At 63.4% G+C, this 55,828-nt stretch carries 53 protein-coding genes, 4 pseudogenes and 1 riboswitch (1 of these 58 running past the window's edge); of the genes and pseudogenes, 36 read left to right on the forward strand and 21 right to left on the reverse strand.

The genetic code is table 11. The annotated features are described in order from the left end of the window. Positions 1–151, reverse strand: partial view of a tetratricopeptide repeat protein gene (locus FS665_RS18705; RefSeq protein WP_145191728.1) — the beginning only. It extends 1,571 nt beyond the left edge of the window; only the first 151 of its 1,722 coding nucleotides appear in the window; the start codon lies at positions 149–151; its stop codon lies beyond the left edge, outside the window. 366 nt (positions 152–517) lie between these two features. On the opposite strand from FS665_RS18705, the gene FS665_RS18710 reads away from it, so the two are divergent. The 7 genes from FS665_RS18710 to FS665_RS18740 all read left to right on the forward strand — a co-directional run bounded on the left by FS665_RS18710 (position 518) and on the right by FS665_RS18740 (position 6,423). After that, positions 518–859 carry a hypothetical protein gene (locus FS665_RS18710; RefSeq protein ID WP_145191731.1) on the forward strand — a complete coding sequence of 114 codons (342 nt, stop codon included), beginning with the start codon at positions 518–520 and terminating at the stop codon, positions 857–859. Between the two features lie 216 nt (positions 860–1,075). Continuing rightward, on the forward strand, positions 1,076–2,353 hold the full coding sequence (gene hemA, locus FS665_RS18715) for a glutamyl-tRNA reductase (protein WP_145191734.1): 1,278 nt from the start codon (positions 1,076–1,078) through the stop codon (positions 2,351–2,353). Beyond that, positions 2,350–3,432: a peptide chain release factor 1 gene (prfA, locus tag FS665_RS18720; RefSeq protein WP_145191738.1), complete on the forward strand. Its 1,083-nt coding sequence runs from the start codon at positions 2,350–2,352 to the stop codon at positions 3,430–3,432. The genes hemA and prfA overlap by 4 nt, the downstream gene beginning before the upstream one ends. Next, positions 3,432–4,262 carry a peptide chain release factor N(5)-glutamine methyltransferase gene (prmC, locus tag FS665_RS18725; protein WP_145191741.1) on the forward strand — a complete coding sequence of 277 codons (831 nt, stop codon included), beginning with the start codon at positions 3,432–3,434 and terminating at the stop codon, positions 4,260–4,262. Before prfA ends, prmC begins: the two co-directional genes overlap by 1 nt. Beyond that, positions 4,256–5,011, forward strand: a complete 756-nt coding sequence (locus FS665_RS18730; protein ID WP_145191744.1) for a molybdopterin-synthase adenylyltransferase MoeB — start codon at positions 4,256–4,258, stop codon at positions 5,009–5,011. Before prmC ends, FS665_RS18730 begins: the two co-directional genes overlap by 7 nt. Then, a complete protein-coding gene (gene murI, locus FS665_RS18735; protein WP_145191747.1) occupies positions 5,004–5,801 on the forward strand; it encodes a glutamate racemase in 798 nt (265 codons plus the stop codon). Before FS665_RS18730 ends, murI begins: the two co-directional genes overlap by 8 nt. Positions 5,802–5,904: 103 nt before the next feature. Then, entirely contained in the window at positions 5,905–6,423 is a 519-nt protein-coding gene (locus tag FS665_RS18740) for an acyloxyacyl hydrolase (protein ID WP_145191750.1), read from the forward strand. Between the two features lie 54 nt (positions 6,424–6,477). Here FS665_RS18740 and FS665_RS18745 read toward each other — a convergent pair whose 3' ends face one another. From FS665_RS18745 to FS665_RS18765, 5 genes are all read right to left on the reverse strand, one after another. Beyond that, positions 6,478–7,176 carry an SDR family oxidoreductase gene (locus FS665_RS18745; protein ID WP_145191753.1) on the reverse strand — a complete coding sequence of 233 codons (699 nt, stop codon included), beginning with the start codon at positions 7,174–7,176 and terminating at the stop codon, positions 6,478–6,480. 20 nt (positions 7,177–7,196) lie between these two features. Then, on the reverse strand, positions 7,197–8,618 hold the full coding sequence (gene phrB / locus FS665_RS18750) for a deoxyribodipyrimidine photo-lyase (RefSeq protein ID WP_145191756.1): 1,422 nt from the start codon (positions 8,616–8,618) through the stop codon (positions 7,197–7,199). A 3-nt stretch (positions 8,619–8,621) separates the two neighbouring features. Beyond that, positions 8,622–9,506: a MerR family transcriptional regulator gene (locus FS665_RS18755; protein ID WP_145191758.1), complete on the reverse strand. Its 885-nt coding sequence runs from the start codon at positions 9,504–9,506 to the stop codon at positions 8,622–8,624. Continuing rightward, positions 9,496–10,464 carry a DUF523 and DUF1722 domain-containing protein gene (locus FS665_RS18760; protein ID WP_145191761.1) on the reverse strand — a complete coding sequence of 323 codons (969 nt, stop codon included), beginning with the start codon at positions 10,462–10,464 and terminating at the stop codon, positions 9,496–9,498. Before FS665_RS18760 ends, FS665_RS18755 begins: the two co-directional genes overlap by 11 nt. Before the next feature lie 107 nt (positions 10,465–10,571). Then, positions 10,572–11,558 (reverse strand): NAD(P)/FAD-dependent oxidoreductase, encoded by a 987-nt coding sequence (locus FS665_RS18765; protein WP_145191764.1) that lies wholly within the window; start codon positions 11,556–11,558, stop codon positions 10,572–10,574. Between the two features lie 187 nt (positions 11,559–11,745). Between FS665_RS18765 and FS665_RS18770 the strand changes: the two genes are divergently transcribed. Further along, the gene (locus FS665_RS18770) at positions 11,746–12,651 is read left to right on the forward strand and encodes a TIGR01777 family oxidoreductase (RefSeq protein WP_145191766.1); all 906 of its coding nucleotides are present in this window, start codon (positions 11,746–11,748) and stop codon (positions 12,649–12,651) included. A gap of 13 nt (positions 12,652–12,664) precedes the next feature. Further along, positions 12,665–13,678, forward strand: coding sequence for a ferrochelatase (gene hemH, locus FS665_RS18775; RefSeq protein WP_145191769.1), 1,014 nt, complete (start codon positions 12,665–12,667; stop codon positions 13,676–13,678). A gap of 44 nt (positions 13,679–13,722) precedes the next feature. Here hemH and FS665_RS18780 read toward each other — a convergent pair whose 3' ends face one another. Further along, positions 13,723–14,988, reverse strand: a complete 1,266-nt coding sequence (locus FS665_RS18780) for a uracil-xanthine permease family protein (protein WP_145191771.1) — start codon at positions 14,986–14,988, stop codon at positions 13,723–13,725. Positions 14,989–14,990: 2 nt separating this feature from the next. Further along, entirely contained in the window at positions 14,991–15,629 is a 639-nt protein-coding gene (gene upp, locus FS665_RS18785; protein ID WP_145191774.1) for a uracil phosphoribosyltransferase, read from the reverse strand. Between the two features lie 160 nt (positions 15,630–15,789). On the opposite strand from upp, the gene FS665_RS18790 reads away from it, so the two are divergent. From FS665_RS18790 to FS665_RS18805, 4 genes are all read left to right on the forward strand, one after another. Next, positions 15,790–16,347, forward strand: a complete 558-nt coding sequence (locus FS665_RS18790) for a hypoxanthine-guanine phosphoribosyltransferase (RefSeq protein WP_145191776.1) — start codon at positions 15,790–15,792, stop codon at positions 16,345–16,347. 2 nt (positions 16,348–16,349) lie between these two features. Then, positions 16,350–16,826 carry a WbuC family cupin fold metalloprotein gene (locus tag FS665_RS18795; protein ID WP_145191779.1) on the forward strand — a complete coding sequence of 159 codons (477 nt, stop codon included), beginning with the start codon at positions 16,350–16,352 and terminating at the stop codon, positions 16,824–16,826. Positions 16,827–16,876: 50 nt separating this feature from the next. Further along, entirely contained in the window at positions 16,877–17,347 is a 471-nt protein-coding gene (locus tag FS665_RS18800) for a hypothetical protein (RefSeq protein WP_145191782.1), read from the forward strand. A 67-nt stretch (positions 17,348–17,414) separates the two neighbouring features. Beyond that, on the forward strand, positions 17,415–17,705 hold the full coding sequence (locus tag FS665_RS18805) for a PA4642 family protein (RefSeq protein WP_145191785.1): 291 nt from the start codon (positions 17,415–17,417) through the stop codon (positions 17,703–17,705). Between the two features lie 53 nt (positions 17,706–17,758). On the opposite strand, the gene mqo is transcribed toward FS665_RS18805, so the two are convergent. Then, positions 17,759–19,264 carry a malate dehydrogenase (quinone) gene (gene mqo / locus FS665_RS18810; RefSeq protein WP_145191788.1) on the reverse strand — a complete coding sequence of 502 codons (1,506 nt, stop codon included), beginning with the start codon at positions 19,262–19,264 and terminating at the stop codon, positions 17,759–17,761. Between the two features lie 728 nt (positions 19,265–19,992). On the opposite strand from mqo, the gene FS665_RS18815 reads away from it, so the two are divergent. Continuing rightward, positions 19,993–20,577, forward strand: coding sequence for a YajG family lipoprotein (locus FS665_RS18815; protein ID WP_145191791.1), 585 nt, complete (start codon positions 19,993–19,995; stop codon positions 20,575–20,577). Between the two features lie 75 nt (positions 20,578–20,652). Here FS665_RS18815 and FS665_RS18820 read toward each other — a convergent pair whose 3' ends face one another. Then, entirely contained in the window at positions 20,653–20,859 is a 207-nt protein-coding gene (locus tag FS665_RS18820; RefSeq protein WP_145191794.1) for a hypothetical protein, read from the reverse strand. 159 nt (positions 20,860–21,018) lie between these two features. On the opposite strand from FS665_RS18820, the gene FS665_RS18825 reads away from it, so the two are divergent. Continuing rightward, the gene (locus FS665_RS18825; RefSeq protein WP_145191796.1) at positions 21,019–21,279 is read left to right on the forward strand and encodes a hypothetical protein; all 261 of its coding nucleotides are present in this window, start codon (positions 21,019–21,021) and stop codon (positions 21,277–21,279) included. Positions 21,280–21,312: 33 nt separating this feature from the next. On the opposite strand, the gene FS665_RS18830 is transcribed toward FS665_RS18825, so the two are convergent. Continuing rightward, positions 21,313–22,482, reverse strand: a complete 1,170-nt coding sequence (locus tag FS665_RS18830) for a 1-acyl-sn-glycerol-3-phosphate acyltransferase (RefSeq protein WP_178108369.1) — start codon at positions 22,480–22,482, stop codon at positions 21,313–21,315. A 123-nt stretch (positions 22,483–22,605) separates the two neighbouring features. Between FS665_RS18830 and FS665_RS18835 the strand changes: the two genes are divergently transcribed. The 4 genes from FS665_RS18835 (at position 22,606) to FS665_RS18850 (ending at position 24,580) form a co-directional block, all read left to right on the forward strand. Further along, on the forward strand, positions 22,606–22,788 hold the full coding sequence (locus FS665_RS18835) for a CPXCG motif-containing cysteine-rich protein (RefSeq protein WP_145191802.1): 183 nt from the start codon (positions 22,606–22,608) through the stop codon (positions 22,786–22,788). After that, positions 22,788–23,048: a putative signal transducing protein gene (locus FS665_RS18840; RefSeq protein ID WP_145191805.1), complete on the forward strand. Its 261-nt coding sequence runs from the start codon at positions 22,788–22,790 to the stop codon at positions 23,046–23,048. Before FS665_RS18835 ends, FS665_RS18840 begins: the two co-directional genes overlap by 1 nt. Before the next feature lie 14 nt (positions 23,049–23,062). Beyond that, entirely contained in the window at positions 23,063–23,683 is a 621-nt protein-coding gene (locus FS665_RS18845; protein WP_145191808.1) for an SOS response-associated peptidase, read from the forward strand. Between the two features lie 78 nt (positions 23,684–23,761). Continuing rightward, positions 23,762–24,580, forward strand: a complete 819-nt coding sequence (locus tag FS665_RS18850) for a M48 family metallopeptidase (RefSeq protein WP_145191811.1) — start codon at positions 23,762–23,764, stop codon at positions 24,578–24,580. 79 nt (positions 24,581–24,659) lie between these two features. Here FS665_RS18850 and FS665_RS18855 read toward each other — a convergent pair whose 3' ends face one another. The 3 genes from FS665_RS18855 to FS665_RS18865 all read right to left on the reverse strand — a co-directional run bounded on the left by FS665_RS18855 (position 24,660) and on the right by FS665_RS18865 (position 27,511). Then, positions 24,660–25,241, reverse strand: coding sequence for a TMEM165/GDT1 family protein (locus FS665_RS18855; RefSeq protein ID WP_178108370.1), 582 nt, complete (start codon positions 25,239–25,241; stop codon positions 24,660–24,662). A 92-nt stretch (positions 25,242–25,333) separates the two neighbouring features. After that, positions 25,334–25,454: riboswitch (yybP-ykoY riboswitch) on the reverse strand. A gap of 40 nt (positions 25,455–25,494) precedes the next feature. Further along, complete coding sequence (locus tag FS665_RS18860) at positions 25,495–26,493, reverse strand: class I SAM-dependent methyltransferase (protein WP_145191817.1); 999 nt, start codon at positions 26,491–26,493, stop codon at positions 25,495–25,497. Between the two features lie 52 nt (positions 26,494–26,545). Further along, complete coding sequence (locus FS665_RS18865) at positions 26,546–27,511, reverse strand: 2-hydroxyacid dehydrogenase (RefSeq protein ID WP_145191820.1); 966 nt, start codon at positions 27,509–27,511, stop codon at positions 26,546–26,548. Between the two features lie 161 nt (positions 27,512–27,672). On the opposite strand from FS665_RS18865, the gene FS665_RS18870 reads away from it, so the two are divergent. The 7 genes from FS665_RS18870 to FS665_RS18905 all read left to right on the forward strand — a co-directional run bounded on the left by FS665_RS18870 (position 27,673) and on the right by FS665_RS18905 (position 39,254). Further along, positions 27,673–29,355 carry a fatty acid--CoA ligase gene (locus FS665_RS18870; RefSeq protein ID WP_145191823.1) on the forward strand — a complete coding sequence of 561 codons (1,683 nt, stop codon included), beginning with the start codon at positions 27,673–27,675 and terminating at the stop codon, positions 29,353–29,355. 330 nt (positions 29,356–29,685) lie between these two features. After that, a complete protein-coding gene (locus tag FS665_RS18880) occupies positions 29,686–31,572 on the forward strand; it encodes a DUF1302 domain-containing protein (RefSeq protein WP_145191825.1) in 1,887 nt (628 codons plus the stop codon). A gap of 25 nt (positions 31,573–31,597) precedes the next feature. Beyond that, entirely contained in the window at positions 31,598–32,962 is a 1,365-nt protein-coding gene (locus FS665_RS18885; RefSeq protein ID WP_145191827.1) for a DUF1329 domain-containing protein, read from the forward strand. A gap of 251 nt (positions 32,963–33,213) precedes the next feature. Continuing rightward, on the forward strand, positions 33,214–35,931 hold the full coding sequence (locus FS665_RS18890) for a LuxR C-terminal-related transcriptional regulator (protein ID WP_145191829.1): 2,718 nt from the start codon (positions 33,214–33,216) through the stop codon (positions 35,929–35,931). Positions 35,932–36,094: 163 nt separating this feature from the next. Next, positions 36,095–37,702, forward strand: coding sequence for a tetratricopeptide repeat-containing response regulator (locus FS665_RS18895; RefSeq protein ID WP_145191987.1), 1,608 nt, complete (start codon positions 36,095–36,097; stop codon positions 37,700–37,702). After that, positions 37,699–38,391, forward strand: coding sequence for a sensor histidine kinase KdpD (locus FS665_RS18900; RefSeq protein WP_145191831.1), 693 nt, complete (start codon positions 37,699–37,701; stop codon positions 38,389–38,391). The genes FS665_RS18895 and FS665_RS18900 overlap by 4 nt, the downstream gene beginning before the upstream one ends. A 137-nt stretch (positions 38,392–38,528) precedes the next feature. Beyond that, complete coding sequence (locus FS665_RS18905; RefSeq protein ID WP_145191833.1) at positions 38,529–39,254, forward strand: OmpA family protein; 726 nt, start codon at positions 38,529–38,531, stop codon at positions 39,252–39,254. Positions 39,255–39,308: 54 nt separating this feature from the next. Here the strand turns inward: FS665_RS18905 and pta are convergent, their stop codons facing one another. Then, on the reverse strand, positions 39,309–41,399 hold the full coding sequence (gene pta / locus FS665_RS18910) for a phosphate acetyltransferase (RefSeq protein WP_145191835.1): 2,091 nt from the start codon (positions 41,397–41,399) through the stop codon (positions 39,309–39,311). Between the two features lie 31 nt (positions 41,400–41,430). Further along, positions 41,431–41,733, reverse strand: coding sequence for a DUF3565 domain-containing protein (locus FS665_RS18915; RefSeq protein WP_145191837.1), 303 nt, complete (start codon positions 41,731–41,733; stop codon positions 41,431–41,433). On the opposite strand from FS665_RS18915, the gene FS665_RS18920 reads away from it, so the two are divergent. From FS665_RS18920 to FS665_RS18930, 3 genes are all read left to right on the forward strand, one after another. Next, a complete protein-coding gene (locus FS665_RS18920; RefSeq protein ID WP_145191840.1) occupies positions 41,732–42,217 on the forward strand; it encodes a peptidylprolyl isomerase in 486 nt (161 codons plus the stop codon). The two genes, FS665_RS18915 and FS665_RS18920, sit on opposite strands and share 2 nt — an antisense overlap. A gap of 145 nt (positions 42,218–42,362) precedes the next feature. Then, entirely contained in the window at positions 42,363–42,845 is a 483-nt protein-coding gene (locus tag FS665_RS18925; protein WP_145191842.1) for a glutathione peroxidase, read from the forward strand. Positions 42,846–42,933: 88 nt separating this feature from the next. Beyond that, a complete protein-coding gene (locus FS665_RS18930) occupies positions 42,934–44,037 on the forward strand; it encodes an NADH:flavin oxidoreductase (protein WP_145191845.1) in 1,104 nt (367 codons plus the stop codon). On the opposite strand, the gene FS665_RS18935 is transcribed toward FS665_RS18930, so the two are convergent. Further along, positions 44,006–45,217: a glycosyltransferase family 1 protein gene (locus FS665_RS18935; protein WP_145191848.1), complete on the reverse strand. Its 1,212-nt coding sequence runs from the start codon at positions 45,215–45,217 to the stop codon at positions 44,006–44,008. The two genes, FS665_RS18930 and FS665_RS18935, sit on opposite strands and share 32 nt — an antisense overlap. Before the next feature lie 246 nt (positions 45,218–45,463). On the opposite strand from FS665_RS18935, the pseudogene FS665_RS23975 reads away from it, so the two are divergent. After that, positions 45,464–46,102 (forward strand): annotated as a pseudogene (locus tag FS665_RS23975) (PAS domain-containing protein); the annotation flags it as partial. 228 nt (positions 46,103–46,330) lie between these two features. Then, a pseudogene (locus FS665_RS23980) lies at positions 46,331–46,690 on the forward strand (methyl-accepting chemotaxis protein); the annotation flags it as partial. A 52-nt stretch (positions 46,691–46,742) separates the two neighbouring features. Here FS665_RS23980 and FS665_RS18945 read toward each other — a convergent pair. Continuing rightward, positions 46,743–47,132 (reverse strand): hypothetical protein, encoded by a 390-nt coding sequence (locus FS665_RS18945; protein ID WP_145191852.1) that lies wholly within the window; start codon positions 47,130–47,132, stop codon positions 46,743–46,745. A 324-nt stretch (positions 47,133–47,456) separates the two neighbouring features. On the opposite strand from FS665_RS18945, the gene FS665_RS18950 reads away from it, so the two are divergent. Continuing rightward, the gene (locus FS665_RS18950; RefSeq protein WP_145191854.1) at positions 47,457–48,248 is read left to right on the forward strand and encodes a hypothetical protein; all 792 of its coding nucleotides are present in this window, start codon (positions 47,457–47,459) and stop codon (positions 48,246–48,248) included. A gap of 43 nt (positions 48,249–48,291) precedes the next feature. Here FS665_RS18950 and cysZ read toward each other — a convergent pair whose 3' ends face one another. Beyond that, on the reverse strand, positions 48,292–49,020 hold the full coding sequence (gene cysZ, locus FS665_RS18955; RefSeq protein WP_145191857.1) for a sulfate transporter CysZ: 729 nt from the start codon (positions 49,018–49,020) through the stop codon (positions 48,292–48,294). A 329-nt stretch (positions 49,021–49,349) separates the two neighbouring features. Between cysZ and trxB the strand changes: the two genes are divergently transcribed. Beyond that, positions 49,350–50,312: a thioredoxin-disulfide reductase gene (gene trxB / locus FS665_RS18960; RefSeq protein ID WP_145191860.1), complete on the forward strand. Its 963-nt coding sequence runs from the start codon at positions 49,350–49,352 to the stop codon at positions 50,310–50,312. Between the two features lie 54 nt (positions 50,313–50,366). Here the strand turns inward: trxB and nadC are convergent, their stop codons facing one another. Continuing rightward, positions 50,367–51,215, reverse strand: coding sequence for a carboxylating nicotinate-nucleotide diphosphorylase (gene nadC, locus FS665_RS18965; RefSeq protein WP_145191863.1), 849 nt, complete (start codon positions 51,213–51,215; stop codon positions 50,367–50,369). A gap of 247 nt (positions 51,216–51,462) precedes the next feature. On the opposite strand from nadC, the gene FS665_RS18970 reads away from it, so the two are divergent. From FS665_RS18970 to ampE, 3 genes and pseudogenes are all read left to right on the forward strand, one after another. Further along, entirely contained in the window at positions 51,463–53,616 is a 2,154-nt protein-coding gene (locus tag FS665_RS18970; protein WP_145191866.1) for a DUF1631 domain-containing protein, read from the forward strand. 89 nt (positions 53,617–53,705) lie between these two features. Then, complete coding sequence (gene ampD / locus FS665_RS18975; RefSeq protein ID WP_145191869.1) at positions 53,706–54,278, forward strand: 1,6-anhydro-N-acetylmuramyl-L-alanine amidase AmpD; 573 nt, start codon at positions 53,706–53,708, stop codon at positions 54,276–54,278. Continuing rightward, positions 54,275–54,913: pseudogene (ampE, locus tag FS665_RS18980) on the forward strand (regulatory signaling modulator protein AmpE); the annotation flags it as partial. The gene ampD and the pseudogene ampE, both read left to right, overlap by 4 nt. A 59-nt stretch (positions 54,914–54,972) precedes the next feature. On the opposite strand, the pseudogene FS665_RS23985 reads toward ampE, so the two are convergent. Beyond that, a pseudogene (locus FS665_RS23985) lies at positions 54,973–55,164 on the reverse strand (hypothetical protein); the annotation flags it as partial. Positions 55,165–55,828: the final 664 nt, after the last annotated feature.

A 55,828-nucleotide genomic window follows, 5' to 3' on the forward strand; every position in this document is an offset into this window, starting at 1 on the left:
GGCCGTCCTGGGTAAACGATCCATACGCCACGGGCTTTTTCGCCACATCCTTGTCGGCCTCGGCAACGGGAGGCTCGGCAGTTTGCGGCGCCAGGCTCTGGCAGCCCTGGAGCAGGGCGAAGGCAAGCAGCAGTGCGTAGGGTCTGTTCATAGAGAGGCTTAACTGGGACTAACCGGCGGTCGGAGCATGATGACACAAGCGCGGGGGCAAACCCACCAGCGCCGTGATGGCTTAATTGCGACCTTCGAGGGGGATGTCGGTTCAACCGGGCGGGACGAGACACGCCGTTACAGAAACCCTTTCCATGGACTGCGCTGAGGGAGAGGGCGGGGCAACCTGAAAAAAATCCCACGCAGCTTGGCGCATTCTGCCGGGCTTGAACGGAACAGCCTTATGGGGGTGGTAACGGTTGACCGGATATACATGGTGCTCTTGGAAACGGTGTCAGGAGGTCGGCGTGAGCCGGGCCTTGCGAACGCGTTTCGGGTCAACTGTCCCTCAACTCAGGAGCTACACATGAGCGTTATCTCCAAATCACTCGAAGAGCTGCTCGCGACCATCTACGCGGACAACAAGGTGTCGATGAACGAGTTTCTGCAGTTACAGGCGGAATCGGATCGTCGCTGGGAAAAAGTCATCGATCAATTGGGCCCCAACACTACCCTGCTGGCTTTCCAGCAGTCCATGGATGTGGCCATGCACATGCTCCACCTAAGCGTCGAGCACATCAAGAAGCAAGAACTCACCGACCTCGGCGAGGCCGTGGTCAAAGATGCGATCAGCGCCCAGGTCGAGGCCGTGCGAGCAGGGTGCCTGCTGAGCTTCAAGGCGCTGAAGGTCGGCCCGAATACGCTTTGAGTCTCACCTAGCGCAAGCACCGCAATGGCGCGCAGCACGGGCCCCTTACCGCCGCGCACCATTGGGGTATGGCCATTGGCGGGCCCGCCGCTTTACAGCTTTCGCCCTTCTGCGGGCAGGCCGGTCCGGTCTATCACGACGATAGCGAACGGTGGTTGTTCTAAAACCTGCGAAAGAGGACAATTATCGGCTTCACGTCACAATCAGCGACCTTGCATGGCCTTTCTTGCACTTGGTATCAACCATAAGACTGCCTCGGTAGACGTACGCGAGCGCGTGGCGTTTACCCCTGAGCAGCTGGTCGACGCCCTGCAGCAGCTCTGCCGACTGACCGCCAGCCGCGAGGCGGCGATCCTTTCGACCTGCAACCGCAGCGAGCTCTATATAGAGCAAGACCAGCTCAGCGCCGACGCCGTGCTGCAATGGCTGGCCGATTACCACCGGCTGAGCCTGGACGAACTGCGCGCCAGCGCCTACGTGCACGAAGAGCACGAGGCGGTGAAGCACATGATGCGCGTGGCCTCTGGCCTCGATTCGCTGGTCCTGGGCGAGCCGCAGATTCTCGGTCAGATGAAATCAGCCTACGCCGTGGCGCGCGAAGCCGGTACCGTCGGCCCATTGCTCGGCCGGCTGTTCCAGGCGACCTTCAGCGCCGCCAAGCAAGTGCGTACCGATACGGCCATCGGCGAGAACCCGGTTTCCGTGGCCTTCGCGGCGGTCAGCCTGGCCAGGCAGATCTTCAGCGACCTGGGCCGCAGCCAGGCCTTGCTGATCGGCGCCGGCGAAACCATCACCCTGGTCGCCCGTCACCTGCATGAGCAGGGCGTGCGGCGAATCGTCGTGGCCAACCGAACCCTGGAGCGCGCCAGCATCCTGGCCGAGCAGTTCGGTGCCCATGCCGTGCTGCTGGCCGATATTCCCCAGGAATTGGCCAACAGCGACATCGTCATCAGCTCCACCGCCAGCCAGTTGCCCATTCTCGGCAAGGGTGCGGTGGAAAGCGCGCTCAAACAACGCCGGCACAAGCCGATCTTCATGGTCGATATCGCCGTACCGCGCGACATCGAGCCTGAAGTCGGCGAGCTCGATGACGTGTACTTGTACACCGTCGACGACCTGCACGAGGTGGTCGCGGAAAACCTCAAGAGCCGCCAGGGCGCTGCCCAGGCTGCGGAAGAGCTGGTTGCGGTGGGCGCCGACGATTTCATGGTGCGCCTGCGCGAGCTGGCTGCGGTCGATGTGCTGCGCGCCTATCGCCAGCAAAGCGAGCGGTTGCGCGACGAAGAACTGCAAAAGGCCCAACGCCTGCTGGCCAATGGCGGCAACCCCGAAGAGGTGCTGGCGCAACTGGCGCGCGGCCTGACCAACAAATTGCTGCACGCGCCCAGCGTGCAATTGAAAAAGCTCTCGGCCGAGGGCCGCGTCGATGCGCTGGCCATGGCCCAGGAACTCTTTGCCCTCAACGAGGGCTCGACGGACAAAACCCCGCAATGAAAGCGTCGCTGCTCAATAAACTGGATACGCTTCACGACCGCTTCGAGGAACTCACCGCGCTGCTGGGTGATGCCGAAGTCATTTCCGACCAGACCCGTTTTCGCGCCTATTCACGCGAATATGCCGAAGTCGAGCCGGTGATCGGCGCCTACAACGCATGGCGCAAGGTACAGGACGATCTCGAGGGCGCCCAGGCGCTGCTCAAGGACGCCGATCCGGATCTGCGCGAGATGGCCGTCGAGGAAGTGCGCGATGCCAAGGAGCAACTGCAGGTCCTCGAATCGCAGCTGCAACGCATGCTGCTGCCCAAGGACCCTAACGACGGGCGCAACGTGTTCCTTGAAATTCGTGCCGGCACCGGCGGCGACGAGGCTGCGATCTTCTCCGGCGACCTGTTTCGCATGTACTCGCGCTATGCCGAAAAACGCGGCTGGCGCCTGGAGATCCTCTCGGAGAACGAAGGCGAGCACGGCGGCTACAAGGAAATCATCGCCCGCGTCGAGGGCGACAACGTCTACGGCAAGCTGAAGTTCGAGTCCGGCGCGCACCGCGTCCAGCGGGTGCCGGAAACCGAATCCCAGGGTCGCATCCACACCTCGGCCTGCACGGTGGCCGTGCTGCCCGAGCCCGACGAGCAGGCCGCCATCGAGATCAATCCGGCCGACCTGCGGGTCGACACCTACCGCGCCTCGGGGGCGGGGGGGCAGCACGTCAACAAGACCGATTCGGCGATCCGCATCACCCACTTGCCGACCGGCATCGTCGTGGAATGCCAGGAAGAGCGCTCGCAGCACAAGAACCGCGCCCGTGCCATGTCCTGGCTGTCGGCCAAACTCAACGACATGCAGACCAGCGCCGCTCAGAACGCCATTGCCAGCGAACGTAAGTTGCTGGTGGGTTCCGGTGACCGCTCCGAGCGTATCCGTACCTACAATTATCCGCAGGGCCGGGTCACCGATCACCGCATCAACCTGACGCTTTACTCGCTCGACGATATCCTGGCCGGCGGCGTAGAAGCGGTGATCGAGCCCTTGCTGGCCGAATACCAGGCCGACCAGTTGGCCGCTCTGGGGGACTGATGACCATCATTGCCAGCCTGCTGCGCAACGCGCAGCTGCCAGATTCACCCTCAGCGCGCCTGGATGCCGAATTGTTGCTAGCCGCCGCCATTGGCAAATCGCGCAGCTACCTGCACACCTGGCCCGAGCGTATTGTCAGCAGCGAACATGCCGAGGCTTTCGCAGGCTATCTGACGCGCCGCCGCGCCGGCGAGCCGGTGGCCTATATCCTGGGTCAGCAAGGGTTCTGGAAGCTTGACCTGGAAGTCGCTGCGCATACCTTGATCCCGCGGCCGGATACCGAGCTGCTGGTGGAAACCGGCCTGCAACTGCAGTCCGCGTCACCGGCCAAGGTCCTTGACCTGGGCACCGGCAGCGGCGCCATCGCCTTGGCCCTGGCCAGCGAGCGCCCGGCCTGGCGAGTGACGGCGGTAGACCGCGTCGAGCAGGCTGTTGCCCTGGCCGAGCGCAACCGCCAGCGCCTGGGCCTGGAGAACGTGCAGGTGTTGGTCAGCCACTGGTTCGCCAGCTTGGTCGGGCAGCGCTTCGACGTCATCTTGAGCAACCCGCCGTACATACGGGCCGAAGACCCCCACTTGACAGAAGGCGATGTGCGCTTCGAGCCAAGCAGCGCACTGGTCGCAGGCGCCGATGGGCTGGACGATTTGCGCGCGATCGTCGAGCAGGCGCCTGCACACTTGCAGCCTGGCGGCTGGCTGCTGCTCGAACACGGTTACGACCAGGCCGAACAGGTGCGGGGGCTGCTTGCGGCGCAAGGCTTCAGCGATGTTGAAAGCCGCATGGACCTGGGCGGTCATCAACGGATTTCCCTGGGGCGTCTGCCATGCTGAGTGATCAGGAACTGTTGCGTTACAGCCGGCAGATCCTGCTGTCGCAGGTCGACATAGACGGCCAGCTGCGACTCAAGCGCAGCAAGGCGTTGATCGTGGGACTGGGCGGCCTCGGCTCACCGGTGGCGCTGTATCTGGCGGCAGCGGGAGTGGGCGAGCTGCACCTGGCCGATTTCGACATGGTGGACCTGACCAACCTGCAGCGCCAGGTGATCCATGACAGCGACAGTGTCGGCTTGAGCAAAGTCGACTCGGCGCTCCAGCGCTTGCAGGCGATCAACCCAGAGGTGGCGCTGGTCGCTCACCGTCAGGCGCTCGATGAAGACAGCCTGAGCGCTGCGGTGAAGGCGGTCGATCTGGTACTCGATTGTTCGGACAACTTCGCGACCCGTGAAGCGGTCAACGCGGCGTGCTTCGCCCACGGCAAGCCGCTGGTCAGCGGCGCCGCGATTCGCCTGGAAGGTCAGCTGTCGGTGTTCGATCCGCGCCGTGATTCCAGCCCTTGCTACCACTGTCTGTACGGCCATGGCAGCGAAGCGGAACTGACCTGTAGCGAAGCGGGCGTGATCGGCCCGCTGGTGGGGCTGGTGGGCAGCCTGCAAGCGTTGGAAGCGTTGAAGCTGCTGGCCGGTTTCGGCGAGCCGCTGGTGGGCCGGCTGCTGTTGATCGATGCCCTCAGCACGCGCCTGCGCGAGTTGCGGGTCAAGCGCGACCCTGCGTGCCCGGTCTGTGCGCAGCGCGATGGCTGAGCGTTCGGCGCCGGTGGGCGTCATGGACTCGGGCGTCGGTGGTTTGTCGGTGCTGGCCGAGATCCAGCGCTTGCTTCCCAACGAATCGCTGCTGTACGTGGCTGACTGCGGTCACGTGCCTTACGGCGAGAAATCGGCGGACTATATCCGCCAGCGCTGCCGCCATATTGCCCAGTTCTTCCGCGCCCAGGGCGCCAAGGCGATGGTACTTGCCTGCAACACCGCCACTGTTGCCGCTGTAGCAGACCTGCGCGCGTTGTACCCCGACTGGCCGCTGGTCGGCATGGAACCTGCGGTCAAGCCGGCCGCTGCGGCCACCCGCTCGGGGGTTGTGGGCGTATTGGCCACCACCGGCACCTTGCAGAGTGCCAAGTTCGCGGCTTTGCTCGACCGTTTCGCCAGCGATGTGCGCGTGGTCACCCAGCCTTGCCCGGGGCTGGTCGAACGCATCGAAAGCGGTGACCTGAGCAGCGAGCCGTTGCGCCAGCTGCTGTGGGGCTACGTCGAGCCACTGCTGGCGGCCGGCTGCGACACCCTGATTTTGGGCTGCACCCATTACCCATTTCTGCGGCCATTGCTGGCGCAGATGGTGCCTGCGGACGTTGCCGTCATCGACACCGGCGCCGCCGTGGCGCGCCAGTTGCAGCGCCTGCTGGGCGCGCATGAGCTGCTGGCGCAGGGGCCGTCCCGTGACACAGCGTTCTGGACCAGCGCCGAGCCAGATGCCCTTATCGCCATCCTGCCCACGCTCTGGCGGCCGTCCTCGAACGTGCAGCTTTTCGACGTGTAAAAAATTCGTGAAATAGCTGAACTATCGTACCAGTTCGGCTTTCTATGCCTGAGCCTGACACAAGGCGACACTTAAAACGGCATTGGAAAGAAGGACACATCTCATGAGAAAACTGCTCGGACTCGCGGCGTTCGCTGCACTCACGCTGGGGCAGGTGGCAGCCGTGCAAGCGGCGGATGCATCGTTTTCGGTGGGGCAGACCGGCGATTCGACAATGGTGTACCGCCTGGGCCTGCAGTCCAACTGGGACGCCAGCTGGTGGCAGACCAGCGTCGGTCGCATAACCGGTTACTGGGATGGTGCCTATACCTATTGGGATGGCGATGACACGGCAAGCAACCACAGCCTGTCGTTCGCACCGGTATTCGTTTATGAGTTCGCAGGCAATACCGTCAAGCCGTACATCGAGGCGGGGATCGGCGTCGCGGCGTTCTCCAGCACCGAACTTGAAAGCAACAAGCTGGGCTCGACCTTCCAGTTCGAAGACCGCATCGGCTTCGGCCTGCGTTTTGCCGGTGGGCATGAGGTCGGTGTACGGGCAATCCACTATTCCAACGCCGGCATCAAGCAACCCAACGATGGCGTCGAAAGCTACAGCCTGCATTACCGCATGGCGCTCTGATCAGCCAAGGCCCGGCCTCTTCGGTTTCGACCTGAAGAGGCTGGGTCTTGCCAGTCAACGCGCCATTGGCCACAGACTGGCGGTGTCCATCGTCTCCAGAATCAACTCCGGTTCGCGCAGGGCAAGGCGCGACAACAACTCGCTCGCTGCGCTTTGCGCGGTCCAGGATTGGGGCACGGCCTTTGCCGTGGTCAGTGGCGCCTTGAGTGACTGCGGCGCCACCACGGTCAGGTCGATGCCGCGTTCCTTGAGCGCCTCGCGCTGCTCCCGCGACCACTGCGGCAGGTTGTTCCAGCCCGCTGCAACGCGCGTCGGCGAATGCAGCTGCAAGGCTGAATAGCGATTGAAGATCATCATGACCTGCGGCATCCGGCCTTTGGCCAGCAGTGGCAGCGCCCCAGCCAGGCAGTGCTCGGCGGCCAGTTGATTATCGGTGACGATGGTTTCGAAGACCGCGTCGTTGGCCACGCCATCGGCTAGATAATCGGTGGTTCCGGCGTTGATGATCAATCCGTCCAGCGCAGGCCAGGCATCGCACAGCTGCTGCGTAGCCTTGGCAGCCTGATCCTTCTTGTGCAGATGGCCATCAAGCAGCAGCAGCTCGCTGCGGTACTGTGCGGCCAATTCATCCAGTTGCGCGCTTGCTCTGCCACTTGCGGCGACCCGGTGCCCTTGTTCGAGCAACCTTTGCACCAAGGCCAGTCCCAATCCGTTGCTGGCCCCTGTAACCCAGAAACTACGCGAATGATTCAAGGTGCTGCCCTCTGCTACCCCTAGCGGCGCGGAAGGTTTTTGAAGGCCTCCAGCGCCCGTTGGCGACTACTACTAAGATCGACGATGGGATTAGGATACTTACCGCTGGCAAAAAGATCCCTAGACTTGAAGGGCTGATGCACAGATTTATCGTCCAAATCCGCCAACTCTGGCAACCAGTGCTTGATGAACACTGCGTCTGGATCGAATCGCTCAGACTGTGAGGTCGGATTGAAAATCCGGAAGTAGGGGACTGAATCGGTTCCGGTTGAAGCGCTCCACTGCCAGCCGCCGTTGTTGGCCGCCAGATCACCGTCGATCAAATGCTGCATGAAATGGCGCTCACCCAGGCGCCAGTCGATCAGCAGGTTCTTGCTGAGGAACATGGCGACGATCATGCGCAGACGGTTGTGCATCCACCCGCAGTGCAGCAACTGGCGCATGGCAGCATCGATGATCGGGAAGCCGGTACGGCCCTCTTGCCATGCCTTGAAATCATCCGGCGCGTCGCGCCAGGGCAGTGCTTCGGTGTGGGCGCGGAAAGCACGGTGGCGGGAGACCTGTGGATAACCGGTCAGGATATGCTTGTAGAACTCGCGCCAGATCAGCTCGCTGATCCAGGTCTGTACCCCACTGTTGCCGCTGTCGAACTCGCCGCGGTTGCTGCTCAGCGCGGCGTGCAGGCAGTGCCGGGGCGAGATCACCCCGGCTGCCAGGTAGGCCGACAGCTGGCTGGTGCCAGGCTTGGCGGGCAGGTCGCGCAGGCGTTCGTAGTCTTCCACGGTTTCATCGAGAAAGCGGCTGAGCCTGGCCTGCGCCTCGCCTTCACCGGCAGGCCACTGGTCGATGAGTGCGCGCGCGGGCTTTGCAAAGCCGTCGATATGCTGCGGGATCGGGTCGCTGGCGATGTCGAGTGGCTTTTGCGCCTTGATTCGAGGCGCCAGCGACGGCAGGCTGCGGTGCAGATGCTCAAGACAGACTTTCTTGAACTGACCGAACACCTGAAAGTAGTCACCGCTGCGGGTCAGGATGGTGCCTGGGCGGAACAGCAACTGGTCGAGGTGGCTGAACGCCTGGATCTGTGAGTCTTCCAGCAGCTTGCGCGTGGCGGTATCGCGACGCGCCTCGTGGATGCCGTACTCATCGTTCCAGTGCACCGCGTCGATGCCGTGACGCCGGCAGACATCGAGCACGGCAGCTGGGGCCTGGTCCCAGGTGTCGATTTTGCGCACCAGCAAAGGAATGTGGAGTTTATCGAGTGCCTTGCGCAGTTCGCGCAGATTGCGCAGCCAGAAATCCACCTTGCATGGCGCATCGTCGTGGGCCTGCCACTGGCCGGGGCTGGCCAGCCACAAGGCGACCGTCGGGCCGCGCTCGCAGGCCGCGCTAAGGGCGGTGTTGTCATCGATGCGCAGGTCGCTGCGCAGCCAGATCAATTGCATGGATTACTCTTCGATAGGGCGGCGGTCGGAGTGCTGCAGCGCGCGCAGCGCTGCCTGGGGGGTATCGAACAGACTGACCCCTGGCAGGTCGAGGCCACGCAGTTTTTCCTGGTGCAGCGCGAGGGTCGCGCCGCCCAGCAATTTAGGCCCGGCGATACCGTTCAGGGTGCGCTGCAGCGCCGCGATGTCGATGCGCGGGCCAAGGTGCAGCAGCACTGCCCGCGGTCGCAGGGCGTTGACGGCACGCTGTAACTGCACGCCGCCCACGGGCTGCTCGAGCACTTCTACCGGGATACCGTTGCTGCTCAGCAGCCAGGTGCATAGCCACAGCCCCGGGTTCATCGGCTGTTCGCTGTCTTCGCACAGCAGCACGGCCGGACCTTGCAGCGACTGATTGTCGTGATAGACCCGCGCCCCCAGCTTGCTGCGCAGCCAGGTGTGGAAAAACACCTGCTCCAGGCGGGCGTTGAAATGGTTGCGCCAACGCACGGCCAGCGCTTCTTGAAGCGGCAGCAGCAACTGCTCGCACAAGGTGACCGCCGGATACAGCGCCATCACTTGGTTCAATTGCTGGTCGAGGGCCTGCTGAGACAGCTCGGCGATGGCGTCGATCAAGCGCTGCTGGCGGACTTGCCAGTCGCCTACAGGCACCTGTTCGGTGGGGAGTTCGAGCAACCCCTTGACCTGGCCCACCGATGCGCCGCGCTGCAGCCAGGCCAGGATCGCTTCGACGCGTTCGAGCTGATCTGGCCCATACAGGCGATGGCCTTTGGCCGTGCGCTGCGGCTTCAGCAGGCCGTAGCGCCGCTCCCAGGCCCGCAGGGTCACCGGATTGACCCCGGTGCGCCGCGCCAGCTCGCCTATCGGCAGCAGTGCCTCAGACAGCATTGCGCAGGCCAAGGCTGTCTGGGTGGGGATGCAGATAGGCTTGCTGTTCCAGGTACGGGTCGGGGTGCTTGCGCAGATAGTGCTTGAGCAGGGTCAATGGCACTACCAGCGGCACTTCACCCTGTTGGTACTGCCCGATGATGTGCTGCAGTTCGGCTTTGTCCTGCTGGGTCAGCGCGTCCTTGAAGTAGCCGCTCAGGTGCTGCAGCACGTTGCAGTGCGTGCCACGGCTGGCGGGACGACGCAGGGCCTGCATCAGTTGGCTGAAATAGGCTTGGCCGAGTACCTGCGGGTCGTCCTCGCGACGCATGGTGCCGAGCAGCCGGCCGAGTTCGCGATAGGCCTTGGGGTTGTTGGCCATCAACAGGTACTTGTAGCGGGAGTGAAATTGCACCAGGGCGCCACGGCTCAAGCCTTGCGCGCGCAGGTGCTGCCAGTCGGCGTAGGCGTAGACGCGACTGATGAAATTCTCGCGCAGCACCGGGTCGTGCAGGCGACCTTCTTCTTCTACTGGAAGGTCCGGGCGGCGGGCGCAGAACGCTGCGGCGTAGGCCCCCGTGCCACCCTTGGGCGCTGAGTAGCCGTTGGCCTGGTAGACCTTGACCCGCTCCAGGCCGCACGATGGGGACTTCTGCATGAAGATGTAGCCGCAGATGTCCGTCAACTCGCCGGCCATCTGCTCGCCGTAACGGCGCAGTGGGGCGGTGAAATCTTCATCGGGGTTGCGCGTGCCGACCACCGAGGGGTTATCAGGGTCACCGATCAGCCTGATTGGATCGCGCGGCACGCTCAGGCCGATCGCCACCTCAGGGCAGACGGTCTGCCACTCGAAGTGCGCCTCCAGTTGTTCTCGGCACAGGTCGGAATTCTTGTGCCCGCCGTTATAGCGCACGTTGTGGCCGGTAAGGCAGGCGCTGATAGCGATACGGGGCTTATGCGGCAGAGTGGGTTCGTGCATGGCTGACTCCGAAAACTTGTACATTTGAGCAGTCGTGTACAACAAGGTTCCAGCCCCTGCAGGAACTTCTGCCGGCACTGAGACGATGACCCACGATCAACTACGCGTCATTCCAAGTGTTCGAGCAACCGCCGCGCTGCTTCCTGGCCGCTGAGCCACGCACCTTCGACGCGGCCAGAGAGACACCAATCGCCACAGGCGTACAGGCCTTGATCGGCATCGGCCAGGGCGCCCCATTCATGCGTGCCGGCAGGCCGTGCATAAAGCCAGCGGTGCGCCAGGGCGAAGCTTGGCGCCGGCACGACGCAGCCGACCAGCTCGGCGAATTCGCCGCGCAGGTGCTCGATCACCGCTTCCTTGGCCAGGTCGATGTGCTGTTTGCTCCAGTCCGAGGTGGCGTGCAGCACCCAGGTGTCGAGCAGCGCTTCACGACCAGGCTTGCTGCGGTTGCGGGCGAGCCAGTCGAGCGCGCTGTTCTGCACGAAACAGCCTTGCATCGGGGTCGCCAGGGGCGCTTCGAAGCCCAAGGCGACAGCCCAGGTCGGCTCCATCTGCACGCCCGCGACGACCGCCGCCAGCTTGGGTGTGGCCGCCAGCAACGGTGTGGCTTGCGGAGCAGGCACAGCGATGACTACGCGGCTGAATGGGCCGTGGCTGCAGCCTTCGGTGTCCTGCAGGTGCCAATAATCTTTGCCGCGAAACACCTCGGCAATACGGCAGCCGAAATTCACCGGCACGTCGTGCAGCAGCCCGCGGGTGATGGCGCTCATGCGCGGCACGCCGACCCAGCGGGTCTGCTCATCGGGGGAGGGGGTCAGTTCACCGTCGCGGTAGTTGTACAGCTGCGGCTTCCACTGTTCAGCCCAGCCGGCGCTGACCCATTGCTGGACTTGCTCGACAAAGCGGCGGTCGCGCGCGGTGAAGTATTGCGCGCCGAGGTCGAGCGCGCCGGCCTCGCTGCGTTTGCTGGCCATGCGCCCGCCACTGCCGTGGCCTTTGTCGAAAAGATGCACGGTTTGCCCGGCCTTGCGCAGCGCCTGGGCGGCGGAAAGGCCGGCGATACCGGCACCGATGATGGCAATAGGTACTGTCATGATGGCCTCTTCGAACCTTGCTGTAGGCAGACTACGCTGTCGAGCAAACCTGTACAATGCACAAAATTTGTATAAGGTTATACCGCATCATTGGCCTGATGGCCTATGTTTATCCGAGAGCGATTGGTCTGGAAAAGTGCCTTGATCTTAAAAATAGACCATGGCCGCAGCCTGCGAGGACACAGCCATGCATATCTTGCTGACAGGCGGTACCGGCTTGATCGGCCAGCACCTTTGCCGGTACTGGCTCGCCAAGGGCCATCGGCTCACGGTATGGAGCCGGCGCCCTGAGCAGGTCCCCCGGCTGTGTGGCAGCGCGGTAAGGGGGATCGCTCAGCTTCACGAGCTGGACGCCGACGACCCTCTCGATGCGGTGGTCAACCTGGCCGGTGCACCGATCGCCGATCGGCCGTGGACGGCGTCACGGCGCAGCCTGCTATGGGCCAGTCGCATCAGCTTGACCGAACAGTTGCTGGCGTGGCTTGGCAGCCGTGAGCAACGCCCCGAGGTGCTGATCTCGGGATCAGCCGTAGGCTGGTACGGCGATGGCGGTGAGCGCGAGCTGACCGAAGCCTCGCCACCCGTGCGTGAAGACTTCGCCAGCCGGCTGTGCATCGCCTGGGAAGAAACCGCGCACCGTGCGCAGCACCTGGGCATCCGCGTGGTGCTGGTGCGCACGGGGCTGGTCCTGGCCAGCGATGGTGGCTTTCTGTCGCGCCTGCGCCTGCCGTTCAAGCTGGGGCTGGGCGGGCCGCTGGGGCACGGTCGGCAATGGATGCCATGGATCCATGTCGATGATCATATCGCCCTGATTGATTTTCTCATGCAGCACAAGGCCGCCAGCGGTCCCTATAATGCCTGCGCACCAGAGCCTGTGCGCAACCGCGAGTTTGCCAAGCAGCTCGGGCGGGCGTTGCATCGCCCTGCGGTGCTTGCGGTGCCTGGCTTGCTGCTCAAGGCTGGCCTGGGTGAGCTGTCGACGTTGCTGCTCGGCGGCCAGCGGGCGCTGCCGCAACGCGCGCTGGAAGCAGGCTTCACCTTCCGCTTCACCGACTTACCCTCGGCCCTGGGCGATCTGGCCACGGGTCTTTGAAATAGGATGCTGCATGACTGATCACGCTCTATTGCTGGTCAACCTGGGTTCCCCGGCTTCCACCTCGGTGACCGATGTGCGCCGCTACCTGAACCAGTTTCTCATGGACCCGTACGTGGTCGACTTGCCTTGGCCGCTGCGCCGTCTGCTGGTGTCGTTGATCTTGATCAAACGGCCGGAGCAGTCGGCCCATGCCTATGCCTCGATCTGGTGGGACGAAGGCTCGCCCTTGGTGGTGCTGACCCGGCGCCTGCAGGCGGCAATGGTCGAGCACTGGCCCCATGGGCCGGTGGAAATCGCCATGCGCTATGGCCAGCCGGCGCTACCCGATGTACTTGCGCGCCTGGCCGCGCAAGGCGTGCGCAAGGTGACCTTGGCGCCGCTGTATCCGCAGTTCGCCGACAGCACCGTGACGACTGTGGTCGAGCAGGCCAGGCAAACCATCGCCGAGCAGCAGTTGCCGTTGCAGATGCGCGTATTGCAGCCGTTCTACGACCAGCCAGACTATATCGACGCACTGGTCGCCAGCGCTCGTCCATACCTGGAGCAGGCGTACGACCACCTGCTGTTGAGCTTCCACGGCTTGCCAGAGCGGCATCTGAAAAAACTCTACCGGCCCGCTGCGCACGATCTGCGCGCCGCCGATTGTTGCAAGGACGCCAGTGCCGAGGTGCGCGCGGTGTGTTATCGCGGCCAGTGCCAATCGACCGCCAAGGCGTTCGCGGCGAAGCTGGGTATACCAGACGGTAAATGGTCGGTGTCGTTCCAGTCACGCCTGGGGCGTGACAAGTGGATCGAGCCCTACACCGAAACGCGCCTGGACGAGTTGGCCAAGTCGGGGGTCAAGAAGCTATTGGTGATGTGCCCGGCCTTCGTCGCCGACTGCATCGAAACCCTCGAGGAGATCGGCATGCGCGGCAGTGAGCAGTTCGTCGAGGCTGGTGGTCAGGAGCTGGTCCTGGTGCCGTGCCTGAATGATCACCCGCACTGGGTGAAAGTGTTGGCGGGAATGTGCGAGAAGGCGTGAAGCGAAGGGGCCGCCAGGCGGCCCCATCGTGGTAACCGAGCGTGTTACGCGTCCGGACGCTTGTGCTTCCAGCCATCGTTGCCGGGCAGGATCAGGTTCAGGGCGATCGCCACCACTGCGCACAGGGCAATGCCTTTGAGGCCCCAGTCATCCGGGCCGTCGCCGCTGCCGACCAGCACGCCACCGATGCCGAACACCAGGGTCACCGAGACGATCACCAGGTTGCGCGCTTCGGCCAAATCGATCTTGTGGCGGATCATGGTATTCATGCCCACCGCTGCGATCGAACCGAACAGCAGGCACAGGATGCCGCCCATCACCGGCACTGGAATGCTCTGCAACAGGGCGCCGAACTTGCCGATGAAGGCCAGGGTGATGGCGAACACCGCCGCCCAGGTCATGATCTTCGGGTTGTAGTTCTTGGTCAGCATCACCGCGCCGGTGACTTCGGCATAGGTGGTATTGGGCGGGCCGCCGAACAAGCCTGCGGCGGTGGTGGCCAGGCCGTCACCCAGCAGGGTGCGATGCAGCCCCGGTTTTTTCAGGTAATCGCGGCCTGTCACGCTGCCCACGGCGATCACCCCGCCGATGTGTTCGATCGCCGGCGCCAGGGCGACCGGGACGATGAACAGGATGGCCTGCCAGTTGAACGCCGGTGCCGTGAAGTTGGGAATCTCAAGCCACGGCGCCGCAGCGATCTTGGCCGTGTCGACCACGCCAAAAACGAAGGCCAGGGCAAAGCCCACCAGCACGCCGGCGATGATCGGCACCAGGCGGAAGATGCCTTTGCCGAACACGGCGACGATCAGGGTCGTCAGCAGCGCCGGCATGGAAATCAGCATGGCGGTCTTGTACGGCATCAGCGCAGTGCCGTCACCGGCCTTGCCCATCGCCATGTTGGCGGCGATCGGGGCCATGGCCAGGCCGATGGAGATGATCACCGGGCCAATCACCACGGGCGGCAGCATGCGGTCGATGAAACCGGTGCCCTTGATCTTCACCATCAGGCCCATGAAGGTGTACACGAAGCCTGCGGCCATCACCCCGCCCATGGTCTCGGCCAGGCCGAACTGACCTTTGGCGAGGATGATCGGAGTGATGAAGGCGAAGCTCGAGGCCAGGAACACCGGAACCTGGCGGCCGGTGACCAACTGGAACAGCAGGGTGCCGATGCCGGCGGTGAACAGCGCGACGTTGGGGTCGAGGCCGGTGATCAGGGGCATCAGCACCAGCGCGCCGAATGCCACGAAGAGCATCTGCGCGCCTGAGACGACCTGGCGCCAGAGCGGGTCGTTGAAGCCGTCCTGCATGGTCAGGCGTCCTTCTGCTTGGTGCCGAAGATCTTGTCACCGGCATCGCCCAGGCCTGGGACGATATAACCATGCTCGTTCAGCTGCTGGTCGATCGAGGCGGTGTAGATCTGCACGTCAGGGTGGGCTTTTTCCACCACTTCGATGCCTTCTGGGGCAGCGACCAGGACCATGGCGCGAATCTCTTTGCACCCGGCTTTCTTCAGCAGGTCGATGGTGGCGACCATCGAACCACCGGTGGCTAGCATCGGGTCGATGATCAGGGCCAGGCGCTGGTTGATGTCGGGGGCGAGCTTTTCCAGATAGGTGTGCGCCTCGAAGGTCTGCTCGTTGCGGGCAACGCCGACGGCACTGACCTTGGCACCCGGGATCAGGCTGAGCACGCCATCGAGCATGCCGATACCGGCACGCAGAATCGGCACGACGGTGATCTTCTTACCGGCGATCTTTTCAACTTGCACCTTGCCACACCAGCCGTCGATCTCGTAGGTTTCCAGCGGCAGGTCTTGGGTGGCTTCGTAGGTCAGCAGTGCACCGACTTCCTGGGCGAGTTCGCGAAAATTCTTGGTGCTGATGTCGGCACGGCGCATCAGGCCGAGCTTGTGGCGGATCAGCGGATGGCGGATCTCACGAGTTGGCATAGGGGGCTCCGAAAGGCGGGCAAAAAAACCGCGCTAGATTAATCTATTCAGCCTTTGCTGTCGTGTAGTCCTTTTGCACGTTAGTCCATAAATGCTTGATCTGTGACGAGCGGATGCGTACCTTTGCCCGCTTTTCCAAAATGCCCCCCTGGAGAGCGCCATGTCCGCTGATCTCGAGCACATCCGTCAAGTCATGCGCGAGGCAGACTGCCTGTACACCGAAGCCGAAGTCGAAGCGGCGATCGCCTCGGTCGGCGAACACATCAGCAAAGACCTGGCCGATCTCAACCCCGTGGTGTTCTGCGTCATGAACGGCGGGCTGATCTTCGCGGGCAAGTTGCTGACCCACCTGCAATTCCCGCTGGAGGTTTCGTACATCCACGCCACCCGCTACCGCAACCAGACCAGTGGCGGCGAGTTGTTCTGGAAGGCCAAGCCGGAGGTATCGTTCATCGATCGCGACGTGCTGATCGTCGACGACATCCTCGACGAGGGCCACACCCTCAGCGCCATCATCGAGTTCTGCAAACATGCTGGCGCACGCGCCGTGCACACTGCGGTGCTGATCGACAAGGACCACGACCGCAAAGCCAGCCCGGGCCTCAAGGCCAGCTACGCCGGGCTGCCCTGCATCGATCGCTATATCTTCGGCTATGGTATGGACTATAAAGGCTACTGGCGTAACGCCAACGGTATCTTCGCTGTCAAAGGACTGTAATCATGTCGCAGCCTGCTTTCATCGACCAAACGTTGTTCGCGGGGCTGGCGCGTAAAGCCGCGGACGCCCCGCGTGGGCGCCACCATCACAATTTTCACCAGATGGAAGACCCCTGCCACCGCCTGGCGGTCGGCTTGCAACCCGGCACCTACATCGCGCCGCACCGGCACCTGAGCGAAGACAAGGCCGAGACCTTGCTGGCGCTCAAAGGGCGTCTGGGCTTGTTGCTGTTCGACGAACAGGGTGCGGTGACCGACACGCGCGTTCTCGAGGCAGGCGGCGATTGCCTGGGGGTCGATCTGACGCCTGGGATCTTTCACAGCCTGGTGGTGCTGGAGGCCGATACCATCCTCTTCGAGTGCAAGGCTGGCCCCTACCGTGCCTTGGCCGAGGGCGAGCATGCGCCGTGGGCGCCGCGCGAAGGCGAGGCCGGTGTTGCCGACTACCAGGCGTGGATGGCCCAGCACTTCGAGCGATAAGCACCCTGCACCAGCATGCTAGAGTGCGCCTTCATGCCAAGGAGCCTCACATGCGTGCGATTCTTCCCCTGCTGCTGGCGGTGAGCCTGCCTCTCGCCGCAGCGCCGCTGCACAGCCAGTTCCTCCCGCCCGATGACCAGTCCCTGCGCCAGGAAGCGCCGACCGGCCAGCAATTGCTGCAAGTCACCGACTACGCCGTGGTGGTGGGCGCACAGCGCCCGTCCGACCAGCAACCCATCCCGATCACTGCCTCGCTGCAGATGCGTCTGAAGGGTAAACCGCTGAGCAAGGGTGCCACCATCAGCCAGGTGCTGCTGACCTTCGACGGTGAAGCGGGTAAAAGCCTGAAAAAGCCGGTCTACGATGACAAGACGCGCACCCTGAGCCTCAACTACCCGGCCAGCGATTACCGCGTGATCATGGATTTGCTGCGCAACGAGACGCTCTACGTGCAGTTTCTGACCTACGCCAATGGCCACATCTGGGCCGACTTGCATACGGGCACCGTACGTTCGCGTTGAGGCGCGCCGCCTGTGGGGGGTAAACTGCCGGCCTTCGAAATTCCATGATGGTCAGTTGGAGCCGGCAATGCGCAAAGACAAGAAGCAGGTGATTGGTGACGAAATCAGCGACGACTACGTGAAGTCGTTCCTTCAGTTCGAGCCTGCCGATGGGCTGACTTCACCTTCGCACCACAAGCTGATCAAGGCTTACCGCGGCCTGCGTGTGGACGACTTCGAGCGTTTCGTTGGCTTCTTCGTTGAAGCCGGCCTGGATCTGGACGGCAAGGACGAGCATGGCCAGAGCTTCGCGCAAGTGATCGCCGATCAGCGCAATGCCCCTGAGTACCTCGAGATCATCGCCAAGGCGCGTGGCTGATAAACAGCCAGGTAAAAAAAACGCCCCGAGAGGCGTTTTTTTTTGCGGGTCGGTCAGGCGTAGTGCTTGGCCGGGCTGTCTTCGACCAGCTCCAGCGCCGCATCGTTTTCGGCGCTGATCTTGCGGTACAGCGCAGCGTCGGTCGCCAGGACCTTCTCGCGGGCCGGGAAGATCTCGTTGAGCTTGGCTGCCCAGGCGCCTTTGGCCTGCTCGGGGAAGCAGCGTTCGATCAGCTCGAGCATGATCGACACGGTTACCGAAGCCCCAGGCGAGGCGCCCAGCAGGGCGGCCAGGCTGCCATCCTGGGCCGAGACCAGCTCGGTGCCGAACTGCAGGATGCCGCCTTTCTTCGGGTCCTTCTTGATGATCTGCACGCGTTGACCGGCCACTTCCAGGCGCCAGTCTTCGGCCTTGGCCTGCGGGTAGAAGCGGCGCAGCGATTCAAGGCGCTGTTCCATCGACTGCATCACTTCGCTGACCAGGTACTTGGTCAGGTCCATGTTGTCGCGGGCGACCGCGAGCATGGGGCCAAGGTTGCCCAAGCGCACTGACAGCGGCAGATCCAGCAGCGAGCCGTGCTTGAGGAACTTGGTGGTGAAACCTGCATAAGGGCCGAACAGCAACGACGTCTTGCCGTCCACCACGCGGGTATCGAGGTGCGGTACCGACATCGGTGGTGCACCGACCGCCGCCTGGCTATACACCTTGGCCTGGTGCTGCTTGACGATCTCCGGGTTGTCGCAGCGCAGCCACTGGCCACTGACCGGGAAGCCGCCAAAGCCTTTGCTTTCCGGAATACCGGACATCTGCAAGAGCGGCAACGCCGCGCCGCCTGCACCGAGGAAGACGAAGCGGGCATCGACTTCACGGGTGCTGCCGCTGTTGACGTCCTTGATGCTAACAGCCCAACCGCTGCCTTTGCGGCTGAGGCCGACGACTTTCTTGCTGTACTTGACCTGAGCGTCGGGGCGATCGCCGAGAAGCTTGAGCAGTTTCAGGGTCAGTGCGCCGAAGTTGACGTCGGTGCCCTTGGCGACGCGTGTTGCGGCGATGTGCTGGTCGGCCGGGCGGCCTGGCATCATCAGCGGCATCCACTGGTTCATCACCGCTTTATCTTCGGTGTACTCCATCTCGGCAAAGGCATGGTGCTGCTTGAGCAGCTCGAAACGCTTCTTGAGGAAGGCGATGCCTTTGTCCCCTTCGACGTAGCTCAGGTGCGGGACGGGGTTGATGAACGCACGCGCCGAGCCGAAATTGCCTTGCTTGCTCAGGTAGGCCCAGAACTGGCGCGAGACCTCGAACTGGGTATTGATGTGCACGGCCTTCTTGATGTCGATGCTGCCATCGGCGGCCTGCGGGGTGTAGTTGAGCTCGCACAGACCGGCGTGACCGGTGCCTGCGTTGTTCCAGGGGTTGGAGCTTTCCGCGGCCCCCGAGTCCATCGCTTCGACGACCTCAAGCTTCAGGGTCGGATCCAGCTCCTTGAGCAGTACGGCCAGGGTGGCACTCATGATGCCCGCGCCTACCAGTACCACATCAACCGATTCGTTCTGCGCCATTTAACGCGTCTCCACAATCTACAGCTACCTAATTGACAGCACGGGACCGCTGGGGTTGCCAGGGTCGCCATGTCCGACTCTTCGCAGTTCTTGCCACTCGCGCGGACACCGCCAACCAGTCTTCGGGTTGCACTATTGAACCCCGAATGCCATGGGTGCGGCAATTCGACTTATGGTCAAGGTGTCGTGCGTGGGTTATGGAACGGCCTCAGGCGCTCATCCAGGATGAACGCTGATGCCGCCTGTTCAGGGCTGTTCGGGACACATCTGAAGCTTTTGCACATGCCAGACTGTTCATTTGCTCGCCACACTCTTGTGAAGTATTGAATACCGTTTTTTCACGCTCTTTTGGAGTCGTGAACCTCAAAAGGGGACTGCGCGTTGGCAACCCGCAGGTTCCTGCAATGCGAAGAGCCGAAACAGCAGGCGCGACAGCCGATGCAAGACCTCAGTGGAAGGCTCTCTGTGGGCGAAGCGGGTAGTGGTGCCGGGGTCAATCGGCAAATGCGGGGCCCGATCAGGAGACGTCCTTATAATCGGGGGGAGATTATAACGATGTCGCGCGCAGAAAGGTATGCAAGCGCACAAGCGGCCTGTGGAAAGCTGCAAGCGGCAAGCGCCAAGTAAAAGCGCATCGTGATCCGTTCGCGATCTGCTTGCAGCTTGCCGCTTGTGGCTTGCCGCTAGGTATACTGTGCGCCTTCGTCGCATTTTCTGGAGAAACGCGCATGTTGCAACGTCTGTTGTTCGGTTTGATTGCCGTGGCCAGCCTCAGCCTGGTCGGTTGTGCCCACAGCCCGCAACAACTCAGCCCGCAACCCACCCTCAAGGCCCAGCTCAATCCGGTCGGCCGTGGTCAGCCGGTGGTGGTCAAGGTGGTCGATGGGCGTCCTTCGCAATCGTTGGGCACCCGCGGTGGCATGTACCCTGAGACCAGCACCATCAGCGTCAGCGGCAATGACGTGGTGCCCAAGCTGCAAGCCCAGGCCGAAGCCGCGGTGCGCCTGCTCGGCTTTACCCCAACGGCCAACGCCTACAATGCGCCCCAGTTGACCGTGACCCTGGCCGAGCTCAAGTACCAGTCGCCCAAGGACAAGATGTACGTCACTGAAGCCACCATTGGTGCCACGTTCCGTGCCGACGTGTCCAACGCCAACCGCCGCTACAGTGGCCGTTATGGTGCGTCGCTGGACCAGCGCTTCGGCATGGCACCCAACCAGGACACCAACACCCAGTTGGTAGGCGATGTGCTCAGCGATGCGCTGACCCGGCTGTTCAAGGACCCGACCATCGGCCAGGTGCTTGGCGAGTAATCCCTGAGCGATCAGCGAAAAGCCCGCTACCTGGGTTCAGGCAGCGGGCTTTTTTGTGGCTGCGCGCGGGTGGGTTCACGCCGCTTCGATGTTGAAGTTCAACAGACTGACGCCCGTATCGGTATCGACCTCGGGCAGGTCAGCGTGCGAATGCCCGCCCAATGCGCAGTACACCAGCCATTGGCGGTCCTGAACGTTGATGGCGAAGCCATCGATCAGCGCCTGTTGTTCATCGCTTTGCGCCACCAGATAAAGGCGGTCCTGGTTTTCGGCATGCAGCATGCACCGGCTCCATTGATTCAAAGGGCGTCAGGATGGTCTGTTCTGATGACGAGCATGTGACAGATGAAATTAACCGACTGTTGGTCGCCGAGGCCCGGCGCGTCGCCGTGGCTGCGCTAGAATGCCGGGCTTTGCCGTCGCTATCACCGAGGTTAGGTCATGTCCGTGCAACTGCTCTGGGGCTTTCTGGTCGCCCATCCGATCAAGCTGATCAACCTGCTGGCGCTATTGCTGACCTGTCCAGGCGGGTTGCTGCTGCACAATGCGCGGCGGCGCGAGGCGCTCGCCCGCCAGCGATTGGCGATGCAGGAAGGCCCGCTGCAAGGCGTTGATCGGCGGGTGCCGCGTTACTACTACAGCCTCGGCTTCGCCTGCCTGGCCATGGCCTTGCTGCTGTCGTGGCTGAGCACGTGGCCCTGAGCACTGGCGGGGCTGCAGGCAGCCCCGGGCCGGTCAAGCGACGGGCGCCTGTTGCTTGACCTGATACTGATTACGCACCGGCGTCGCGTACTGCAACACCAGGTAGGGCCGCTGCTCCTCGGGGCAGGCATCCAGACGGCGCTGCCACTCTTGCCTGGCCTTGGCCAGTTCATCGGCGGGGAACAGTTGTTCCGCGCTCGGCACCTGTAGCGTGTCGTCCTGGTCGCTCCACATCGCATAGGCCAGGTAGTGCACCGGGAACAGGCGATAGCCGCCGAGAATCTGCCGGTCGGTTTCCTGGGCCAGTTGCTTGGTGTCTTCGTAGTACTCGGTCACCGGCGGCGCGAAATGGATATGCACGCGTCCTTTGTAACCGGTAATGCCCTTGGCAATGCTGTGGTCGTCCTCGCCGGGCGCTTTCTTGTAGGTGCCGGTGGTGGCGCGGATGTACAGCTCGCGCGCCTTGGCCTGATCGCACGGGTCGTATTCGTAGCTGATCGACACCGGAATCAGATTCAGGCTCTGGATCACGGCGCCGAACGGCTCGTCCTTGCGGCACATGTGGAACATCTTGAGGATCGCCGAGTCGGTGCGATCATCGCCATCCTTGGCCCGGCCTTCGGCCTGGGCAATCCAGATCGAGGCGCCGTCGTTGCGGATCGAGTGGTTGATGTAGGCCGACAGCAGCTGGTAGGCGGCGAGTTTCTCGCGCCGGCCGCTGATCGAGCGGTGCACGATGAAGCTCTTGTTCAGGCGCATCATGTCGCTGACGAATGGCTTTTGCAGCAGATTGTCGCCAATGGCGATGCGCGGCGTCGGCAGGCCCGCGTGGTAGACCGCATAGTTGACGAACGCCGGGTCCATGACGATGTCACGGTGGTTGGCCAGGAACAGGTAGGCGGTGCCTGACTTGAGCTGTTCGACCCCGGAATAGGTCACACCATCAGTGGCGCGCTCGATGGTCTGGTCGACGTAGTACTCGACCTTGTCCTGCAGGGTGGATACGCAGGTAACGCCGGCAAACTCCTTGCGCAGGCGGCGGGCGATCAGCGGCTTGAGCAGCCAGCCGAAAGCGCCGGCTGCACGAGGGAAGCGGAAGTGGGTGAGGATATCGAGAAATGCCGGGTCGCTGAACAGCCGTTCCAGAACGGCAGGGACCTCAGCGTCGTCGTAGGGTCGGATGGCATCGAATTCGCCCATCATGCTCTCTTGTTGGAAACGGCTAGGGTAATAAGTAAGGGGTGGGGCCCGAGAAAATGGTGCGGGCACACGCAATCCCTGTAAACAGACCTGCGATTATACGCACAAGTCACCCCGGAGGCCGCGATGCTCGATCAAGCGTTCTACGATTGCCCCTATTGTGGCGAGCAAGTCGAAACCACCGTTGACCTGTCAGGTGGTGACCAGCAATACATTGAAGATTGCCAGGTCTGTTGCAGGCCGATTCGCTTCGTGCTGCAGGTCCATGGCGAAGAGTGGATGCTGGATGTCTACAGTGAGAATGAGTGATGCGGCGTATCTACGAACCGGAAAATCTGCTCGAAGCAGAGATGCTGCGGGGCATGTTGCTCAGTGAAGGGGTCCAGGTGCATGTGATCGGCGGCGATCTGATCGGGGCTGCCGGAGAGTTGCCGCTGCATGGCCTGCTCGGGCTGGCAGTGCCCGATGAGCAGGCCGTTTACGCACGCCAGCTGATCGATGCGTACAATGGTGCCCAGCCGCTTGCCGGCGACGAGCCGGAGAGTCATCCCGGTACTTTGATCTGCTAGGTTTCGAATCGCCCATGTGTGGACGCTACGCCCTGTTTCGCTGGCCCCAGGCGCTGGCCAGCCTGCCGGGCTTCCCGCCCGGCCAGCCAGCGCAATGGAACATATCCCCCGGCGCCACGGTGCTGATCCAGCGCCAGCTCGATGGCCAACAGCAACTGGCCAAGGCGCGCTGGGGGCTGACGCCCGCCTGGCTCACCGACCTCTCGCGCACACCGGCCCATGCCCGCGCCGAAACCCTGGCCGAGCAGCCGATGTTTCGCGAAGCCTTCGCCCAGCGGCGCTGCCTGATGCCGGCCAACGGTTTCTACGAATGGCGCGGGTCGGTGCGCAAACGACCCTTTTGGCTGACGCCGGGCGAGGGTGCATCGCTGTATTTCGCAGCAGTCTGGGAGGCCTACCCGGTGCAAGATCAGGTGTGGTTGAGCTGTGCGGTGGTGACTCAGGCGGCGATGAATCAGCGCCGGCCTTTGATTCTGGACCCGGCGGGCCAGACCGCCTGGTTGGACCCGGACACCGCGCAGGCGCGCCTGCACGAGTTGTTGGCCAGCCCGCCTGCGACACTGCGCGAGCGTGCCCTGGCGAACTTCGTCAACGACCCGAAACTCGATGCGCCACAGTGCCTGACGCCGGCCTAGATAAAATCTTCTCTGTGGCTCTGGCAGGGTAGGGCGACTCGGCCTAGGATACGGCGCATGTAGAAAGGGAGTGTTTTCATGCGTAAATTCTTTGCCGTCAGCCTGTTGAGTGCTGGCATCTTGCTGGCCGGCTGCCAGGCTGTGAATACCACCAGCGGCGGTGCGGTGGGCGTGCAGCGCCAGCAGTACATGTTCAGCATGCTGTCGACCGATGAGGTCAACCAGATGTATGCGCAGTCGTACCAACAGACGTTGGGCGAAGCGCAGAGCAAAGGTGTCCTGGACAAGTCCAGTAACGACGCCAAGCGCGTGCAGGCGATCGCCAGCCGGCTGATCGCCCAGGCGCCGAAGTTCCGCCCTGACGCTGCGCAGTGGAACTGGGAAGTCAACGTCATCAAGAGCGACGAGCTCAATGCCAACTGCGGCCCAGGCGGCAAGATCATCGTGTACACCGGGCTGATCGATCAGCTCAAGCTCACCGACGCCGAAATTGCCGCCGTGGTGGGTCACGAGATCGCCCATGCCTTGCGTGAACACAGCCGCGAGGCGATGTCCAAGGCCTATGGGGTAGAGATGGCGCGCCAGGGCGCCGGCGCCTTGTTCGGCCTGGGTCAGAACAGCATGGCGATGGCCGACACGGTGGTGAACTACGCCATGACCCTGCCAAACAGCCGCGCCAACGAGAACGAGGCCGACCTCATCGGTCTGGAGCTGTCGGCCCGCGCCGGCTACGACCCGAATGCCGCGATCACCTTGTGGAACAAGATGAGCAAGGCCTCGGAAGGCGCTCCGCCCGAATTCATGAGCACCCACCCGGCCTCCAGCAGCCGCATCGCGTCGCTGCAAGCGGCCATCCCCAAAGTCATGCCCCTCTACCAGGCCGCCGCCACCCAGTAGGGCATTGAGCTGCAAGCTGCAAGTAAAAGCGGATCGTCCACTCGCGATCTGCTTGCAGCTTGCAGCTTGCAGCTACCCCTCACCCCAGCCAGCCGCTGGTCTTCATGGCGGAGTAGACGGCCACGATGGCCAGGACGAAGAACGCCGCGGCGGCCAGGCGACGGATTAGGGTGAGCGGGAGTTTGTCTGCCGCAAAGTTACCTGCCAGCACGACCGGCACGTTGGCGATCAGCATGCCCAGCGTCGTGCCGATGATGACCATGATCAGGTGCGGATACTGGGCGGCCAACATCACCGTGGCGACCTGGGTCTTGTCGCCGATCTCGGCCAGGAAGAAGGCGATCAACGTCGTCAGGAACGGGCCAAAACGGCGCGCAGGGTTATCGTCGTCGTCCATCTTGTCCGGCACCAGGGTCCACAACGCCGTGGCGGTGAAGCTGGCGGCCAGGATCCAGTGCAGCACCGACTCGCTGAAAAAACCCCCTACCCAGGCGCCAACGGCGCCGGCCGCAGCATGGTTGGCCAAGGTCGCGGCGACGATGCCGGCAATGATCGGCCAAGGTTTGCGAAAGCGCGCGGCGAGGATGAGCGCCAACAGTTGCGTCTTGTCGCCGATTTCGGCGAGCGCAACGATTGCGGTGGGGACCAGCAGGGATTCCAGCATCAGGGTACCTAACGGGGGCGGGACAACACGGCTATGACACGTACAGCCTTCCCGCCCCGGGTAAGGTGTGCGTGTCATAGGTCTTGTCAAACCCAGGGCCTGTCTGTGCAGGTCGCTGGGTCGCACGCGCCATGGCCTGTGGGCCAAGTATGTTGACGCGTACCGGGCGAGCAGGGCGCTCGCGGGAGACTACTCCCCTAGGACGGAGCGGATTCTGCCTAGTCGAAACGGTTTCGGCAAGCCTTTGTTTTTATCCGCGTGTGGCACGATAGATGCGAAAGCCATCGGCCTCGGCGCAAGTCTGGCAGTTGCCCAGGGCCGCTTCGATCAACGGTTGATAACGCAGGAAGCTGTTGGCTACCAAGCGCATTTCCCCACCTTTTCGTAGATGATCGCTGGATTTCTTCAGCAGGTTTTCCGAAGCCTGGTAATGGGTGTGTACCCCGGTGTGAAACGGCGGGTTGCTCAAAATCACGCTCAGCTCGGTGGGCGCTGCGTCGATGCCATCGCCACTGATGACCTCGGCTTCGAGGTTATTGGCTGCCAAGGTCAGGCGACTGGCCGCGACGGCGAAGGCATCGACGTCGAGCATCGTCACCTTGCTTTGCGGGTAGCGCCGTTTCACCGCCGCCCCCAATACCCCTGCGCCGCAGCCGAAGTCCAGTACAGCGCCGACTGGCAGGGCATCGAGGTGCTTGAGCAACAGCGCGGTACCGCGGTCGAGCCGGCCATGGCTGAAGACCCCGGGCAGGCTCACCACCTGCAGCGGGCCGTCGTCCAGTTCCAGGGTGAAGCGCTCGGCCAGGCTTTCCAGCGGCCTTGCCGCTGGCGCATGTTCCACGGTCACCTGCCACAGCTGGCAATGGCGCGCGCTGTCGAGCTTGCGCGGTTTGCCGAAGGCTTGCAGCTGCTTGGCTGCGCCTTCGATACCGCCGCGTTTTTCGCCCACCAGGAACAGCTCGCGACCCGCCAGGCGCGAAGCCAATGCGTTGAGCAGATACGCCGCCAGTTCGCGCGACTTGGGCAGGAACAGCACGGCCGCCGCGAAGGCCGGCGCCGGGACCTCGACGCCATAATGACTGCGCCCGGCAAAACGACTGTCGAGCAGTGCCTGGTCGCCCGCGTGCCAGCTCCAGGCCTGGGCATTGGGCAGGTGCCCGAGCAGATCATCGGCCGGGGCGCCCGCCAGCAGCAGCGGGCCTTGGAACAACTCTGCCTGGCGGAGCAACACTTCACTGCGCGGGTCCATGGACGACGCCTCCTGAAAAAGTCGCGCAGTGTAGCAGAGGCGCGGCTCGGGCTCAGCTGACCACGCGGCGCGGCTGGCCCTCGAAGAAGGCCTGGGCGTTCTCGCTCAACTGGCCGACGATGCGCTGGCGCGACTCCACGGCGCCCCAGGCACTGTGGGGCGTGATCAACAGGCGCGGGACATCGGGTTGCAGCAGCGGATTGCCATTGACCGGCGGCTCGACGCTCAGCACGTCGGTAGCGGCGCCGCCCAGGTGGCCGCTGCGCAAGGCATCGGCCAAGGCTTGTTCATCGATCAGGCCGCCGCGGGCGGTATTGACAACCAGCGCGCCTTTTTTCAGCAGCGCCAGCTCTGGCGCACCGATCATGTGACGGGTGTGGTCGTTCAGCGGGCAGTGCAGCGTCAAGGCATCGACCTGCGGCAACAGCTCAGCCAGCGGCAAGCGCTCGTCCCGCGCCGGCCGCCCAGGGATCTGCCCGCTCAACACACGCATGCCGAAGGCCTCGGCCAGGCGCGCCACCGCGCCGCCGAGTTCACCGTGGCCAAGCAGGCCCAGGGTCTTGCCCTGCAGCTCGACGATCGGGAAGTCCAGCAGGCAGAACTGGCTCGCCCTGGCCCACTGGCCGGCGGCCACGGCCTGCTGGTAATCGCACAGGCGGGTAGCCAGGGCCAGCAGCAGCGCGAGGGTGTGCTGGGCCACCGATGGCGTGCCGTAGCCTTGGCAGTTGCAGACGGTAATCCCTTGCGCGCGGGCGGCGGCCAGGTCGACATTGTTGGTGCCAGTGGCGGCCACCAGGATCAGCTTCAGCTGAGGGTTGGCGGCCAAGGTCGCGGCATCGAGCACGACCTTGTTGCTGATCACCGCGACAGCGCCCTGCAGGCGTTCGCTGACCTGCTCGGCGGCGGTGCTGGCAAACAGCTCGAAGCTGTCGAACTGCCGCGTCAGCGGCGTCAGGTCGAGGTCGCCAAGGTCCAGGGATTGGTGATCGAGAAACACGGCACGGCGCAGGCTGGGCATCGGGTAAGGCTCCGGGGCAGGGCGAGGATTGATCCTTCAGACCGCACAATGCCACTCATACCTTGCGCAGCCAAATCATTCCTTCGGCTGATTTGACCGTCACATCGAGCCACTACAGTAGGTTCAGACTTGTTCGGTACGCATCCAGAAAAGGGATCATCATGTTGCAGACCCGCATCATCAAGCCCACCGAAGGCGCCTACGCCTACCCACTGTTGATCAAGCGCCTGCTGATGTCAGGCGGGCGCTACGAAAAAACCCGCGAGATCGTCTACCGAGACCAGGTTCGCCTGACCTACACGCAGCTCAACGAACGCATCGCACGCCTGGCCAACGTGCTGACCGCAGCCGGGGTCAAGGCGGGCGACACGGTGGCGGTCATGGATTGGGACAGTCACCGTTACCTGGAATGCATGTTCGCCATCCCCATGATCGGTGCCGTGGTGCACACCATCAACGTGCGCCTGTCGCCCGACCAGATCCTCTACACCATGAACCACGCCGAAGACCGCTTCGTGCTGGTCAACAGCGACTTCGTCAGCCTCTATCAAGGCATTGCCGGGCAACTGACCAGCGTCGACAAGACCGTGCTGCTGAGCGACGCGGGGGATCACAGCGCCGAGCTGCCGAACCTGGTCGGTGAGTACGAGCAGCTGCTCGCCGCCGCCAGCCCGCACTATGATTTCCCCGACTTCGACGAGCATTCCGTCGCGACCACCTTCTACACCACCGGCACCACCGGCAACCCCAAGGGCGTGTATTTCACCCACCGCCAGCTGGTCTTGCACACCCTGGCCGAAGCCTCGGTGACCGGTAGCATCGACAGCGTACGCCTGCTGGGCAGCAATGATGTGTACATGCCGATTACCCCGATGTTCCACGTGCACGCCTGGGGTATCCCGTACGCGGCGACCATGCTTGGCCTGAAACAGGTCTACCCTGGGCGCTACGAGCCGGACATGCTGGTCAAGTTGTGGCGCGAAGAAAAGGTCACGTTCTCACACTGCGTGCCGACCATCCTGCAAATGTTGCTCAATTGCCCAGCCTCCCAGGGCGAGCATTTCGCCGGTTGGAAAATCATCATCGGCGGCAGCGCGCTCAACCGGGCGTTGTACGATGCCGCCCAGGCGCGCGGTATTCAGCTGACTGCGGCCTACGGCATGTCGGAAACCTGCCCGCTGATTTCCGCCGCCCACCTCAATGACGAGTTGCAGGCCGGCAGTGAAGATGAGCGCGTGACCTACCGTATCAAGGCCGGTGTCCCGGTGCCGCTGGTGGAAGCGGCGATCGTCGATGGCCAAGGCAATTTCCTTCCCGCCGATGGCGAGACCCAAGGCGAGCTGGTGCTGCGCGCACCTTGGCTGACCATGGGCTATTTCAACGAGCCGGAGAAAAGCGCGGAGCTGTGGCAGGGCGGCTGGCTGCACACCGGTGACGTGGCCACCCTCGATGGCATGGGCTACATCGATATCCGCGACCGCATCAAGGATGTGATCAAGACCGGCGGCGAGTGGATTTCATCGCTCGACCTGGAGGACCTGATCAGCCGCCACCCGTCCGTGCGCGAGGTGGCCGTGGTGGGGGTTGCCGACCCGCAGTGGGGCGAGCGCCCGTTCGCCCTGCTGGTGCTGCGCGACGACAAGCTGATCGATGCGAAAACCCTGAAGGAGCACCTCAAGCCGTTCGTCGAGCAGGGGCATATCAACAAGTGGGCAATCCCCAGCCAGATTGCCGTTGTTACGGAAATTCCCAAGACCAGTGTCGGCAAGCTGGACAAGAAGCGCATCCGCCAGGACATCGTGCAGTGGCAGGCCAGTAACAGCGCGTTCCTGTCTACGCTGTGAACACTGTGTCATTTTGCCAGCAAGGGTCGCGAGCCGCAGGCTAGACGCTCGCCAACCTTGCCAAACGGAAAAAATCGGCCATGCTTCAGCTCGGCCAACGCATAACCCGGTAACCACCGGCGCGATCTGGCAGCAGGTGCGCAAATCACACTTTAGAGGGATCAAGCACCTGAGCCTGCTGGCTATAGTCAAGGCCAGGGGATCTTCAGGAATGGGGGAGAGCGGCACGCGCAAAACGTGCCGCCGTGGGTGAGAACCCGCGCACCGGTCGCTCGGGCCGTTTCTGAAAGGACTCACTGCCATAACAATAAAGTACATGGAGTAGCGTCGATGAAATCTGCAAATCCGTTCTGGCGCCGGGCCAAGCTGCCCCTGGCCGTCAGCATCGCTTCAACGCTTGCAAGTCCCGCTTTCGCTGTGAGCTTCAACATCGGTGAAATCGAGGGCCAGTTCGACTCGTCGCTCTCCGTCGGCGCCAGCTGGTCTACCGCCAATCCCAACCGGAACCTGATCGGCGTCAACAACGGCGGCAAGGGCCTGTCGCAGACCTCCGACGACGGCCACCTGAATTTCAAGAAGGGCGAAACCTTCTCGAAGATCTTCAAGGGTATCCATGACCTCGAACTCAAGTACGGTGACACCGGCGTGTTCGTGCGTGGCAAATACTGGTACGACTTCGAGCTCAAGGACGAAGGCCGCCAGTTCAAGGACATCAGTGACTCCAACCGCAAGGAAGGCGCCAAGTCGTCCGGCGCGCAGTTGCTCGATGCCTTCGTCTACCACAACTACTCGATCGCCGATCAACCTGGCTCGGTGCGTTTCGGCAAGCAGGTGGTCAGTTGGGGCGAAAGCACCTTCATCGGCGGTGGCATCAACTCGATCAACCCGATCGACGTGGCAGCGTTCCGCCGTCCGGGATCGGAAATCAAGGAAGGCCTGATCCCGGTCAACATGTTCTACGTCTCGCAGAGCCTGACCGACAATTTGTCGGCCGAAGCCTTCTATCAGCTCGAGTGGGACCAGACCGTCGTCGATAACTGCGGCACCTTCTTCTCGCAACCGGACATCATCGCCGATGGTTGCACCGACAACCTGCGCGTGCTCAACAGCAGCCGTGCGGTGCCGGCGGCGGCGCAGCAGTTCCTTGCCACCCGTGGCGTGAACATCAACGAAGAGGGTGTGATGGTGGCCCGGGGCGGCGACCGCGATGCCCGCGACAGCGGCCAGTTCGGCGTGGCCTTGCGCTACATGTTCGAGCCGCTGGACACCGAATTCGGCGCCTACTTCATGAACTACCACAGCCGGGCGCCGATCTTCAGCGCTACCGGTGCCGCGCCATCGGTGTTCCAGGGCATCGCCGCACTGCCCGCGCAGCTGCGCGCGCTGGCGCCGCTGATCGTGGCCGGCAACTCCAAGTACTTCGTCGAGTACCCCGAAGACATCCGCCTGTATGGCCTGAGCTTCTCCACCACGTTGCCCACCGGCACCGCCTGGAGTGGTGAAATCAGCTACCGGCCCAATGCGCCGGTGCAGTTGAACACCACCGACATCCTGTTCGCCGGGGTACGACCGCTGGGCGGCGCCTTGACCAATGCCTCGCTGCTGACCGGCACCCCGGGCCAGGACCTGCACGGCTACCGGCGCAAGGAGGTCACCCAGTTTCAGACCACCCTGACGCACTTCTTCGATCAGGTCATGGGCGCCAGCCGCATGACCGTGGTCGGCGAACTGGGCGTGACCCACGTCGGCGGCCTGGAAAGCGCCCACGACACCCGTTACGGCCGCGATCCGGTGTTCGGCCCTGGCCCACTGCCGGCTACCGGCGGTGCCAACACCTGCCAGGCGCTCAATACCAGCACCATCGCCGGTGCAGGCGCCGGGGCCTCGACCGCCAACCTCAACCGCAAGTGCGAGAACGACGGCTACACCACCAGCACCTCCTGGGGCTACCGTGCCCGCGTGATCTGGGACTACAACGACGTGTTCGCCGGGGTCAACCTGCGCCCCAACGTGGCCTGGTCGCATGACGTGTCGGGTTACTCGCCAGGACCTGGCGGCAACTTCGAGGAAGGCCGCAAGGCGGTCAGCCTGGGCCTGGACGCCGAGTACCAGAACACCTACACCGCCAGCCTGTCGTACACCAATTTCTTCGACGGCAAGTACAGCACCGTGGATGATCGCGACTTCGTCGCCCTCAGCTTCGGCGTGAACTTCTAAGCATACTGATCCAGGACGACACGAGATGAACAAGACCAGAAGTCTGCTGCAAGCCGGTGTACTGGGCCTGTCCCTGCTGGCGACCAGCGTCATGGCTGCGGTTTCCGCCGATGAAGCGGCCAAGCTGGGCAGCACCCTGACGCCAATGGGCGCCGAGAAGGCTGGCAATGCCGACGGTTCGATCGGCTCGTGGGAGCCGCTGTCGAAAACCGCTGGCAGCGTCGATGCCAAAGGCTTCCTCGCCGACCCGTATGGAGCGGAAAAGCCGCTGTTCACCATCACCGCGCAGAACGCCGAGCAGTACAAGGACAAGCTTTCGCCAGGCCAGTTGGCGATGCTCAAACGCTACCCGGACAGCTACCGTATCCCGGTGTACAAGACCCACCGCAGCTCCACGGTGCCTGACGATGTGTTCGCTGCCATCAAGAAGAACGCCACCGCGACCACGCTGGTCGAGGGCGGCAACGGCCTGAACAACTTCCAGACCGCCGTGCCGTTCCCGATCCCCAAGAGTGGGGTCGAGGTGATCTGGAACCACATCACCCGCTACCGCGGCGGCAGCGTCAGCCGCCTGGTGACCCAGGTCACGCCGCAGCAGAACGGCTCCTACAACCCGGTGTATTTCTCCGATAAGTTCGTGTTCCGCGACAAGATGAAGGACTACGACCCGAGCAACCCGGGCAACGTCCTGTTCTACTTCAAGCAGGAGGTGACCGCGCCGGCACGTCTGGCGGGCACCGTGCTGCTGGTGCACGAGACCCTCGATCAGGTCAAGGAGCCGCGCAAGGCCTGGATCTACAACGCCGGGCAACGGCGCGTGCGCCAGGCCCCGCAGGTGTCCTATGACGGCCCAGGCACCGCTGCCGACGGCCTGCGCACCTCCGACAACCTGGACATGTACAACGGGGCACCCGACCGCTACGACTGGAAACTCGAAGGCAAGAAAGAGCTGTACATCGCCTCCAACGCCTTCAAGCTCGATGATCCGAAGCTCAAGTACGCCGACATCGTCAAGGCCGGGCACATCAACCAGGACCTGACGCGCTACGAGTTGCGCCGTGTCTGGCATGTGGTCGCGACCCTCAAGCCTGGCCAACGGCATATCTACGCCAAGCGTGACTTCTACATTGACGAAGACACCTGGCAGGCCGCGGTGATCGATCAGTACGATGGCCGCAACCAGCTGTGGCGCGTGTCCGAAGCGCATGCTCAGCCGTACTACAACAACCAGGTGCCTTGGTACACCCTGGAAGCCATCTACGACCTGCAATCCGGTCGTTACCTGGCCCTGGGCATGAAGAACGAAGAGAAAAAAGCCTACGATTTTGGCTTCACCGCCAGCAAAGCCGATTTCCAGCCAGCCGCCCTGCGCCAGTCGGGTGTCCGTTGAGCTGAACCCTGCAACTCCGTGTGACCTCCCAGAACGCCCCGGCTTGCCGGGGCGCTTCTGTTCTGATCGCCGATAAAACCGGTGAATGCCCCGTCAAAACCCCGCTCCAGCCCCCTGACAATCAGCCGTGTCGTTTTTTGTCGCAGACTTTTCCCGGGTGAAGCGACCCGTCGCCTTCAAATGCGCAGCATTACCCGCTAGTCTCGCAAGCATCCCTACCGCCGTAGTCTTCCCAATCGAACGAGCCGGCCATGACCGATCTGTCCCGTACGCATGGAGTCGCCAGTCAGGCCCTGGGCTTGCTGGACGGGCGTTTCTTCCGGCCACCGCAGCCCGACGGGCACGTGCCGCGGCCACGCCTGTGCCAACGTCTGCAGGGCGGTCTGGCTGGCCGTCTACTATTGGTCAACGCACCTGCGGGCTTCGGCAAAAGCTCGCTGGCGATCGAGTTCTGCGAATCGTTGCCTGGGCATTGGCGCAGCCTCTGGCTGGGCCTGAGCCAGCGCGATGCCGATCCCGGGCGCTTCCTCGAGCGTCTGCTCGAGGGCTTGCAGCACTATTGCCCAGCCCTGGGAGGGCAGGCGATGGGCCTGCTGAAAATGCGCCAGCGCCACCAGCCGTTCGCCTTCGAGGAATGGCTCGACAGCCTGCTCGATGAACTGGCTCTCTATCTACAGGCCGATTCGCCGCTGCTACTGGTGCTGGACGACTACCACCTGGCCCAGGGCCCAGTCCTCGATCGCTGTCTGCAGTTTTTCCTCAACCATCTACCAGCCGGCCTGGTCCTGCTGGTGACCAGCCGGCAGCGCCCCGACTGGCACCTGGCGCGGCTGCGCCTGTCCAGGCAGCTGGTCGAACTCAGCGAACAGGACCTGCGTTTGACGCCTGAAGAATCACTGGCGGTGATCGGCCACCCGCCCAGCGGGCTCGGTGGTCAAGCGCTCGACAACCTGATCCAGCGCAGTGACGGCTGGGTGGCCGGGCTGCGCTTCTGGCAGCTGGCAGCCAGCGAGGCGGGTGAGCAAAGCGGTCTGCCTCAAGCCCTGCACGGTGGCGAGGGGCTGATCCGCGATTATCTGCTGGAAGAGGTCATCGACATGCTGCCGGGCGATGTGCAGGCCTTTCTGGACGACACCGCCTGCCAGGAACGCTTCTGCGCCTCGCTGTGCGATGCGCTGCGCGAGCGCAACGACAGCGAGGCGATCATGCGTTATCTGCAGGCGCACCAGGTGTTCCTGGTGCCCTTGGACGAGCATGGCCACTGGTACCGCTATCACCACCTGTTCTCTGATTTGCTGCGCAGCCGCCCGTCCAGCCAACCCCTGTCCCGCCTGCACCTGCGTGCCTGCACCTGGTTCCAGGCCCAGGGCCTGCTCGATGAGGCGGTCGAACATGCGCTGCGCGCCGGTCACCTGGACGTGGCTGCCGATCTGGTGCAGAGCCTGTCGGAAGAACAACTGCTGGCCGAGCAGAACGTGGGCATGCTGCTGCGCTGGAAGATGGACCTGCCCGACAGCCTGTTGATCAGCACACCGCGCCTGATCGTGCTGTACAGCTGGGCGTTGGGGCTGGCCTGCCAGCTGGACGCTGCAGAAGAACTGGCCGGTTACCTCAGCCGCTTTCTGCCTGCGCCGTCAGCCACCGCGCAGAAGTCGATGCTGGCGCAGTGGCTGGCGCTCAGCGGCATCATCGCCCGCGGCCGCGGCGATCGCGAAACGACCCTGGCCTATTGCGGCGAAGCGCTGCAGAGCCTGCCGTGCAAGCGTTATGGGCAACGCCTGCTGTGTTTGTCGACGCTGTCGAACCTGGCGATTGCCGACGGGGACTTCTGGCGCGCACGCGGCTGGAACCGTGAGGCGCTGGAGCTGGCGCAGCGGGTCGGCAATCCGCTGTTCGAGGCCTTGGCCCACTACGACCGCGCCAGGGTGCTGCATGCCCGCGGCGAAGTCCTGCGCGCGCTGGATGAAGTGCGTCAGGGGCTGCAGCGCCTGCAAGGTTTGTCGGCGCAGCGCCTGTATGCCGTGCGCGCACGTCTCACGCTGTACGAAGGCTACCTGCTGGTGGCCCGACTGCAACCTGGGCCGGGGCGAGCGCGCTTGCGCGCTGGGCTCAGCGAAGCCCGTGCCTGCCGCGACATCAGCGTGCTCATCGGGCACTGCGTGATTGCCTCGCTCGACGGCCGCGAAGGCCGTTATGCCGAGGCCTTCGGCGAACTGGCCGAGGCCGAGCGCTTGATGCACATCTGGGACGTGCCGCCGATCTTCTACCTGGCGATGATCACCTTGGTCAAATGCGAGCTGTGGCTGGCGCAAGGGCGTATCGACCTTGCCGAGTCCTGGTTGTTGCGGCTGGGGCAAACCTACGGCGGCGAGCATCCGGCGGCAGCGCCAGAGTTTCACCCGCTGCTGGCCTTGCACGTCGAGTTGCAGCAAGCCTTGCTGGAGCGCGTGCAACAGCGGCGCGGCGATGCCGCAGCCCGCCTCGGCGCGCTGGTGGAGCGCGGCCAGGCCAGCGGCGGCTTGATGTTGACTGTGCATGCGCTGTGTCAGTGGGCTGAGCTGTTGTTGGCCGAGGGGCAGCCTGCGCAGGCGGCGCACCTGCTGCCCAAGGCCTTGAGCGCGGCGCGCGGCGGGGTGGTGCAGCCTTTCCAGCGCCTGATCGAGCTGCACCCTGGGTGGTTGCGCGAACAATTGCTGGCGCAGCCGACGTGCCCACCCCAGGCCGAACTGCTGACACGCCTGCCCGAGGCTTCCCTGCCGTCGGGCACCTGCGGCGATGGCTTGAGCGCACGGGAGCTGGCGGTGCTCGAACTGATCGCGCAAGGGTGTTCCAACCAGCAGATCAGTGAACGCTTGTTCATCTCGCTGCACACCGTCAAGACCCACGCCAGCCATATCAACAGCAAGCTGGGCGTGGAGCGTCGCACCCAGGCAGTGGCCCGCGCGCAGGCCCTTGGCTTGCTGGACTGAAACTGGTCGGCAGTGGTCGCTCGCGGTAAAATAATGGCACCTTGCCATCTTGCGGGTTCGCAGCTCCCCAGTACTCATCTTTACTGACCGCTTGCCGATACAGGTTTCGGCGATGCGTATCGCCGCGCGCCCTTCACCCATTTTCCCAATACAGGTCGAGTTGATGCTGCAGTACGGGCAAAAGAGCTTTCTGATCGTCGATGACTTCACCGACTTTCGCACGTCGACCCGGTCCATGTTGCGGGAACTGGGCGTGCGCGACGTAGATACCGCCGACAGTGGCGAGCAGGCCCTGCGCATGTGTGCGCAGAAGCGCTATGACTTCATCCTGCAGGATTTCCACCTGGGCGACGGCAAGAAGAACGGCCAGCAGGTGCTTGAAGACATGATCCTCGACAAGCTGATCAGCCACGAGTGCGTGTTCATCATGGTCACGGCCGAAAGCAGCCAGGCCATCGTGCTCAGCGCGTTGGAGCACGAGCCCGATGCCTACCTGACCAAGCCGTTCAATCGTGTGGGCCTGGCGCAGCGTCTGGAAAAACTGACCCAGCGCAAGACCTTGCTCAAGCCGATCCTGCAAGCCCTGGACCGCGGCAAGCCGGCCGAGGTCCTGGTGGCCTGCGCCGAGTTGTGCAAGAAAGATCCGCGCTTCGCGCCGCTGTGCCTGCGCTATCGCGCCGATGCGTTGCGCGACCTCAACCGTTTCGATGAACTGGAGAAGTTTCTCAAGAGCATTCTCGCCAGCCGTCCGCAGCCGTGGGTCTATTCGGCGTTGGGCAGCCTGATGCACAAGCGTGGCCAGCACGCCCAGGCCCAAGGGGTTTACGAGCAGGCGCTGAAGGCCTTTCCGATCATGCCAGGGCTGTACGACGGCATGGCCGAGGTGCTGGTGGCGCAGGGCGAGACCAAGCGCGCGCAAGGCATGCTCGAAGAAGCCGTGCGCCTGTCACCGCTGGCAGTGCGGCGTCAGGCGGCGCTGGGCAAGCTGGCGCTGGACAACGAAGATTTCGAGGGCGCCTCCAAGGCTTTTCGCCATGCCGTCAACCAAGGCCAGAGCTCACGCTACAAGGACGCCGAGAGCAACCTGGGGCTGGCGCAGGCGCTGATGAGCAAGAATGCAGGCTTTGGCCTGGATGCTCGCGCCCGGGTCGAGATCAACACCGTGCTCAGCGAGGTGGCCAAGGACAATGTCGATGACCAGGGCCTGCAAGTGCGCGCGCGGCTGATGAAGGCGGCCAGCCTGCAACAGGCCGGCGACCCCGAGACGGCTGCCAAACTCACCGAACAGGCCATGCAGCGGCTGGAGAAAATGGACCAGTTCTTCTCGGTCGAGGCCGCCCTGACCGTGGCCCGGCAGCTGCAGTCGTTGGGCCAGGAAGCCGCCGGGGGCAGCATTCTCAAAGGCTGCGTGGAAACCTACGGGGACGATCCGAACGTCATGCAGAGCGTGGCCAAGCTGACCGACGATCCAACGGTGCTGGGCGCGGTCACCGAAGCGGTCGACCTCAACCGGCAAGGCGTGCGCAGCTACCAAACCGGGCAGGTCAACGAGGCGTTGCAGATGTTTCGCAAGGCGCTGTCGCTGCAGCCGAAAAACATCAGTATCGCGCTCAATACCGCGCAGGCCTTGTTGCGCATCGGCGGTGAGCCAACCCCGCCGGCCATCGAGCAGGAATGCCGGGACTGCCTGACCCGCGTGGCGGGGATACCCAGCAGCGACAGCCGCTACCAGCGCTACCGCAAACTGCATATGAAGGTCTTCGGCGCATGAGCCAGGATAACCAGGGGCTGGACTTTTCCACGGTGATCGCCTCGACCGTGCATGACTTGAAGAACTCGCTGTCGGCGCTGATCCAGTCACATGAGCAATGGCGTGCACGCCTGCCCGAGGCGCTGCGTGGCGGCAGTGAGCAGGGCGTCATCGAACACGAGTTTCGCCACCTCAACGGCATGCTGGTACAGATGCTGGGCCTGTACAAGCTGGGCGTGAATCAATTGCCCGTATGCCCGGACTACCATGAGCTCGATGACTTCATCGAGGCGCAGTTGGCGGCCCACCACCAGGCGCTGCAGCACAATGACATCCTCGCCACCTGGCGCATCGACAGCGACAACCCGCTGGGCTTTTTCGACCGCGAACTGGTGGCGACGGTGATCGCCAACGTCATCACCAATGCCACGCGCTACGCCGGTCATGCGTTGCTGATCAGCATTGGCGAAGAGCACGGGCAGCTGGTAATCAGCGTCAATGACGACGGCCCAGGCTACCCGGTGCGCATGCTCGAGCGTCAGCAGGATTACGTGCAAGGCATCGACTCGCAAAGCGGCAGCACCGGGCTGGGTTTGTACTTCGCGGCGCGGATTGCAGCGCTGCATGAGCGTGATGGCGTGCGTGGACGGATCGAAATTGCCAACGGCGGTGCCCTGGGCGGCGGCTTGTTCAGGTTGTTCTTGCCGTGAGCGAGCGCTCTAGGTAGGGCTGCGCACGCCACCGACGAGAAGACGGGAATGGAATTTTTCCTGGGTTTGGCGATCCAAACCTGGCAAAGATCCACCCGTGATCGCCGCCCACACGAATCTTATGTAGGAGCTTGTCCATGTTCACCATGCGCCGTCTGATTATCGTCGCGACCGCTGCAGCCTTGATGACGGGCTGTGCCGGGCAGAATCCGTATGACAACCAGGGCCAGGCCCAAGGTGAGTCCGCTGGCATGAGCAAGACCGCCAAGTATGGCGGCCTGGGTGCATTGGCCGGCGCCGTCGCCGGTGCCGCCATCGACCATAACCACCGCGGCAAAGGTGCGTTGATCGGCGCTGCTGCGGTTGGCGCCGCTGCCGCCGGCTATGGCTATTACGCCGACAAGCAAGAAGCCGAACTGCGCGCGAAAATGGCCAATACCGGCGTCGAGGTGCAGCGTCAGGGCGATCAGATCAAGCTGATCATGCCGGGTAACATCACCTTCGCTACCGATTCGGCGAATATCTCTCCAAGCTTCTACAACCCGCTGAACAACCTGGCCAACTCGTTCAAGCAGTTCAATCAGAACACCATCGAAGTGGTCGGTTTCACCGACAGCACGGGTAGCCGCCAGCACAACATGGACCTCTCGCAACGGCGCGCCCAGGCCGTCAGCACCTACCTGACCTCCCAGGGTGTGGACGCCTCGCGGGTGTCGGTGCGCGGCATGGGCCCGGATCAGCCGATCGCCAGCAACGCCGATGCCAATGGCCGCGCGCAGAACCGCCGCGTCGAAGTCAACCTCAAGCCGATTCCAGGTCAGCAGTATGACCAGCAGCAGGGTCAGGTACAGCAGTACCCGTGATCGGTCTGTGATGTCGGCGGCCAGCCCTGGCTGCCGACGTTTCGCAACATTCGTCTATCTTGCGTCGACACTGGCCTGAATCGCGGTCAGTGCGATGGTGTGGACGATGTCATCCACCTGGGCGCCGCGCGGCAGGTCATTGACCGGCTTGCGCAGGCCTTGCAGCATCGGGCCCAGGCTGACTCCATCAGTGCTGCGCTGCACCGCCTTGTGCGTGGTGTTGCCGGTGTTCAGGTCCGGGAACACGAACACGGTGGCGCGGCCGGCCACCTGGCTGTTCGGTGCCAGCTGCCGGGCAACCTGCGGGTTGGCGGCAGCGTCATACTGCAGCGGCCCGTCGATCAGCAGCGCTTGCTCGGCAGCCTGGGCCAGGCGTGTGGCCTCGCGAACCTTTTCCACTTCCTCGTCACTGGCCGAATCGCTCGAATAGCTGATCATCGCTACCCGCGGCGCGATGCCGAAGGCCTGCGCCGATTCAGCACTCTGCCGGGCGATCTCGGCCAGTTCGCTGGCGCTGGGGTGCGGATTCATCACGCAGTCGCCGTAGACCAGTACCTGGTCGGGAAACAGCATGAAGAACACCGACGACACCAGGCTGGCGCCGGGCGCGGTCTTGATCAGCTGCAAGGCCGGGCGAATGGTATTGGCGGTCGAGTGCACCAGCCCCGAGACCAGGCCGTCGACTTCGCCCAAAGCCAGCATCATGGTGCCGATCACCACCGGGTCTTCGAGCTGCTGCTCGGCCATCGGCGCGTTGAGGTTCTTGCTCTTGCGCAACTGCACCATCGGCTCGACGTAGCGCCCGCGAATCAAATCGGGATCGAGTACCTCCAGGTCTGCCGGCAAGGCGATGCCCTGAGCGCGGGCCACCGCTTCGACGTCCTCGGGTTTGGCCAATAGCACACAGCGGGCGATGCCGCGCGCCTGGCACAGGGCTGCTGCCTGGACCAGCAACGGTTCGGCGCCCTCGGGCAAGACGATGCGTTTGTTGGCCTGCTGCGCGCGCTGAATCAGCTGATAGCGGAACACCGCCGGCGACAGGCGCAGTTCACGCGGCGTGCCGCAGCGTTGGTGCAACCAGGCAGCGTCCAGGTGGCTGGCAACGAAGTCGGTGATGAATTCGGCGCGGTCGCGGTCGTCCACCGGGATCTCGCGATTGAGCGAGTTGAGCAGATTGGCCGTGTCATAGGAGCCGGTACTGACCGACAGAATCGGCAGGCCTGCCTGCAGCGCGCCCCGGCACAGGCCGAGAATGCGCGCGTCGGGCTTGCTGTCGCTGGTCAGCAGCAGGCCGGCCAGGGGCACGCCGTTGATCGCGGCCAGGCTTACCGCGAGGATGATGTCGTCGCGATCGCCCGGGGTCACCACCAAGGTGCCCGAGGTCAACAGCGGCACCGTGTTGGCCACGGTGCGCGCGCAGATGATGATCTTGTTCATTCGCCGTTGCTCGTAGTCGCCGGCGTTGAGCACCTGGGCGCCGAGCAGCTCGGCCACATCGCGGGTGCGCGGGGCGTTGAGCTCGGGCTGGAAGGGAATGCAGCCAAGCAGACGGAAGTCGTTGCCGCGCAGCAACGGCGAATGCTCGCGCAGGCGGGTGGCGTAATCGCTCATGCTCTCGTCGCTGCGCACCTTGTTCAGGATGACGCCCAGAACCTTGGGGTCGCGCGGGCCGCCGAACAGTTGCGCTTGCAACTCCACCCGCCCAGAAAGCTCGCTGAGCGCCTCGTTTTCCGGGGCCGAGACCAGGATCACCTCGGCGTCCAGGCTCTTCGCCAGGTGCAGGTTGACCCGCGCCGCGTAGCTGGCATGCCGGGTCGGCACCATGCCTTCGACCACCACCACGTCGTTGCCGATGCAGGCTTGCTGGTACAGGCGGATGATCGCCTCGAGCAGCTCGTCCAGCTGGCCGTCGCCAAGCATGCGCTCGACCTGGGCAAGGCTCAGCGGTACCGGCGGTTTGATGCCGTGGGTACGCGCCACCAACTCGGTAGAGCGCTCGGGGCCGGTATCGCCTGGATGTGGCTGGGCGATCGGCTTGAAGAAGCCGACTTTCAGCCCGGCCCGCTCCAGGGTGCGTATCAGGCCCAGGCTGATGGACGTCAAGCCGACGCCGAAGTCTGTCGGCGCTATGAAAAATGTCTGCATGCGTGCTTCTCGAAATAAGCGGTGCAAGGAATCAACGCCCAAGGGTAGCGCCATCGGCCCCTCGTGCGCACCAGCCGCAGGCGAATACCTGGCCGATGCGCTGCGCGCGCTGAGCGCCATCGAGCACCCACGGGCGCGCCTGCCAGGGCGGCTGGTGGCGCAGGTGCTGGGTATGCCCGCAGGACAACTCGACCACCCAGTGGCCTTCCTGGTCCTGATGAAAGCCGGTGATCCGACTGATGGGCCGCCCCTGGTCCGCACTGCGGTCGCAATCGGACGGTGCCTTGGTTACACTTGTGCGCTCTACATACTTTTGCAAAAGGTCTTGCCCCATGCTGATCGCCGCCAACAAGGCAGTCTCCATCGACTATACCCTGACCAACGACGCCGGGGAGACCATCGACAGCTCCGCCGGTGGTGCGCCGCTGGTTTACCTGCACGGTGCCGCCAACATCATCCCAGGCCTGGAAAAAGCCCTGGAAGGCAAGCAAGCCGGCGACGAGCTGAGCGTTGCCATCGAGCCGGAAGACGCCTACGGCGAGTACCTGGCCGAGCTGGTCAGCACCCTGAACCGTAGCCTGTTCGAAGGCGTCGACCAACTGGAAGTCGGCATGCAGTTCCACGCTTCGGCGCCGGACGGCCAGATGCAGATCGTCACCATCCGCGACATCGACGGCGATGACGTCACTGTCGACGGCAACCACCCACTGGCTGGCCAGCGCCTGAACTTCCAGGTCAAGGTCGTCGACGTGCGTGATGCCAGCGAAGAAGAAATCGCGCACCGCCACGTGCACGGCGAAGGTGGCCATCACCACTGATTTTTCTGCGCTAAGCTCAGAAAGTCGCCAGGCGCTCGGACCAGCCGGCATGCCTCCCACAGGGGGGCGCGCGGCTCGGACGGGCGCCTTTTTAGTGGGCGCCATTCGCCACCGCGGCAACCGTGAACCTGAGAGGGCAATGAGCATGAGTGCATTTCACGAGCTGACGTTGAAGGCGCTGAACGGAGAAGACCTGCCCCTGGCGCCGTTCAAGGGCCAGGTGCTGTTGGTGGTCAATGTCGCCTCCAAGTGCGGGCTGACGCCGCAGTACGCTTCGCTGGAAAAGCTGCAGCAGCAATACAAGGGCAAGGGCTTCAACGTGCTTGGCCTGCCTTGCAACCAGTTCGCCGGGCAGGAGCCGGGCAGCGAGAAAGACATTGAGGAGTTCTGCAGCCTGAATTATGGCGTCAGTTTTCCCCTGGGGGCCAAGCTCGAGGTCAATGGGCCGCAGCGCCACTCGCTGTATCGCCTGCTGGCCGGCGAGGGGGCCGAGTTTCCTGGCGACATCAGTTGGAATTTCGAGAAATTCCTGGTCGGCAAGGATGGCCGAGTGCTCGCGCGCTTTGCGCCACGCACGGCGCCGGATGATCCAGCGGTGCTGCAAGCGATCGACAAGGCGTTGCTGTAAGGACGAATCACTCCTATCAATAATGCTGGGCTTGCGTACCGCCAGCCCCTAGGCTCTGGCGCATCGCCCATTCAAGCGGAAGCCCCCCATGCCCAGCAACGCACTGTTCCAGCCCGTCACCCTCGGCGCACTGCAATTGCCGACCCGCGTGGTCATGGCACCGATGACCCGGACTTTTTGCCCTGGCGGCGTCCCGCATGCCGGTGTGGTGGAGTATTACCGGCGGCGTGCTGCGGCAGGTGTCGGCTTGATCATCACCGAAGGCACTACGGTCGAGCACCGCGCCGCCAACGGCTATGCCAACGTGCCGCGTTTCCACGGCGAGGATGCGCTGGCAGGTTGGCAGCAGGTGGTTGAGGCCGTGCATGCCGAAGGTGGGCGCATCGTGCCGCAGTTGTGGCATGTCGGCGCGGTGCGTCGCTTGGGCACCGAGCCGGATGCCAGCGTGCCGGGCTACGGTCCGAGCGAAAAGGTCAAGGACGGCCAGGTGCTGGTTCATGCCATGACCCACGAGGATATCCGTGAAGTGATCGCCGCGTTCGCCCAGGCGGCGCGTGACGCCAAGGCCATCGGCATGGACGGTGTGGAAATCCATGGCGCCCACGGTTACCTCATCGACCAGTTCTTCTGGGCTGCCAGCAACCGTCGCAGCGACGAGTATGGCGGGGATCTGGCCGGGCGCTCGCGCTTTGCCATCGAACTGATCCAGGCGGTGCGGGCTGCGGTCGGGCCGGACTTTCCGATCATCTTCCGCTTCTCGCAATGGAAACAGCAGGACTACAGTGCCCGACTGGTGGATACCCCCGAAGCGCTGGCGGCGTTTCTGGCTCCGCTGTCCGCCGCGGGCGTGGACATCTTTCACTGCTCGACGCGACGCTTCTGGGAACCTGAATTCCCAGGCTCGGTGCTCAACCTGGCGGGCTGGGCCCGCACGCTGACCGGCAAGCCGACCATCACTGTGGGTAGCGTCGGGCTCGACGGCGAGTTTTTGCAATTCATGGTGGATACCGACAAGGTTGCCCAGCCTGCGAGTCTGGAAGATTTGCTGCGCCGGCTCGACGATCAGGAGTTCGACCTGGTGGCAGTTGGCCGGGCCTTGCTGGTGGATGCCCAATGGGCGCAGAAGGTGCGCGATGGACGTGAAGCGGAGGTCTTGCCGTTCAGCCGCGAGGCGTTGGCGAACCTGGCTTGATGGCAAGCGCCGCGCCTGCCGCCAGTGGCGCCCGTGCGCTCTGGTGGCAGGCGGCCAGCAAGTACGACTCGAACTGTTCGACGACCGCCGGCCAACTTTGGCGACTGGCGTGCTGCCGGGCGTTCAAGCGCACCCGGCGCAGTGTTTCGCTGTCTTCGAGCAGCCAGCAGGCGGCTTCGATGAATGCACGGTGATCGCCTGGCATGGCCAGCGCCCCGCTGTGACCGGGGCTCACGTGCTGGGCGGCAGCGGCTTGATCGTAGGCCACCACTGCCAGTCCCGACGCCATGGCCTCGAGCACCACGTTGCCAAAGGTTTCATGCAGGCTCGGAAACAGGAACAGGTCGCCGCTGGCGTAGTGTTCGGCAAGTGCCTCGCCGGTTTGCGCGCCGCAGAACAGCGCGTCTGGCAACTGGCGTTGCAAGGTGGCGCGATAGGACCCATCGCCCACGATGACCAGCCGCAGTCGCCGCTGCGCAGACTGGTGTTGCAAGGCGTGCCAGCATGGCGCTAGCAGTGCCAGGTTTTTCTCCGGCAACAGTCGACCGACGTGCAGCACGGCGATGTCCTTAGCGCCAAGGCCCCAGCGCTCGCGCAGGGCCTGGCTGCGACGGCTGGGGTTGAACAGTTGCGCATCGACCCCTCGGTCCAGCACCGACACATGCTCGAAACCGCGCCGTTGCAGGGCCAGGCTCAGGCTGACGCTGGGCACCAGGGTGGCAGCGCTGCGCCGATGAAACCAGCGCAGGTAGTGGGTCAGCACGCGCACCAGCGCGCCCAGGCGCAGCTGGTCGCACACGCGCGGTACGTTGGCGTGATAGCCACTGACCACGGCAATTCCCAAGCGCCGTGCGGCACGCAACGCGCTCAGGCCCAAAGGCCCTTCGGTGGCGATGTACAGCACGTCGGGACGCTGCCGGCGCCAGCGGCGCGTAAGCGTATGCATGGAAACAGCGCCCCACTGCAGCGCTGGGTACCCCGGAAGCCGCCAGCTGCGGCAGAGCAATAGCTCGGGCCCTGCGCGCATGGCCTCGTCGCAATGGCGGGTCCGCACAATTTCTACCCGATGGCCGCGCCGACGCAGCCCTTCGCTCAGTTGCGCAAGGGTGTGGGCCTCGCCGCCCATCTGCGCAGGGGCGGTTTCAATGACCAGGGTGATGCGCAGCGCACGTGTATTCATCGGTCAAGTGTCGATCTGCACGGTTGCGGACACATGACCACTGCATGACGCTGCGATGACGCCGGCCAGCTTTCTTTCGCGCCGGTACTCAAGCGGCAGGCGCTGCAGCCGATGAAGAAGCATCCGAATCGGCAGATGCGCTCCGGGAGAGCGGTGATGTTCAACAACAAGCTCAAGAAAGAAATCCAGCAACTGCGTGAAGAGCTGATGGCCGTCGAGCAGGTCAAGAACAGCCTCGACAGCGAGATGCTGGTACTGCAGCTCGACCCCCAGGGCTGTATCGAGCAGGTCAACGGCAATTTCGAGAGCGAAATGCACTACCGCGCCGAGCAGCTGATAGGGCGCAACATCGAAGACATCGTCCCGGCACATGTGAAGAAACTCGACTTTTATCAGCGCATGAAGCACGCCATCACCCGTGGCGAGCACCTCAACGGTGCGTTCCGCCTGCTGCGGGGCAACGGCCAGGAAGCCTGGCTACGCTCGATTCTGCAGCCGGTGAAGAACGCCCAAGGGCAGATCTGCTATTTCACCCTGCATTCGAGCGATCTGACTCGCACCATTGCCGCCTCGCGTGAACATGAAAGCCTGATCAAGGCGTTGATGCGCTCCACCGCGGTGATCGAGTTCAACCTCGATGGAGAAGTGCTGACTGCCAACGAGCGCTTCTTGCACACCATGGGCTACAGCCTCGAGCAGTTGCGCGGCAAGCATCACCGGATTTTCTGCGAGCCGAGCGAAGCCAACGCTGCCGGGTATCAGGCCTTCTGGGAAAAGCTGCGGCGCGGTGAGTTCGTTGCCGACCGCTTCAAGCGCCTGGATGCCCATGGCCGCACGATCTGGCTCGAAGCTTCCTACAACCCGATCTTCGACGCCCATGATGTGCTGTACAAGGTGGTCAAGTTCGCTACCGTGATTACCGATCAGGTCAACCAGGAACAGGCGGTGGCGCAGGCCGCAGACATTGCCTACACCACCTCGTTGGAAACCGACGGCTGCGCCCGCCGCGCCACCGAAGTGGTGACCCAGACGGTAGAGGTGATGCGTGGGCTGGAAGGCTCGATGCAGAACGCGGCCGAAGGCATCCAGGCACTGGACAAGCAGTCCAAGGTGATTGGCGCGATCATCAAGACCATCAGCGATATTGCCGGGCAGACCAACCTGTTGGCGCTCAATGCCGCCATCGAGGCGGCGCGCGCCGGCGAGCAAGGCCGCGGCTTTGCCGTGGTCGCCGACGAGGTGCGGCAACTGGCCTCGCGGACCAGCAGCGCGACCGAGGAGATCGCCAAGGTGGTGCAGCAGAACGAGCAGTTGGCCCAGGCGGCGGTGGACATCATCGACACCAGCAAGCGCCAGGCCGAGCAGGGCCTGGCGTTGGCGGCCGACACCGGTGGGGTCATCGTCGAGATTCGGGACGGGGCGAAAAAGGTGGTGGACGCGGTAGGCCAGTTTTCCAGCCAGTTGAGCCTCTGAGGCCGCGGCGAGCGAAAAGGGCACAGCACAGGCCCTTCCCGCCCGCTAGCGATCAGCCGGCTTGCTCTGTTTGCTTGATATGCCGATAGACCTGCGCGCAGGCCTCATTGACTGCCGCCAGGTCGATCTGCAGGTGGTATTGCTCGCTATTGACCCCACGGGCGCCGAAAATCCCACCCATTGGGCCGATGCCAGGGGCTTCGCTGTTGAGCACGGCATCGACCAGCAGTTCGATCAGCGGCTGGCTGTAGTTGACCTCCCCGCTGTCCGCATCCCACGTGGTGTAGTGCAGCCGCTCGATCGGCTCATCGATCCCCACGGCTTGCAAGGCCTCGCGCAGGCGCCATTTGACCCGCTGCTCGGCGATCGCCGACCCCTGCAAGTGCTCAGGGATTGCGGACAGGTCGATGAAGTCTTTGGCCTCGACGTCAGTGAATTCCATGGTTGCGCTCCAATGCTAAGGGGCCCTGGGAGTAGGGCCGGGGACTGATTGGAAGTCATCGATGAACCGTAAAGGCTCTATTTATGTACCCCTGCGTGGTGCAATCAGGCGCCGCTGCCATGCAAACCGCTGAACCTCATCAGGGCTTGCGCACGATCGTTTCCAGCCTATCAGCTTGCTAAAGAGACATTTCCTACAGCGTTCTCAGGAATCTCCTAGGTCACTCCATGATGTGATTGCCCTCCACAGGCTAGGCAGGGGACGCCTTTTGCAATTCAGGCATAACCCGTCTGCCCTCCACATCAGAGAGGATTTATGCAGACCATGCTGGATTTGATTCACAACGCAACGCTACAGGCCTGGATCTGGGGGCCGTTGATGGGCGTTATTCTCGGTGCGCTGTTCGCAGGGTTGACCAGCGCTCCGACGGTCAATGCTCCCGTCACAGTCAGCCAGACGAAAAACGTCTATCTCACCAAGGTGATCGTCACCGATCCGCGCACGTCCTCAGGTGATGATGACAAGGGCACCATGGTCATTTTGATCGGTGCCGGTTTGGGCTTGGCCTTTTTGGTATGGAAATATGCAGTCCACTTCGACGAGGTGCACAATGGTTTGATGGGGCTGCTGTTGACATTGCTGGCCTTCAGCTTGACCACAGCCGTGGTGTCCTTTTTCAAAGGGCAATTCACCTCGAGCAGCTGGGCGTTGTACATCGCCGCACCCTGTTCGATTCTGGTAGCGTGCGCAGCGCTGCTGTCATTGGCGAGGGTATCCTTCGATCCTGCCCTGACCCCCCTGGCTACTCAGCATACCTTCTTGAGTTTCTACACCCAGGGCCTGTCGTCCTACGGGCAGATCTTCATGATGTTCCAGGTATTGGGCGTGGCGTTGATCTTTCTCGTCATGGTATTTACCGGAGTCGCCTTGCTTCATTACCTGGCGCTGATGAATCAACGCAGCTACAGCCCGCTGCAAGGTCTGTGGATATTCTTGACCGGGCTGACCCTGGCGTTTTCGGGGGCGCGCTGGTTGTTCGTGATGGCCTTGTTGCTCGGTTTGAGCGCCTTGTTGATTGAGCCAGGCCTGATGACCAATTGGGTCACGCAACGATAGACCCATTGCCGTGCACGGGGCTGCTCACCAGCCCCTGGTCGAATCAGCCGCGCTCGCGCACCCAGAACAACGTCGCCCCCGCCACCGCCGCCGGCATCATCAGCACGTTGACCACCGGGATCAGCAACGCCAGGTAGGTGATGCCGCCAAACCCCAGGGACTGCCAGCGTTTCTGACGCAGCCAGGCGAGCATGTCCTGCCAGCTCATCTTGTTGTTGTCGGCCGGGTAGTCGATGTACTGGATGGCCATCATCCACACCCCGAACAGCAGCCACAGGGGGGCGGCGATCACGTTGACCACGGGGATCAGCGACAGGATGAACAAACCGATGGCGCGTGGCAGAAAGTAGCCCAGCTTGCGCATTTCGCGGCCGAAAGTGCGCGGCACCATGGCCACCAGTTCGCCCCAGCTGAACGCCGGGAACGGGTCTTGTCCGCGGACCACCACCTCGACCTTTTCTGCGAGAAAACCGTTGAACGGCGCGGCGATGACGTTGGCAACCAAGGTGAAGGTAAAGAACACCATCAGCACCAACAGGGCGACGAACAGCGGCCAGAGGATGTAGGAAAGAAAGCTTAGCCAGTCGGGTAGCGTCGGCATCAAGGCATCGAGCCAGAGGCTGAACTGATGGCCGGCGAAGTAGATCAGGCCACCAAACAACAGCAGGTTGATCGTCAGCGGCAGCAGCACGAACAGACGCAGACCTGGGCTGAGCACCAGTTTCAGGCCCTCGCGCAGGTACTGGGGGCCGGAGAGGACAGGGCTTGGCATCGGGATACTCCGCATAATGGGGAAACGCGCTGACCTTACCGAGTTTGTGACAGCGACGAAAGGCGCATGCACGCTGAGACATGGGTCGTAACAAAGCGCGCAACCCATGCAAGAGGACGCTGGGGCGGATAGAGGTTGCCTATGAGGTGGATTGTCGAAGGATATTTCCTTAATCTTTGCCTCCTCGCTACAGTGCGCTCAAGTTTACGGTTCAAGGACCTGCGCGTTGTAGCCTTCCCCAAGTGCTGCGTGGGTCCTTTTTAAATTGCAGCTGGCGCAGCCTGGCACAGTGATGCCGGGGGCTGCGGCCAGCTCGACAGGAGTTCGACATGTCTGAAGTACGTCATTCGCGCGTCATCATCCTCGGTTCCGGCCCTGCCGGTTACAGCGCTGCGGTCTATGCCGCGCGTGCCAATCTCAAGCCGTTGCTGATCACCGGCATGCAGGCCGGTGGCCAGCTCACCACCACTACCGAGGTCGACAACTGGCCGGGCGACCCCCACGGGCTGACCGGCCCAGCCCTGATGCAGCGCATGCAGGAACACGCCGAGCGTTTCGAGACCGAGATCGTCTTCGACCACATCAATGCTGTCGACCTGGCCAACAAGCCCTTCACCCTGCAGGGTGACAGCGGCACTTACACCTGCGACGCGCTGATCGTCGCTACCGGTGCCAGCGCCCGTTACCTGGGTCTGCCATCGGAAGAAGCGTTCATGGGCAAGGGCGTATCGGCCTGCGCGACCTGCGATGGCTTCTTCTACCGCAACAAGCCGGTGGCCGTGGTCGGCGGTGGCAACACGGCCGTCGAAGAGGCGCTGTACCTGGCCAATATCGCCAGCAAGGTGACCCTGGTGCACCGCCGTGAAACCTTCCGCGCCGAGAAGATCCTGGTCGACAAGCTCAACGCCCGTGTCGCCGAAGGCAAGATCGAACTCAAGCTCAACGCCACCTTGGACGAAGTGCTCGGTGACAACATGGGTGTGACCGGTGCACGCCTGAAGAACAACGATGGCAGCAGTGACGAAATCAAGGTCGACGGCGTATTCATCGCCATTGGCCACACCCCGAACACGTCGCTGTTCGAAGGTCAGCTGACCCTCAAGGACGGCTATCTGGTAGTCCATGGCGGCCGTGAAGGTAACGCCACCGCCACCAACGTCGAAGGCGTGTTCGCCGCAGGCGACGTGGCTGACCATGTCTACCGTCAGGCGATCACCTCCGCCGGCGCCGGCTGCATGGCGGCACTGGACGTCGAGCGCTACCTGGACGGTCTGGCCAACGCCTCGTTCTGATCGAGGTACAAAAAACCGGCCGCCCTGGCCGGTTTTTTCATGCCTGGTATTTGCTTACAGACTCAGACGCATCGACAGGTCCACCGCCTTCACATCCTTGGTCATCGCACCGATGGAAATGTAATCGACGCCGGTTTCGGCGATTGCTCGCAAGGTGTGCTCGTTGACCCCGCCGCTGGCCTCCAGCTTGGCTTTGCCAGCGGTGATCCGCACCGCTTCGCGCATCTGCTCATGGCTCAACTCGTCGAGCATGATGATATCGGCTCCGGCCTCCAGCGCCTGGCGCAGTTCGTCCAGGCTTTCGACTTCGATTTCCACCGGTTTGCCAGGGGCGATGCGATGGGCTGCGGCCACGGCTTCGGCAACCCCGCCGCTGGCGGCAATGTGGTTTTCCTTGATCAGGAAGGCGTCGTACAGACCGATACGGTGGTTGTCGCAGCCGCCACAGGTGACCGCGTATTTCTGCGCCAGGCGCAGGCCGGGCAAGGTCTTGCGGGTGTCGAGCAGGCGCACCGCAGTGCCCTCGACCAGGTCGGCCAGCGCCCGTGCCCGGGTGGCTACACCTGAGAGCATCTGTAGAAAGTTCAGCGCGCTCCGCTCGCCGGTGAGCAGCGAGCGTGCCGGACCTTCCAGGTGGAACAGCGGTTGATTGGCCATGGCCCGCTGGCCGTCGACCACCTGCCAATGCACCGCCACGCGCGGATCGAGCTGGCGGAACACTGCGTCGACCCAGGCCGTGCCTGCGATCAGGCAATCTTCGCGGGTGATGATGGTGGCCTTGGCCAGGCGCTCAGCCGGGATCAGTTGCGCGGTAATGTCGCCGCTGCCGATGTCTTCGAGCAACGCGCGGCGCACGTTGGCTTCGATCTCGGCGGTCAGGTCGGCAAGGCGTAGATTCGGCATGGTGGACTCCACAAGCTAGGTGCCGGCGATTATAGGGCAGGGCAGCCGCGCGGGGTACCGCCACGAGGCGACTGACCTTTGGTCAGTCCGAGTGAGCATAAGCTGTTGAATTAAGGTCAGTAGCGGGTCAGATAACAGTGCTGGCGGCTGTCACATTTTTTATCGATAATGGCGCCCAACATTTGGCGTCATAGCTTTGACGAAACAAACGGTTTTCTCGTTCAGCTCACCCTACAAGGAGTCAGGGATGCTTAAAGAAGGCAAGGTGGTGCCCCTGGCGGCCGCCATCGATCGAGGCCAGCGCGCGCCGTTGCCTTGCCTTCCGGTATTGCTGCTACAGGTTCGTGACAACGCTGCCTTGCAACTGCGCCAAGGCTTGCAGGCTTTGTTCGACAATGCCGATGACACCCTGTTCGAGATGGCCGATCGCGCAACCGAGCGCTTCGACCAGAATCTGTACTTCGAGGCCATGCGCGACCTGCGGTTGAAACGCAAGAGCATCGAGCGCGGTTTTCTCGATACCTTCTATGAAGCCTTCTCGCAGATGGGACACTACGACCCCCTGGTGCAAGCGGCGAACAGCGATCTGCGCAACCCGTCGCAGCTCGAGCGGGCGGTCGCCATCGATGGCATGGTCGCGCGGGTGCTGTCGCGTGATGGGGTGGCCCTGCAGCAGCTGACCGTGCGCCTGCATTATGTGCTCGAGCGCACCTTCGACGAGCAGCGCAACCCGCTCGGGCCGGCCGCCTTGTGCGGTTATTTCCTCGATGCCGGGCGCAACCTGGGCGTGGGCCTGCGGGTCAAGCTGGTGCTGCTCAAACTGTTCGAGCGCTATGTGTTGCGCGACATCGACCTCTTGTATGCCCAGGCCAACCAGCTGCTCGCGGCGGCTGGCGCCTTTCCGGAGTTGAAGCCGGCGCCGTGCCGACGTGCCGAGGACCGTCGCCTGAAAGCGCGGCGGGTAGCTGCTGCTCGCGCGTCGGCCGGCGTCGGCGCAGACACGGCTGGGCGAGCGTTCATGCGCTCGCTGGAAAGTGCGCTGGCGCCTTACCGTGGCCAGATCGCGCCGCGCGTGCAAGCCGTGGCGTCGGCCGAGCCCATCAGCACGGCGGACCTGCTGCGCCTGCTCTCGCACTTGCAGCACTACGTGCCCGCCAGTGGCGAGGATGAAGACTTCGAGCTGGGCCAGCAACTGGAGCAGCTGCTGTTGCGCGTCAGTGTGCGCAGCGGTACACGCCGGCGCATCGCCTGTGCCGACCTGGACGTGATCAGCCTGGTGGGGCTGTTGTTCGCCTTCATCGAGGCCGATGACAACCTGCCGCAAAGCCTGCGCGCGTTGATCATGCGCCTGCATATACCGGTGCTCAAGGTGGCATTGCTGGACAACAACCTGTTCAGCCGGGCCAGTCATCCGGTCAGACGCCTGATGAACGAAATGGCCGCAGCAGCCTTCGGTTGGGAAACCGGCAATGACGGATTGCGCGATAGCCTGCACCTGCGCGTAGAGCGGATCGTGCAGCGCTTGCTCAGTGACTTCGGTGAAGACCCCGCGCTGTTCGCCGAACTGTTGGAAGATTTCCTCGCGTTCAGTCATGACGAGCGCCGGCGCAACGAACTGCTCGAGCAACGCACGCGCGATGCCGAGGAGGGCCGCGCGCGCGCCCTGCAGGCCCGGCAACAGGTGCAACAGGCGCTCAACCAGCGCCTGCGTGGGCGTAGCCTGCCGCAGGTGGTGGTGCAGATGCTGGTGCAGTCCTGGAGCCAGGTGCTGTTGATGGCCTGGCTCAAGCATGGCGAGTCTTCCAGTGCCTGGCAGCAGGCCCTGGCGACCATGGACAGTCTGTTGGCCAGCATCGCCCCCCAGCAGCACCCGCAGCGCCTGCTGCAACAGGTGCCGGGCCTGCTCAAGGCCCTGCGGGACGGCCTGGCCAGCGTAGCGCTGGAGTCGGCAGCCACCCGCGAATTCTTCATGCACCTCGAGCAATTGCACCTGCGCGCCTGTGGCGCCAGCGAGTTGCCCGCGGGCAGTGCCGAACTTGCCGAGGTGTTGGTGGCCGATGACGTGGTGCTGGCGATCGCTGACGAGTCTGCCGGCCTGCCGGTCGGCCTGCATGATGGGCAGGCAGCGCAATTGCGTCTGGTGCAGCGCTTGCGCATCGGCAGTTGGGTAGAATTGCTCGACGATGACGAGCCGCTGCGCTGCAAGCTGGTGGCGCGGGTCGACAGCAATGACCGGCTGGTGTTCGCCAACCGTACCGGCATGAAAGTTCACGAATGCACGGCGGCAGGCCTTGCGCAAGCGCTGCGCCGAGGCGAAGCGCGACTGCTGGATGACGGCTTGTTGTTCGAGCGCGCGCTGGTCTGCGTGCTGGCGGGCCTGCGCCAACAGTCGGCGCCGTGAGCCGGCGCCCTTACAATCATTCACATGCACAGTGGTCAGCAGCCAAGGCATACTCGGGCCTTGTACCTGCGCCGCTCAGGATTTGCCCCATGCTATTGGACCGAGCCACTGGCTGGTTCCACGGAACCGGCATCAGCCGCTGCCCGTCGCCGAATTACAACGCCCGCCCGCCAGGCGAGACGGTTTCGCTGCTGGTGATCCACAACATCAGCCTGCCGCCAGCCTGCTTCGGCACGGGCAAGGTTCAGCAGTTTTTCCAGAACACGCTGAACCCCGATGAGCATCCCTACTTCGCCAGCATCAGCCACCTGACCGTGTCGGCGCACCTGTTCATCGAGCGCGACGGCGGCGTCACGCAATTCGTGTCATTGCACGACCGTGCCTGGCACGCAGGTGTTTCCAGTTTCGAGGGGCGCGAAGGCTGCAACGATTTTTCCATCGGCATCGAACTGGAAGGCACCGACGAGCTGCCCTACAGCGACGCCCAATATGCCGTGCTGCAGCGCCTGACGCGGCAGATCCAGGCGGCCTGTCCGGCCATCGACGTGGCACGCATCCAGGGCCACAGCGACATCGCGCCGCAGCGCAAGACCGACCCTGGCCCGGCATTCGACTGGTCGCGCTATCGCCAGGCTTTGACCGACAACGAGGACAACCCATGAGTTTTCTGGTGCTGCTGTTGGCGCTGTGGATAGAAAAGTTCTCGGCCCTGCGCCATCAACTGCAACGCGACGGCTTCTTGCGCGCAGAATTGGCGCGTCTGGAGCGTACGGGCAAGGTCGAGCCTTGGTGGATACTGACCTTGCTGGTAGTAGCGCCGCTGGCGCTGCTGGCGTTGCTGCTGCATGTGCTCGAGCCGGTGGCCTATGGCTTGCTGGCCTTGCCGGTGCATCTGCTGGTGCTGATCTACAGCCTGGGGCGCGGCGATGCCAAGGCTGCCCTTGGACCTTACCGCGATGCTTGGCGACGCGGCGACGAGCAAGCTGCGCGGGACGTGGCCGCGCGCGACCTGGGCCTTGAGGCCGATGACCCACAGGCGCTGCTGGTGCGCGTGCAGGGGCATCTGTTGTGGCAGGCGTATCAGGGCTTTTTCGCGGTGATCTTCTGGTATTTCGTGTTGGGCCCTCTGGCCGCGCTGGCCTACCGGCTGGTGGCGCTGATCGCCGAGCATGCCGGGCAACCCGCCGTGCAGCTGCAAGCAGCGCGATTGCGCCACATTCTGGACTGGTTGCCGGTGCGGGTGCTGGCGGTGAGCTTCGCGCTGGTCGGCAATTTCGTCGCTGTCATGCGCGTCATGCTGCACGAGCTGCTCAATGGGCGGATCAGCGCGGCGCACCTGGTGACCAAGGTTGGCCGCATCGCCGATGACAGCGCGCCACAAGAGACTAGCCAGCGTGCACTTGCCGGGCTGGACAGCCTGTGGGATCTGCTCTTGCGCAGCGCCGTGCTCTGGTATGCGGCCTTCGCGTTGTGGACGGTGCTGGCCTGATCGGCAGCCAGGCGCGCGATTAACCTTAAGTTACAAACCTCCGATTCGATCTGCGCTATACAGGTGGCCCAGTGCTATCTCTGCAGAACAACAAGAATCCAGGAGGTGCCCCGTGCAGCGCTTGCTTGACCCGGCCATCGCACTGATGAATCGGCTGAGCTTCGGTCAGAAGTTCAGCCTCATCAGTGTGTTGTTTTTCCTGCCCATGTTGACCACCAGCGTCTATCTGGTGCGCGACGCTTACCAACAGTTGCACAGCACGCGCAGTGAGCTGCGCGGCATCGCTGCGTTGAGCGCCAGCGTGCGCCTGCGCGCCGAGCTTGAGGAACTGGGCAGCCTGGTGCAGATCAATGCGCTGCTCGGCCAGTCCGGCCAGTCCGGCGATCTGGATACCCGTATCACCCAATCCCAGGACCAGGTGCAAGCGCAACTCACTGCCCTGCAAGACGATGACGCAGTGGCTCAGGCGCAGCTTGCCGAGCTCTCGGCTGCCTTCACCAGCGCGCGGGCCGAGTCGTCGCTGCAGAACAAAGCGGTGCAGCTCGACAGGCTGCTGGTCCAGGCGCAGCGACTCGGCCGGCAAGTTGCCAGTCAGTCAGGGCTGAGCCAGGACGCCCAGGCCTCGCTGCGCCAGCTCAGCGAACTGCTGGTGGTCGCCACCGCTACGGTGACCCAGACCCTCGGCGAGGGCCGCACCTTGGGCGCCATCGCATTGGGCAGAGG

Source organism: Pseudomonas sp. URMO17WK12:I11 (assembly GCF_007677725.1).
Lineage (GTDB): Bacteria > Pseudomonadota > Gammaproteobacteria > Pseudomonadales > Pseudomonadaceae > Aquipseudomonas.

Coding starts and splice junctions, on each gene's coding strand:
- FS665_RS18710 (WP_145191731.1), top strand. CDS start 518: ATGAGCGTTATCTCCAAATCACTCGAAGAGCTGCTCGCGACCATCTAC.
- hemA (WP_145191734.1), top strand. CDS start 1,076: ATGGCCTTTCTTGCACTTGGTATCAACCATAAGACTGCCTCGGTAGAC.
- prfA (WP_145191738.1), top strand. CDS start 2,350: ATGAAAGCGTCGCTGCTCAATAAACTGGATACGCTTCACGACCGCTTC.
- prmC (WP_145191741.1), top strand. CDS start 3,432: ATGACCATCATTGCCAGCCTGCTGCGCAACGCGCAGCTGCCAGATTCA.
- FS665_RS18730 (WP_145191744.1), top strand. CDS start 4,256: ATGCTGAGTGATCAGGAACTGTTGCGTTACAGCCGGCAGATCCTGCTG.
- murI (WP_145191747.1), top strand. CDS start 5,004: ATGGCTGAGCGTTCGGCGCCGGTGGGCGTCATGGACTCGGGCGTCGGT.
- FS665_RS18740 (WP_145191750.1), top strand. CDS start 5,905: ATGAGAAAACTGCTCGGACTCGCGGCGTTCGCTGCACTCACGCTGGGG.
- phrB (WP_145191756.1), bottom strand. CDS start 8,618: ATGCAATTGATCTGGCTGCGCAGCGACCTGCGCATCGATGACAACACC.
- FS665_RS18755 (WP_145191758.1), bottom strand. CDS start 9,506: ATGCTGTCTGAGGCACTGCTGCCGATAGGCGAGCTGGCGCGGCGCACC.
- FS665_RS18760 (WP_145191761.1), bottom strand. CDS start 10,464: ATGCACGAACCCACTCTGCCGCATAAGCCCCGTATCGCTATCAGCGCC.
- FS665_RS18765 (WP_145191764.1), bottom strand. CDS start 11,558: ATGACAGTACCTATTGCCATCATCGGTGCCGGTATCGCCGGCCTTTCC.
- FS665_RS18770 (WP_145191766.1), top strand. CDS start 11,746: ATGCATATCTTGCTGACAGGCGGTACCGGCTTGATCGGCCAGCACCTT.
- hemH (WP_145191769.1), top strand. CDS start 12,665: ATGACTGATCACGCTCTATTGCTGGTCAACCTGGGTTCCCCGGCTTCC.
- FS665_RS18780 (WP_145191771.1), bottom strand. CDS start 14,988: ATGCAGGACGGCTTCAACGACCCGCTCTGGCGCCAGGTCGTCTCAGGC.
- upp (WP_145191774.1), bottom strand. CDS start 15,629: ATGCCAACTCGTGAGATCCGCCATCCGCTGATCCGCCACAAGCTCGGC.
- FS665_RS18790 (WP_145191776.1), top strand. CDS start 15,790: ATGTCCGCTGATCTCGAGCACATCCGTCAAGTCATGCGCGAGGCAGAC.
- FS665_RS18795 (WP_145191779.1), top strand. CDS start 16,350: ATGTCGCAGCCTGCTTTCATCGACCAAACGTTGTTCGCGGGGCTGGCG.
- FS665_RS18800 (WP_145191782.1), top strand. CDS start 16,877: ATGCGTGCGATTCTTCCCCTGCTGCTGGCGGTGAGCCTGCCTCTCGCC.
- FS665_RS18805 (WP_145191785.1), top strand. CDS start 17,415: ATGCGCAAAGACAAGAAGCAGGTGATTGGTGACGAAATCAGCGACGAC.
- mqo (WP_145191788.1), bottom strand. CDS start 19,264: ATGGCGCAGAACGAATCGGTTGATGTGGTACTGGTAGGCGCGGGCATC.
- FS665_RS18815 (WP_145191791.1), top strand. CDS start 19,993: ATGTTGCAACGTCTGTTGTTCGGTTTGATTGCCGTGGCCAGCCTCAGC.
- FS665_RS18820 (WP_145191794.1), bottom strand. CDS start 20,859: ATGCTGCATGCCGAAAACCAGGACCGCCTTTATCTGGTGGCGCAAAGC.
- FS665_RS18825 (WP_145191796.1), top strand. CDS start 21,019: ATGTCCGTGCAACTGCTCTGGGGCTTTCTGGTCGCCCATCCGATCAAG.
- FS665_RS18830 (WP_178108369.1), bottom strand. CDS start 22,482: ATGATGGGCGAATTCGATGCCATCCGACCCTACGACGACGCTGAGGTC.
- FS665_RS18835 (WP_145191802.1), top strand. CDS start 22,606: ATGCTCGATCAAGCGTTCTACGATTGCCCCTATTGTGGCGAGCAAGTC.
- FS665_RS18840 (WP_145191805.1), top strand. CDS start 22,788: ATGCGGCGTATCTACGAACCGGAAAATCTGCTCGAAGCAGAGATGCTG.
- FS665_RS18845 (WP_145191808.1), top strand. CDS start 23,063: ATGTGTGGACGCTACGCCCTGTTTCGCTGGCCCCAGGCGCTGGCCAGC.
- FS665_RS18850 (WP_145191811.1), top strand. CDS start 23,762: ATGCGTAAATTCTTTGCCGTCAGCCTGTTGAGTGCTGGCATCTTGCTG.
- FS665_RS18860 (WP_145191817.1), bottom strand. CDS start 26,493: ATGGACCCGCGCAGTGAAGTGTTGCTCCGCCAGGCAGAGTTGTTCCAA.
- FS665_RS18865 (WP_145191820.1), bottom strand. CDS start 27,511: ATGCCCAGCCTGCGCCGTGCCGTGTTTCTCGATCACCAATCCCTGGAC.
- FS665_RS18870 (WP_145191823.1), top strand. CDS start 27,673: ATGTTGCAGACCCGCATCATCAAGCCCACCGAAGGCGCCTACGCCTAC.
- FS665_RS18880 (WP_145191825.1), top strand. CDS start 29,686: ATGAAATCTGCAAATCCGTTCTGGCGCCGGGCCAAGCTGCCCCTGGCC.
- FS665_RS18885 (WP_145191827.1), top strand. CDS start 31,598: ATGAACAAGACCAGAAGTCTGCTGCAAGCCGGTGTACTGGGCCTGTCC.
- FS665_RS18890 (WP_145191829.1), top strand. CDS start 33,214: ATGACCGATCTGTCCCGTACGCATGGAGTCGCCAGTCAGGCCCTGGGC.
- FS665_RS18895 (WP_145191987.1), top strand. CDS start 36,095: ATGCTGCAGTACGGGCAAAAGAGCTTTCTGATCGTCGATGACTTCACC.
- FS665_RS18900 (WP_145191831.1), top strand. CDS start 37,699: ATGAGCCAGGATAACCAGGGGCTGGACTTTTCCACGGTGATCGCCTCG.
- FS665_RS18905 (WP_145191833.1), top strand. CDS start 38,529: ATGTTCACCATGCGCCGTCTGATTATCGTCGCGACCGCTGCAGCCTTG.
- pta (WP_145191835.1), bottom strand. CDS start 41,399: ATGCAGACATTTTTCATAGCGCCGACAGACTTCGGCGTCGGCTTGACG.
- FS665_RS18920 (WP_145191840.1), top strand. CDS start 41,732: ATGCTGATCGCCGCCAACAAGGCAGTCTCCATCGACTATACCCTGACC.
- FS665_RS18915 (WP_145191837.1), bottom strand. CDS start 41,733: ATGGGGCAAGACCTTTTGCAAAAGTATGTAGAGCGCACAAGTGTAACC.
- FS665_RS18925 (WP_145191842.1), top strand. CDS start 42,363: ATGAGTGCATTTCACGAGCTGACGTTGAAGGCGCTGAACGGAGAAGAC.
- FS665_RS18930 (WP_145191845.1), top strand. CDS start 42,934: ATGCCCAGCAACGCACTGTTCCAGCCCGTCACCCTCGGCGCACTGCAA.
- FS665_RS18935 (WP_145191848.1), bottom strand. CDS start 45,217: ATGAATACACGTGCGCTGCGCATCACCCTGGTCATTGAAACCGCCCCT.
- FS665_RS18945 (WP_145191852.1), bottom strand. CDS start 47,132: ATGGAATTCACTGACGTCGAGGCCAAAGACTTCATCGACCTGTCCGCA.
- FS665_RS18950 (WP_145191854.1), top strand. CDS start 47,457: ATGCTGGATTTGATTCACAACGCAACGCTACAGGCCTGGATCTGGGGG.
- cysZ (WP_145191857.1), bottom strand. CDS start 49,020: ATGCCAAGCCCTGTCCTCTCCGGCCCCCAGTACCTGCGCGAGGGCCTG.
- trxB (WP_145191860.1), top strand. CDS start 49,350: ATGTCTGAAGTACGTCATTCGCGCGTCATCATCCTCGGTTCCGGCCCT.
- nadC (WP_145191863.1), bottom strand. CDS start 51,215: ATGCCGAATCTACGCCTTGCCGACCTGACCGCCGAGATCGAAGCCAAC.
- FS665_RS18970 (WP_145191866.1), top strand. CDS start 51,463: ATGCTTAAAGAAGGCAAGGTGGTGCCCCTGGCGGCCGCCATCGATCGA.
- ampD (WP_145191869.1), top strand. CDS start 53,706: ATGCTATTGGACCGAGCCACTGGCTGGTTCCACGGAACCGGCATCAGC.